This is a genomic window from Crossiella sp. SN42 (assembly GCF_023897065.1).
Classification (GTDB): Bacteria; Actinomycetota; Actinomycetes; order Mycobacteriales; family Pseudonocardiaceae; genus Crossiella.
The window spans coordinates 56,158-112,401 of record NZ_JAMHIV010000006.1 but is presented as its reverse complement, the minus strand read 5'-3'; the positions used below and the strand labels follow the sequence as shown (position 1 = coordinate 112,401).

Here is a 56,244-nt window from a genome sequence, read left to right as displayed (position 1 = left end):
AGGAACAGCATTTCGTGGCGGCAGGACAGGCGGTCGCGGACGGATTCGGGCATGGCGTTGGGTTTGTGCCAGACGATGGCGTTGCGCAGAATCCAGCCGTCGTCCTGCAGGGCGAAAGCGACCCGCCAGGGCATGCCGAGCAGGTTCTTGTGGGGGCGGTCGGCCACGGTGCGAAACCGTGGCTGCCGGGGGTGTCCGGGGCGGGTGAGGTGGTAGCCGTCGCTGTTGGCGGAGAACCGGTCGCCGAGGTTCAACCAGACAGTGCCGGTGTCGACCAGGACCCGGTGCAGCTGGGCGAAGACCGCGCGCAGGGTGTTGATGTAGGCCTGCGGCGTCGGTTCTTGGCCGTACTGGCGGTCTTCGCGGCAGCTCCCGCATCGCGAGCAGGTCCGGTTCGCGGGCCGGGGCGGGTGAGCTGTGGTGGCCTCGTCTGGCTGCGGGGTGGTGTGCGGGCAGGGCGAGATGCCTGCGGTCCAGGCGGCGGTGCCGTAGTCGCGCAGGCCCCAGTAGGGCGGGGAGGTCACCACGCAGTGCACAGAGCGCTCCGGGAGTCGGGCCAGGGTTTCGGTGGCGTCGCCGGTGTAGAGGGTGACGCGGTTGTCGCGGTAGTGCGGAGGCGGGAGCTGGTTGTTCATCGGGTCACCGCCTTGCCGGGTCGACAAGCTCTCTGCCCGGCCGGATGGCACCGAGGGGTTCGCTGACGGCGCAGGCGGGCCGAGCACCGAGCACGCTCGCCGGGTTCGGGTGGTTGCTCGCCGGTCTGTGCCGGCGGGCAGGTCTCGGTGTCCATTGACAGGCTCCCTGGAAACGGCGACCGCTTCACCACGGCCCGGGGCGGCCAGAGCGGGTGCGGGCGGGTGCGAGGCGATGGCGTCCTGGGTTCGGGACCTGCCGGCTGGTGCGGGCAGGCAGGCGGATCGGGGTCGGCTGGCGTGGTGGGCAGGGTGGCGTGGAGGCGGGCGTGCCAACTCAGCGCGTAGCGCAGGCAGTTGGACTCGGTGCGGTGGCTGGGGGTACAGCCAGGGACGTAACGCCCGCTCAGGCTCCACCCCATCGAATCGGCGCTCGCCAGTGCAGAGGCACAGCGGCCCAGCCCGGTGATCTTGACACCGAAGCCGTGCAGGCGCAGTCCCCGGTCGGCCAGCGAACGCATGATCGTCTCAACCTCGTGGGTTCGTTGACGACGGCACACGCTGCCGACCCCCACCGTCGGGTAGTCGCCCAGACGGATTCCGTTGGCCTCATAGAGATCGACGCACCGGAGGTAGCTCTGCGCCGTGTCCCCGTGCACCACGGGGACGATCGGCAGTTCGGGAGCCAGATCGCGCAAGCGGAGGAAGTTGTCCACGGTCAACTGCTGGTGATCGAGCACTGTCAGCTTGGTCTTGGCGAGCATGGCCGGCTCGCACATCCAGTCCATGGGCGCGGCCCAGGTCAGGTTGCCGATCTCCTCGGCGTAGCGCCGCACCGCGACCACGTAGTCCTTGGCCGAGGTAACCCAGGTCCCATACAGGCCCAGTTCGGAAAACCCTCCGGAGTCCAGGGCCCATTCCGAACTCGCCCGTGGCAGGCGGCGGCGTCCAGCCAGGCGCCGGTGGGAGACCATCAGCGGGATGCCGAGGTCGCACGCGAGCCAGGAGGGTTGGTGGGTGCCGAGGTAGAACTTCATCGACGCCTCCGTGACCACACCCGGAGAAGGCAGGCGAGCAGTCCCACCGACAGCGCGCCAGAGAGGGTCTTGCCGAGCAGGTGGCCGGGTGTCAGTGCCCAGTTGCCGAAGGCCAGTGGCAGGAACAGTGCGGTGTCGACCAGGAGGCCGATTCCGTTGGAGGCCGCGGCGGCGGCGATCCGGCTCCGGTGGCGAAGACGGGCGTAGACCCAGGCGTCGATGGCCTCGGAGACCAGGAAGGCCAGTGCGCTTGCCGCCGCGACCGTAGGGGAGGCCACCTCGGCCGAGAGCACGGCCGCCGCTGCGAGGGCCAGCAGCATCGTCGCCGTGGTCACGGTCTCGGTGAGCAGGTCCCGCAGGGTGAGGGTGAGCCCGGTGGCCACCGCGCCCAGCGGCACCGCGAGCCCGGCGAGTTGCAGCGGTGGGCAGTGGGCGGCGGTGTAGTTGGCCGCCACCACGACGGCCAGGTAGCTCGCCACCGCGGCCCATCCGAACCAGGTACGCGGCGGCTGCGCGAGCAGCCGGAGCGGATGAGAGCGGGCTGTCGAGGAGGGGTCCCTGTGCCTGGGCGCGGTCATGCCGCACGCTCCTCATCCGCCCGCTGGCCGGAGCGGCAGGACCACGGCGAGCAGCCGTCCGGATCGCCTTGGTCTTCCGCGGTCCCGACATTGAGTCGGTGGTTGTCGCGGTGCGGGGCATCGAGGTCAACCTGGTCGAGTGGTCGGCAGGAGCGGTGCAGGAAGTACTCGCCCCGCTGCGGCCGGCCGCTGGCGTGGGTGCCGGGGTGCCCGTGGCGGATGGCCTTGTCGAAGGCGACCGCCTCCCGCCAGCCCTGCGGGTCGTGGTCGCGGATCCAGCGCCAGCCCGCGTTGCCGTGGAAGGGACAGCCCAGGCAGGCGCTCTTGGCCGTCTCGGCGAAGCCGCGTTCGGCCAGGTAGTCCTGGCAGCGGCTCCGGTCCCAGCCGAGGTCGATCAGCGGGAAGGTGTTGTGCAGGTAGGCCAGTCCGGAGTCCTTGGCGCGGGTGAGCTCGTCGGTGGAGATCCCGATGGCCTGCTCGGCGTAGACACCCCTGGGCACACGCCGGGGGTGGGGGTAGCCCAGTAGGGCTCGTGCGGCCCGCTTGAGTGGGGTGATCTTGTACTCGCGGGTGCACTGTCTGCGTGCCAGGCCGCAGGTGCCGTCGGGGTTGAGCACGTGCAGGGGCATGGAGATGAACCGATGTGCCGGGTCGAGCGCGTCGAGGCGGATGTCCCCGGCACTGACCGTGACCACGGGGATGCCGTGCCTGGTGGCGTGCTCGCGGAGCCGCTGGAGGTTGGCATAGACCGCTGCTGGTTCCCAGCCGGTGTCGGCGAAGAGCGCGTAGTCGAAGGGCGGGATGGCGCCCTCGCAGGCCAGCAGCAGGACCGCGGTGCTCTGGACTCCGGCGCCCAGGGACAACAACCGCAACGCCGGGCCAGGTTCGGGGCTCTCGATGGGCCTGGTCATGCCGACTGCGCCTCCTTCGCCCTGTCGGCGCTGTCGTTGTTCCGCGCGGGGGTGGGCAGGTCGGCCAGCAGTGAGGCGATGGCGACGAGTCCTTGCTGGGGCACCACTCCGTTGCCCAGGGCGCGGAGTTGCGCGGCGCGGGGAATGTCGATGTCGGTGACCCATCCGGGTTCCAGGCCCATGAGCCATTCCACGAACGTCGGGGCCAGCCGGAGGGTGCCGTTGCGGCCTGACTCGGTGGGATGGGGAACTGGGTGTCCGGTCACGGTCTGCCAGCGGCGGATGGCCGGCTCGTACTCTCCCCAGGAGATCCGGTCGCCTGCCATCGGCGTGGTGTGCGTGGCCTCGCCGTGGGCTGGGTTCGGCTGACGTCGGTGCGGGCGCTCGTGCGCGTCGGCGGTGTCGCTGGCGGGCGGATGGTCCCCGCCGGGCGGGAACGCGTGCGGGTGCGGGTGGGTCTCGGGTTCGGTGGCAGCAGCCGGACGACGGCCGAGGACAGCGTCAGGTCGCCCTTGGAGCCGTGCTGGTTCGGACTGCCCTTGGTGCCCTCGGTGGCGCGAGGGGTCGGGAACAGCGGCAGCACTCGCGCGGACAGTGGTGGCCGGAATCCCTGGCCGGGTTGCCGCCCGGCGGTTCCGGTGTCGCTGGCTCTGGGGGTCGGCAGCAACCGCACCGCGATGGACAACGGCATGCCCATGCCGTTGCCGTTGATCCGGCGTTGCCGGTGCCGGGCCCGCCGAGTCAGCCAGTGAGCGGTGTCCTCCCCGTCGTTGGGGTTGGAACCGGCCGGGGTGGGCAGCAGCACCAGGACCGTGTCGGTCAGCGACATCCCGCCTCGGCGGCTGTCGGCGCTGCGGCCGTTGGAGCTGCCGTCGTGAGCCAGCGGGGTCGGTAGCAGGCGGGCGACGGCATCCGGCAGGCTCCCGGTCAACCGTCCGGCCAGTGGCCGTTGGGGCGGCATCGGGCTGCGCCAGTCCCTGGCCAAGGGGGTCGGCAACATAGGAGAGGAAGCGGGCGCCGCGGGGGTAGGCGAGCAGGAAGATCCGTTCGCGGCGGTGGGCGGCGCCGACCTCGGATGCTCGAAGGCAGCGCCATCGCGCGTCATACCCGATCTCGGCCAGGTCGCCGAGTACGTGGTGGAGGCCGCCGTTGCGCCAGCGCAGCGCCGCGACGTTCTCCACGACGAGCAGCGCCGGTCGTAGATGGCGAACGGCTCGGTGGACGTGGGTCCAGACTCCACTGTGTGCTCCTTTCCGGATGCCCGCGCCCTTGCCGGCGCCGCTGATGTCCTGGCAGGGGAACCCGGCGGTGATCACCGTGACCGGATCCACCTCGCTCCAGTCGATCTCGGTGATGTCGCCCAGGTTGGGGACCCTGGGCAGGCGGCGGTCGAGGAGGAGGCGGATGTGGGGGTCCGGGTCGGCGACCCAGGCGATCCGGCCGCCGCCGAAGGCGGCCAGGACGGCCATGTCCAGACCGGCGTAGCCGGTGCACAACGAGCCGATCACGACCTCGCCGCCCGGATCCGGCGCGACGGCGCCTTGGCTGGTGGTGTTCAGGCGCATCGCTGAAACCTCCCGGCCTGCCGCACCGGCGCCATCGGCCGCCGCGACGGCAACAGCCCGCCGAGGTGGCGGAGGCGGGCTCGGCGGGCCGACCCGGTTCTGGGGAGGCGGGCAGGGAGGCTGATCGCCGCGGTCGCGGGTTCGGGTGCGGTGAAGATCAGCACGTCCAGATGGGCCGGAACCAGATGCCCGCTTGCCCGGCGCATGCGGCCTGCGCGTCGCGCGTCGGCCGGGCCGGTGCCGTGCGGTGGTGAGGTCAGGGCTACGCAGCGCCGCACGGGCAGCAGGCCGGCCGCGCGCCCGGCGGCCAGTACTCGACCGGGTTGGTCGAGCAGCTGCTCGGCCTCGCGCCGGGGCGCGGCGAGGACGATCACGTGGGCACCGGGGCGCAGCAGCGGCAGGCAGCGCCGCAACGTCTCGCTCAACCGGGCCGAGTCCGGGCAGTCCCCCGGTGTCGCGGGGAGGGCCAGCAGCACGAGCCCGACCCGGCCGCGCAGTCCGGCGACACCAGTGGCCGGGGCGTCTCGGCGGGCGTCGAGCACCGCTCCGTCGGGCCAGGCGCCGCGCCGTTTGGCGAGGCTGATGCGGGCGCGGGCGCGCCGCCACAGCGCGGGGTGGCGGGTCTGGCCCACGGCGTGGCGTCCGGCCCGCAGGGCTTCCAGCAGCAGGGTGCCCGATCCGCAGTCGGGGTCCAGGACGAGGTCTCCGGGGCGGGTGTAGGCGGCGATGGCCACGGCGGCGGCCGCGGCCATCGCGCGCTCCGGGGAGCTGTGGCTGGTGGTGCGGGCCCTGCTGGCCAGCCAGACCGACAGCCGCGCGGCCTGGCCGGCGCGGGCGTCCTCGGCTCGGTGGTCTCGGCGGCGGCGCGGGTCAGGCATCGGAGGTCTCCTGACCGTGGCCGTTGGTGGAGGCGGTGAAGACCAGCAGGTCCGAGTGCACTCTCACCACCGGAATCCGCGCGCCGGGCTCGCGCCGCACGGCCGCTCGCCGGGAAGCGAGGCCGCCGGGCGTGGCGGTGCTCTTCTCTTGCTGGATCGGGGTTTCCAGCAGCGCGGCGTGATCGAGGTAGCGCAGTCCGCGGCGGGCGGCGGCGCGCACGATCGCCGAGGTAGGGTCGACCAGCACACCCTCTCTTCGATCACTGTGGGTGATGACGGTCAGGGTGCCGGTCGGGGTGAGCAGCTCGGTCCATTCGGGGTGTGCCAGCCATCGCGGGTCGCGGGGCCAGGCCGCGGTGATGATCAGGTCGAAGCGTCCCTGCGGACTGTGGAGCCTGGTTCGGACCGCCGGTCGTGCCGGTGCGGTCTCGGGCGGACTCGGCGACCGGTCCGGGGCCGGACCGGCGGGGCGGACCGGTCGGCCGAGGAGGGTCTGGGTGGTGGAGTCCGGGGTCAGTTCGGGTGTGGGTCCGGCGGTGTGGGTCCGGACTGACCGGCCGAGGCGCTGGATGATCCAGGCGGTCTCGGTCAGGCCCGCGTACAGGGTGCGGGGCGAGTGCCACCGGCCGGGCGGGGTGTCGGCGGGGGCAGTCCGGGGCGCCGTCGGCGGGGTCAGGATCAGGACTCGGTGCCCGGGCCTGGTGTAGGTGCGCACGATCTTGGCGATGGCGGTGTGCAGCCAGTCGGCCAGCGGCCCGGATCCGAGGTGGTGTTCTCCTTGCCCGCAGGCCCAGACCGTCGTGGTCTCCGGGACGCCGCCGCCTGCGCGGCCGTGGCGGAAGCGGCGCCGATGGAAGGGCCGGTGGCGTGGCGGCCGGGTGCGGTCGGGGTCAGGGCCGCGGCCTGCGGGGCCGTTGATCGGTGTCATCGGGATGTCCCTCCGGCTGCCGGTGCCTGCTGGCGTTGACATCCCTGAAAACCGGAATTCACGGCATTTTTGGACACCCGGTTCCGAATCCCGAACACCACAGCCATGCCAGCCGAGGAAAGACCGTCACCTCGACAGGCTCTCCACCCTGACCCGCCGCACAGCAGCACAGCAGCGACTCAAAAGCGGTCGGCTTCCACAAAAGAAATTGGGTCACCCGAAAAAATCATGAAAATCTGCCCAGCGCACCTCAAAGCATGATCAACAAGCTGGCCACGTGTCTACTAACATTCCAGACTAGAGTCCTGTTGATCTTCTTGGTGCCGGGCGCGGAAATCTGAGCGGATCGCTGCGTCCGGTGGGCATGTAGTAGCGGTGCAGTAGGCGCACTGTCTCGATGTAGTCATCGTGCAGTTCAGCGGTAGTAATCGTGTAGTCGACGGTTTGGCTTCCTGGTGGCGTCGTTAACCACGCCGCTGCTTCAGGAGTTCGCCATGGCTGCTTCATCGAATGTGTTGGATATCGCTCGTGACAGTTTCAGCCTGCTGGTGACCGGGCCGTCGCCACTGGCCCTCGACGGAACGGACTTCCCCGGATTGCCCGCCCGGCGGGTGGCCTTGGACGAGGCGCGCGACGTGCTATTGACCAAGGGCTGCTCCCAGCGCACTCGGGATGCGGTGTGGGCGCACCTCATCACCCGGGCTCGCGCCGAGGGCGCGGCCTGGACGGTCGGCGCGGTCGGGATGGCCCTGCCGATGCTGACCGCGGTGGCCGCCCGCTTGTCCGGTCGCGGGGCTGAGGATCCGGCGGATGTCTGCGCCGAGGTGCTGCGCGGGTTCCTGGAGGCGATGACCACGGTGGAGGTGCGGACGCCGGGGATCGTGACGCGCTTGCGGTGGGCGGCCCATCGAGCCGGACTCGCCGCGGTGCGGGCGGCCTGGTCCGGACCGACTCCCAGCGCCTCCGGCGGGTTTCGGTCGGTGGCGCCGCGACCACCGTGGGGCCATCCGGACCTGGTGCTGGCGCGGGCGGTCGCCGAGGAGGTCCTGACTCCGCTGGAGGCCGAGGTGATCGGCGCGACCCGACTGGAGGGCATCGCGCCGGCGGACTGGGCTCGCGCACACGACCTGGGTGAGTGGGCGGTCTACAAACTGCGCGGCCGCCCCGAACAACGCCTGCTCGCCTACCTCCAGGAGCGGGCCCGGGACGACGGCGCCGAGGATCCGGTGGCCGCTGAGGTGATCGACTCCCTGCCCTTCTCCCCCAGCCACACCACCTCCACATCCTCACCGTCGGTAGCGGGTTCACGGGTGAGCCGACGGGGACATTCTCGGCGCTCGCTGTCCAAAACAGGGCGCGTTTCCGGTTTTCAGGGGTGCGGGGCGAACCCGTCCGCATCGGCCTCTCCGGAGGAGCCCTCATGTGCCTGACACGACCTGACCGACCGCGGCACCGCCGAGTAGGAGCGCCCCCCACGCGATCCCTGTCCCCGAGTTCCCGGGGCCGCTACCGCCCCGCGCCTTGCCCAGCGTGGAGGGCGTCAAGGGTGAGTGCTCGGAGGTCTGCTTGCTCGGAGTGGGCGCGGCGCGCGGGGCGGTGGATGCGGCTGCTGTGCGGGATAGGCGCGCTGATCGCGGCGGTGGTGCTGGTGTTCGACGCACGCGGGGCCTTCGCGCTCTCAGTGCTGGCCCAAGCCAAGGAGATCAGCGTCGATGAGCTGTTCGCCAACATCCGCAACTGGGTGGTCGGGATCCTGACCGGTCTGGCCACGGTGGCCTTGACCATCGGCGGCATCCGGTATGTCTCCTCCGGTGCCAACCCAGCCGGGCTGGCCAAGGCCCGGACCGCCTTGGAGTGCGCGATCGGCGGCTATCTGCTGGCCGCGTTGGCACCGGTGGTCGTGCGCATCCTGCGCGGGATCGTGGGGCTGTAGGCGTGGCCGCCACCACCCCCGCCAGCACGCGGGCCGGAGCCGCAGAGGGCTCGGACAGTGCCCTGGCCGCCAGCCCGGTGAAGGGGCGGGGGCGGGCGGGCCGGTCCCGGTGGGCGGGGTGGGCGCTGGCGGTCAGCGTGCTCGTGCTGCTCGGGCTCGCCGTGGCCGTGGGCGCCACGGCCCAGCCGAGCCCACCGCCGGTGTCCCCGACCACCACGGGTCCTCCCGTCAGTTCGACACCGCCGCCGAGCACCACACCCGCGCCGGCCAGCCCCACCCGGCGGCCCAGCACGCCCATCCCCTACGACCCCCCAGACCCGGCGGACCCGGCCGGCTCCCGCTGCGGGTTCGCCAACATCTCCGGCTGCATGGTCGAGGGACTCAGCGCCCTGTTCCGCGGCATGATCGGCGAGGCGATCAACCCGTTGATCAAGGTCCTCGGGTTCACCCTGCTCTCCACCCCGCACCCGGACAACCTGCCACAGGTCAAGGCGCTGTGGCGCCAGTCCCGCTCGATCATGCTGACCTGCTACGGGCTGCTGGTGCTGCTGGCCGGGGTGATCGCCATGGGCTACCAGAGCGTGCACACCCGCTACCCGCTGCAGGAGATGATCCCCCGCCTGGTGGTGGGTTTCCTGGCCGGGACGTTGTCGATGCTGCTGGCCACCAAGGCCATCGAGATCGCCAACGCCCTGTCCTGGTCGATCCTGGGCAGCGGCGTGGAGGCCCAGGCCATCGCCACCACCTTCATCGAGCTGGTGACCTCCACGATGACCAGCGGCGGGATCTTCACCACGCTGCTGGTGGTCGTGGCCGTGGTGCTGGTGGTCGTGCTGGTGGTCACCTTCCTGGTGCGGGTCGTGGTGACCGTGGCTTTGCTGGCCGGGGCGCCGCTGGCGCTGATGCTGCACGCCCTGCCCCAGACCGAGGGCATCGCGCAGTGGTGGTGGCGGGCCTTCGGCGGCTGCCTGCTCATCCAGGTCCTGCAAAGCCTGACCCTGGTCGCGGCGATGAAGTTGTTCTTCACCCCCGGCTCGCACACCTTCTGGGGGGTCACCCAGCTCGGGCTGATCAACCTCATCGTCTGGCTGGCCCTGCTCTACATCCTCATCCGCATCCCGTTCTGGGTGCGATCCTCCCTGACCGGCCAAGGCCGACGTTCGCTGCTGGGCGGAATGGCCCGCGCCTACATCATGGGCAAGACCCTCGGCCTGCTCGGCGGCCGGAGCCCCGGCCGCGCCGCCGGAGGGCGCCTGGCCCCAGCGGCCCGCACCGCCGCCCGCTCCCGCCAGTTCGAGGCCCCGTGGCCGATGCCGATCCGGCAGTGGGGCGGGCTGGGAGGGCTGTTCTCCGCCGAGGCGCTCCACCACCGCACCCAGAGCGCGCAGCACGCGCTGCAGCAGCGGCTGCAACGGCAGCACGCCGAACACCTGGCCCGCCCCCACCGCGCCTCCACGGTCGCGGGCGCGCGGTTCCTGCAGCCCGCAGCGCAAGCCGTCACCCATGACCGGGCCACCGGGCCCGCCCCCAGGAGTCCCGCCATGCCCACCTTCCACCTTCCACACCCCCCGGCCACCGCCCGGCCCCGACCCACCCCGGTGACAGCGGTGACCGCGCCAGCCTTCAGCGCCGCCCCAGGCGCGATCCCGGACAGGGCGCCGACGGCGCTGCCGGTGGCCGCGGTGCCGAGCCCGCTGCGCTTCCGCCCCGCCACCCCGGGCGCGCCGAGCATCCCCGTGCGCGCCGAGGGCCCGCCGCCCCAGTTGGTGTTCCACTCCCCCGCGCCCACCGGGCTCGCCCGGCGCGGGCTCGCGCAGGCCCCAGGACCGATGACCTTCTCCCACCCCACACCCACACCCACAGCGGCACCGGCACCGGCACCGGCACCGGCACCGGCACCGGCACCGAGGCTGCCTCCTCAGGCTCAGCGGCCACCCAGCGCACGGGCGCAGGCGGCCAAGCCCGCGCCGACAGTGCCGCGCTTCCAGGCACCGGAGGCCGGTGATCGGTCATGACCACGGTGCGCATCCCCGCCGACGTCGAGCGCGAAGACCGCATCGTCCTGGGACTGACCTGGCGGCAACTCGGTCTGCTGGCCGTGCTCGCGACCGTGCTCTACAGCGCCTACCAGGCCACCGCCGAGCTGATCGCCCCGCTGGTGTTCCTGGTCGGCGCCGCCCCGATCGGGGTGGTCGCGGCCACGGTGATCATCGGTCGCCGTGACGGGCTGCCGCTGTACGTGCTGGCCGCGGCCGCGCTGCGGCACACCCTGCGCCCCCGTATCCGCCGCGCCGTCCCCGACCCGGTCCCGGCGCCGCCGCGGTGGCTGGCCGAGCACGCCACCGACCCCCACGGCCAGCCCCTGCCCCGCCGGCCGCAAGCGGTCGGGCCCTTGGAGGTACCGGCGCGGGAGGTCTCCCGGACCGGGATCATCGACCTCGGCGGCGAGGGGCTGGCCATGGTCGCCGCCTGCGGCACCGTCAACTTCGCCCTGCGCACCCCGCAGGAGCAGGCCGGGCTGATCGGGGTCTTCGGCCGCTACCTGCACTCGCTGAGCACCCCGGTGCAGGTACTCATCCGCGCCGAGCGCCTGGACCTCTCCGCCCAGATCGAGGAGTTGCGCGCCCACGCCGCCGCGCTGCCGCATCCGGCGCTGGAGGCCGCGGCCCTGGAGCACGCCGACTACCTCACCCAGCTCGGGCAGGTCACCGACCTGCTGCGCCGCCAGGTCCTGCTCGTGCTGCGCGAACCACTGCCGCTGCCCGCGCGCCTGGGTGCCGGTGTGGCGGCGCTGGCGATGCGGCGGCGCCGACGGGCTGAACTCGGCGAGGTGGCCCGCCGGGGCGCGGAGGTGCGGCTGTCCCGCCGTCTGGATCAGGCCCGCTCCCTGCTCGCGGCCGCGGGGATCCCGTTGCGGCCCTTGGATGCCCGGCAGGCCACCGCCGTGCTGGCCCGCGCCTGCAACCCCGGCACCCGGCTGCCCGCCGCCGCCGAGCGCGCCCACCCCGCCGAGGTCATCACCACCGGGAGCCACCCATGACCGCCCCCTCTGCCACCGGCCCCCGCATCGGCGGGCCGATCGAGCACGCCCCTGCTGGCGGGTTCGCGCCGGAGACTGTCGTGGTCGGCGCCCACCGGATGGACCTCGGCGGTGACTGGGCCGCCTCCTTCGCCGTGACCGGCTACCCCCGCGAGGTCGGCCCCGGCTGGCTGCAACCGCTCTCGACCTACCCCGGGCGGCTGGATGTGTCCCTGCATATCGAGCCGATCGACCCCGTCACCGCCGCGCACCGCCTGCGCACCCAACTCGGCCGCCTGGATGCGGAGAACACCGCCACCCAGGAGCACGGCGGGCGCCCCAACCCCCTGGCCCAAGCAGCGGCCGAGGACGCCGAGGAGTTGTCCCACCGCATCGCCTGCGGGCAGGGCAAGCTGTTCCGCCTCGGGCTCTACCTCACCGTGCACGCCGGAAGCGAGGAGGAGCTGATCGAGGAGATCGCCGCCGTCCACGCCCTGACCGCCTCGCTGCTGCTGGAGGCCGCGCCCTGCTCCTACCGGGCGTTGCAGGGCTGGGTCAGCACCCTGCCCCTGGCCCTGGACCAGATCGGCCTGGCGCGGACCTTCGACACCGCCGCGCTGGCCACCACCTTCCCCTTCGCCTCCCCCGACCTCCCCCCGGCCGACCCGGCCGATCCGACCCGACCGGCCGGGGTGCTCTACGGCTTCAACCTCGGCTCCCAGTCCCTGGTGCACTGGGACCGCTTCGCCTGCCACAGCTACAACACCGTCGTGCTGGGCCGCTCCGGCTCCGGCAAGTCCTACCTGGTCAAGCTCGACCTGCTGCGCAACCTCTACCGCGGTGTGCAGGGCGTGGTCATCGATCCGGAGGCCGAATACCTCGGCCTGGCCGAGGCCGTCGGCGGCACCACCATCCCGCTGGGGCGTCCCGGGATCCGGCTCAACCCCTTCGATCTGCCCGTGCACACCGGCCTGGACGGCCGCCGTAGCGCCCCAGCCGACACCCTGCTGCGCCGCTGCCTGTTCCTGCACACCGTGCTGGCCGTGCTGCTGGGCGCCGACCTCACCGCCTCCCAGCGCGCCGTGGCCGACGTGGCCATCACCGCGACCTACCACCGCGCCGGGATCACCGCCGACCCCCGCACCTGGACCCGGCCCGCACCACTGCTGCACCATCTGGCCACCGTGCTGGCCGAACAGGGCGAGCAGGGCGGCGAGCTCGCCGCGCGGTTGCGGCCGTTCACCCAGGGCGCCTTCAGCGAGCTGTTTTCCGGGCCGACCACCACCGTCGCGGACGGGCACCTGGTGGTGTTCTCGCTGCGGGAGCTGGCCGCCGAGCTCCGCCCCATCGGCACCCTGCTGGCCTTGGACGCGGTGTGGCGGCAGGTGTCCAACCCGGCCACCCGCCGTCCCCGCATCGTGGTGGTGGACGAGGCGTGGATGCTCATGCGCCAGCCCGCCGGCGCGGAGTTCGCCCTGCGCCTGGCCAAAGCCGGGCGCAAGCACTACGCCGGGTTCACCTTCTGCTCCCAGGACGCCGCCGACGTGCTCGGCTCCCAAGCCGGCTTGGCCATCGTGGCCAATGCCTCCACCCAGATCCTGCTGCGCCAAGCACCCCAGACCGCCGAGACGATCGCCGCCGCCTTCGCCCTCTCCGACGGCGAACGCCAGTTCCTGCTCTCCTGCGACCGCGGCCAAGCCCTGCTGCTGGCCGGAACCCACCGGCTGGCCCTGCAATCCCTGGCCTCCCCCCGCGAGCACGCGCTGTGCACCACCGATCCGGCCGAACTCGCCGCCTCGGCCACCGACCAGGCGCACCGCGGCGAGGCGCCGGCCGATCTCCTCGACCTCGACACCGCCTGACCCTCCCCCGCCCTTTTCTTGTTCGCGAGGTGATCGCCATGCCCACCACCCGCCCCGCTCCCCAGCTGGCTCGGCCTCGGCCGTTGCTGACCCAGAACCGCAGGCTCAAGCCCTTCGGGATCTACGCCTGGACCTTGCCCGCCTGGGCCGGCCGGCTACCCGATGGCCGCACCTACAACACCTGTCCCTCGGCCGGGATCTGCCGCAAGGTCTGCTACGCCCGCCACGGCACCTACACCTGGCCGGTGGTGCTGGCCAAGCACCAGGCCAACCTCGCCTTCGTCCTCGACGACCTGCCCGGCTGGGAGAAGGCGATGACCGCCGAGCTGGCCGCGGCGAAGTTCCGCCACCGGCATGTGCGCATCCACGACGCCGGGGACTTCTTCTCCGATGACTACCTCCTGGCCTGGGTCCGGGTCATGCGCGCTCGCCCCGAGATGCGCTTCTACTGCTACACCAAGGAAATCGAGCGGTTCCGGCGCCTGGTCGAGCCCGCTGCGCCAGCGAACTTCTCCTGGGTCTACTCCTACGGCGGCACCCAGGACGCCGCCCTGGACCCCGCGCGGGACCGGGTCGCCGACGTCTTCCCCACGCCGCAGGCCATCCAGGAGGCCGGCCACTCCTCCCAGCAAAGCTGTGACCTGCTCGCCGTGTTCGGCCCCCGCCGGGTCGGCCTGCCCGCCAACCGCATACCCCACTTCCAGAAGCTGCTGGGACAGCGCAGCTTCCGCACCTGGCAGGCCGAGGCTGATGCGAAACGCAGTCACCGCCGACGTCCGCCGGGGGCCAGTTGGCCCGGCACTGCGGCGCGCTTGTCTCGCGCGCCGCGCGGCCTGGACTCAGGCGGTTCGCGGCCGGCCCGGCCCACATGACGCCCAGCATCGGCACGGAAGCCCGTCGGTGATTGCGACTGACGCCTGCACCGTGTTCTCGGCGGTGGAGGACGCCGTGCTCCTGCGGGTCGTACCTCCGCGTTTCAGGGGCGCCCTCAGATACCAGACCAGGCTGCTGGCTTCGCCAGTCTTCATCGTTGATCGTTGCAGGCTTCGACGACCTTCAGTCGTTTGGGACATACCGCCACCGCGACCGACTGTTCTGTCGTTGCCCGCTTTCGTGGCATCTTCTGGGGATCGCATGGAGCGGTTCGGCTGTATGGGTGAACTGTCCGGGCTCTGTTGCGAAACGAGCGCGTGGACCATTAAGAATGAGGAGCCCGTCGCGATCAGGGGAGGACGTATTGCGACGCTGGCCTTACAGGGGGTGCTACTTGCACGGGCGAAGCTGGGTCCAGGCGTCATTTTCCGGGCCCGTATCAGGGATTGCCCACTATTGAAGCGCCAGTTGGGGCGTCTCATGGCCAGAAGCTCCATCCCGTTGCTGGCGCTGTCAATAGTCACCCTTTGATTCTGTCCTGTTGCCGTGTTCGAGCGGAGTTGTAATGTTTCTCAAATCTCGCCTTCGGGTTCTGTCCGCTACCGGGTTAGCGGTTCTGATGGCTCTCGGGATGCTCGGTTCCACAGCCAACGCTGAGACGGCTGAAAAGCCTACGGCGGCACCGGTCGACCTGTTCGCGTCTTCAACTGTCGGCTTCTTGGTCAACGTCAACAGTGGCCGCTGCTTGGCGATTCCCAATGGCGACCCGGGCAACGGCGTCCAAGCGCGTACGGATGACTGCCAGAACCAGGAGAATCGCCACTGGGAACTAGGTCAGTCAGAACCCGGCGTTGTGATGATTCGCAACAAGAAGACCATGAAGTGCCTGGCCATACCTCAGTCGAACCCGGCCGATGGGGTACCGGTCATTCAGCACGATTGCATGGGAGAGTGGCCGGATCAACACTGGCAGAGGGTTCCGGTGGGAGACGGATGGGCGTTCTCCAATACCGTGACGCGCAAATGCATCACCGTGCGTGACGCCAGTCAGTCGTCGGGTGCGCCGATCATTCAGGAGACGTGTGCCTTCGCTCCACACCAGGTGTGGCGAGGCTATGCCCCGGGGCAAGTCACAGCGCCATGACGTGATCTTGCCGTTCCCATGATCGAGATACACCACGCTTAACATGAAGAGCCGACCCGCTTCAAGAACGAGTACACCAGGCGGGTCGGCTCTTCACATCTCCACTATTGCCAGATGAGAATTTCCCACCGCTCACACTGGCCGCTGTCACCGAGAGAGGTTTCGATTCTCCCGGGCGACCGAGCGGCGAAGATCTTGTATTGCCCCGCCCCCATAAGGGGGATCTTGAGATCTCTGGAACTTCCAGTGGCAGCAGCGAGTAGAAGTTCTCCGGAGCCGGAGGAGAATTCACCCCGGTAGGAGTATTCGGAGTCCATCTCTTCGGCGGTCGGCTCACCGCTCCTCAACTGAACGAGAACCCGAGCTTCGAGACTGGTGTCATCCGCGTGGAAGATGGCACCACCTTCACCACTCTGCCCGATCCAGTCGGACTCGTTCAGCTGGTGAAGATGCCGGGTCGAGGAGTGCTCTAAGAAGTCGAATAGCGCGAAGTGAGAGAACTCCACAGGAATCCGTGTCTCGTAGCTTCGAATGATATCTGAAACGCCGTCGGCCATCGCCTACTCCCGACCTACGTACCATGTCACCCTCCGGCGCTCCTGCACCGGAGGGTGACTATACCGGAGGCCAGGTCGATCAGTTGTACACGTGCACCTGGAAGCGGTCGCCTTCCACCACGTGGTCCTGGGCGAGATAGGTGCTCAACTCACTGCCCACCATCTGGTTGTGCAGGTTCAGCAGCGGTCTCACCGCGAAGCTTCGAGGAAACGCGAACTGCGCAAGATGGGACCCCTCGTGGGTACCCGCAAACGGGTACTCATCACAATCGTTAGTTTTGCCGTCCGGCCGGACCGTGTAGTTTCTGCCGTAGTTCGCGATGCAGGTCTCGATGGAATGATCCCGATTCGCAGCCCTCAATGCCTGGTCATAATAGAGCCGACTGAGACTGGTCGGGGTCCCGAACTTTCCGGGGACATACGATCCCGCGGTCCCAGGCTTAGTGGAGCCGATGTTGTCGAATGCATCCCTGATGAAGTTCACGGATTCCGCCATGTCGGGCCTCGACGCATCGAGCTTGAGAATCCCGACGTCCTTATGAAACACGCAATCGCTTCCGCGGACGTATTTGTCGTTCACCACCGTCCGCGCGACGTCGCATCGGAGATTCTGCTCCGGCCATCTCACGAAGTCGGTTTCGGTGCCGCGACCCGTCTGGACGTAGAAGTAGGGCACGAACTGATAGAAGCTTCGCTTTTCGTTCGGTGCCGGGTCATCTGGCCTCATGGCGCTTGTGCCGGAGAACTCGACCACCTTCTGCCGGATTCCACGGTTCTGCCAGTTGGCGATGGTGTCGTCGAAGCTGACGGTGTCGGGAGTGCACTCAGGACCTCCCACCTCCGGGTCCCAGCAGCCAGTCCCAAAAGTGATTTTCTGACTGGTAGGGAACAGGCCGCCGACATTGAACCAATCAAACAATTCGACCGACACGACCGCGCTTCTGGCGTTCTTGTTCATGCTGATCATGAACACGGCCTTGGCCTGGATGGCCGCCAAGACCGCGCCATTCTGGTCGATCTTGCGAGCCTGGAGAATCGCGCCGTAACACAGATTGAAGCGATTCTTGTGCCACTGATCCGGCGGCGGCTCGGTATTCTCGTAGAACTTCTGGCATTCCGCCCGAGTAATGGGATCATCAACGGGTGAGAAAGCGGCAGAGCCCGGCACGGGCGGACGGTTGGCGATTCGGCTCGATACCGGCGCGAACTGTGTGCCCGGCCGTCGAATCTCGTCAAGCTCTTCCGCGCTCTTCGGCACCCTTGTTGGTTTCTGCCCCGGCTGACGAACTGCCGGAGAAACCTTGCGTCCGACTTCATCGGCCAGCGTCGACACCTGACTCATCGGCACCATGCCGAGCTCGATGGTCGCTTCCGCCTCAGCCGACGCTGGAGAATTTCCAAGAACTCCAACAACAGCGACCATGGCCATTACGGGAACCAAAAGTTTCCGTCTACTGCTATTTAAGGCGCGCATGAAGCTCGTCCTCCCCATTCAAGCTGCAACGTGATCACTGCGCCACGAAAAGGGAGGCAAGAAAATCGGACAATCGGCCAGCAGAGTTGGCGGTGCCCGCACCCCCCAAGGTGACGAACCCACCATATCCAACACAATCGGGTGACACCACGGCTGCAACATCAATCACCCACTTGCAGCAGAGCCAGAAGCCCCTTCCTGGCCGCAGCGAACACACAAGACTCAATGCTGTGACGCTGATCGCTGTGTGACCGAGCACGCGTTATAAAGGTACTAATGGCCCTACCGCCGACTTCGTCGCCGGCTGGGTCGAGTCAGCCCTTTGCCGTGCCGTCGTTCCTGCAGGTCTTTCAGTTCGTGGTGAACCGGCCATGACCTTGGCGCTGGCCCTTGAGCGAGCCGCCTACCGACATCTCCAATCACGTCTTTTCAGGAGCCCGCCATGCCCGTGAACCCCAATCACACCCTGCCCATGGCCACGGCAGACGTCGAGAACAGCCCGCTCAGCGAGTACCTCCAGGACCCTGCTGCGGTGCCGCAGGTGATGTGGAACAGCCTGCTGACCTTCCTTGAGCAGCACGGTCTGCTCGCCGGCTTGCTGACCAGCGTCACGGTCACCCTGGTGTGCGGTGGGCGGTGGGTGTGGCAGCGACGCTGCCACAATCGCTGGAGTTCGCAGGCACGGTGGGTCACCGTGCTCGCCCCACCCCAAGTCGACCCCTCAGGCGGGATCACGTTGTGGGCCAACCTGATCGGCCTGCTCAGCTCCCGCTGGACGCGCCGATTCCGGGGTCAGCCGCACCTGGCCTTCGAGTACTGCGCCGAGGCCGACGGTGTCCGGTTGCGCCTGTGGGTCCCGGGCACCATTCCGCCCGGGATGGTCGAACGCGCGGTGGAAGCGGCCTGGCCCGGCGCCCACACCCGCACCACCCCCGCCCGCCACCCCCTCCCCAGCGGGGCCGGAGTGGCCGAGGCTGGCGGCCAGCTGCGCCTGCACCGCGCCGAGGGCCTGCCGCTGCGCACCGAGTTCACCGCCGACCCGATCCGGGCCTTGCTGGGCGCGGTGGTCGGCCTGGGCCCGCATGAGCAGGCCTGCGTGCAACTGCTGGCCCGTCCGGCCACCGGCCTGCGCCTGGCCCGAACCCGCCGCGCCGCCCGACGCCTGCACACCCGCCACGGCGCCGCCTATCCCCTCGCCCGGCTGCTGGCCGCGCTCACCCCCACCGCCCACCGCACCCGCGGCGACCTGACGGGCCGCTCGGGGGTGGATCACCAAACCAGGCTGGCCTTCTCCGCCCAGGACCGCGCCGTGGTGAGCAAACAGCAGGGCGGGCAATACGAGACCTGCTTGCGCTACGCCGTCACCACCACCCTCCCGCCCGGCGCCACCGCCGAGCTGACCGCGGCGGCGCAGGCGCTCACCCGAGGCAGGGCCCACGCGGTGGCCAGCGCGTTCGCCGTCTACGGCGCACACAACCACTACCGCCGTCACCGCCTGCGCCACCCCGCCCGCACCCTGGCGCACCGCCGTCTGGACCGCGGCGACCTGCTCTCAGTCCCCGAACTCGCCGCGCTGGCCCACCTGCCGGTGGATGAGGACGTGCCCGGCATTCACCGCGCCGGCGCCCGCGCCGTCCCGCCCCCGCCCGGGATCCCGACCACCGGAGCCGAGGTCTTGCCCCTGGGCACCAGCGACGCGGGCCATGAGCGGCCGGTCGGGTTGCTGGCCGCCGATGCCCGCCAGCACCTGCACATCCTCGGCGCCACCGGCTCCGGCAAGTCCGAACTCCTGGCCGCGCTGGTGCTGGCCGATGTCCAGGCCGGGCGCGGGGCGGTGGTCATCGACGGCAAGGGCGACCTCGTCGGCGACCTCCTGGCCCGGCTGCCCGCCGACTGCGGCGACAAGCTGATCCTCTTCGATCCCGACGCCCCGGGACGCCCGCCGGTGCTCAACCCGTTGCAGGGCGAAGACCCCACCCGGGTGGTGGACAACCTGGTGTCGATCTTCTCCCGCGTCTACGCCTCCTCCTGGGGGCCGCGCACCGAGGACATCCTACGCGCCAGCCTGCTCACCCTCACCGCCCAACCCGGCACCCCGACCCTGACCCAGCTGCCCAAGCTGCTCTCGGTGCCCGCCTTCCGGCACCGCGCCCTGGCCCACGTCCACGACGAGGTGCTGCGAGGGTTCTGGGCCTGGTTTGAGGAGCTCTCGCCACCGGCCCGCGCGCAGATGTGCGCGCCACTGCTGAACAAGCTCCGCGGGTTCCTGCTGCGCCGCTACGTCCGCGACGCCCTCGCCGGAGGCGAGTCCACAGTAGACCCCGACGCGGTGCTCGACGGGGGGATCCTGTTGGTGCGCTTGGCCAAGGACTCCCTCGGCGTGGACACCGCCCGCCTGGTCGGCTCCCTGGTCATCGCCCACACCTGGCAAGCCGCCCAGCGCCGCGCCCGCCAACCCCAGCACCAGCGCCGGGACGCCTCCTTGACGGTGGATGAGTTCCACAACTTCCTCAACCTGCCCTACCCGCCCGGGGACATGCTCGCCGAAGCCCGCGGCTACCGCCTCGGGATGCGCCTGGCCCACCAGTACCTGGCCCAGCTGCCCCGCGAGCTCGCCGAAGGCGTCTCGGCCAACGCCCGCAACAAGATCTACTTCGCCGCCTCACCCGAAGACGCCCGCCACCTGGCCCGCCACACCGCACCCCGGCTGGGTGAGCACGACCTGAGCAACCTCGGCGCCTTCCAGATCGCGGCCCGCCTGATCGTGCACGGCGGGGAAACCCCGCCCTTCACCACCCGCACCCGCAAACTCCCTCCCCCGATCCCCGGACGCGCCAAGACCCTGCGCGCCGCGGCACGCCGCAACGCCGAGCGCACCACCCGCCCTCCAACCCGCGACGAGCAGACCCCTCCTCGACGCCGCGCCATCCCCAACGACCCCCGCCAAGCCGCCTGAACTTCGACTGGAGACGGGACCGTATTCGAACAGTGGACTGTTCTCTAACCTCGCCGGCGCTCGGCATGATCGCGACGCCAAGCCGACCATGACAGCCTCGGCGTCATCGTCCACGCCTTCAGGAAGCGCGCACCGGCCTCGTGCTGTCACCCTGACCGCCAGCGGCAACTCGCCCTCGCGGCTTCACCACAGCCCACTACTGGATCGCGGCCAGCGAACCGAGCAACCGCGCCGGGCTGCGGCCTCGCAGCCCCGGCCCGTGCCGAACCGGGTGACCGTCCCGGTCAGACCCTGCCGATATCCGTTACTCCCACCAACCAGGGCACTCATCAGCTAAATCGTGATCGGAACACGACAACCCATGAAGCATCTCGATCGCAAGCACCGTGGATGACTGCTGAAGCGCCAGATCATGAGCCAACGTGCGCTCGTCATAGACTTCGCCGCCCATGGTGGTGATGACCGGCATCCATTCGCCACCGCCGGTGGCATACTCAGCCCAGGTGTAGCCAGTATCTACACGGTTGTGGACGGAATGATTCCGCCTGTTCTGAGCTTTGAGCATCTGGCGCATGTGTGATTGCCAAGCAACTTTGTCACTGTCAGAAAGCTCGTTCCAGATTTTTCTCATCAACGTGCCGGCCATCATTTTTTCAGGCGTCGCCTGTGGATTCAGCTTGCAGAGTATACGGCCGAGCACGGCCTCGGTTTCAGCCGCTTGAACCATGATGAGACCGCGAAGCCGTTGCATGGCGGACGTGTCATAGCCACGAGGCTCGCCGCGTCCGTCCTCGTCACGTCGCCAGTAGAGGTCGTTGAGGATGGACGACCACTCACATACCCGCTCACCGAACTGAGGCTTCTGGAGGTCCCACCGGCCGACAGGCGGTGAGTCGTCACGCAGATCGTCCCATTCCGGCGGCGCCGGCTGCTGTCCTCCCATGCACAACAGTATGCCCTGATCTTCATCCCGACACCACCGAATAACGACTGATGAAGACGCGCAATTCGGCGAATGGCACCACTATTCCGGCGTCCAGCGAAGGCACCCACTCGGTCTGCCTGGCCAGTATGTACGGCAGTTTCTTCAGGCAGTCCGATGTCGCATCGAATGCGAATCCACTCGTCTAGCTGAAAAGGAGCGTCTCGGTGATCACCAACAGCACCCGGCAACGTCAACTCCGCGGGCACATGCCCCGCCGGCCCTCCCCGCGCGCGGCCTGCTCGGCCGAACACCAAGCCCGCCTGGCCACCCGGTTGACCCCACGCGACCGGTGGCTGGCCTGGATGCTCTGGGAGCACCGGGTGCTGACCAGCCACCAGATCACCGAACTGGCCTGGCCCACCCTCCGCGCGGCCAACCACCGCCTGCAGCGCCTGCACGCCTGGAGTGTGCTCGACCGGTTCCAGCCCTTCGTCACCTCCGGCTCCGCGCCCCACCACTACGTCCTGGGCCCCGCCGGGGCCACTGTCGTGGCCCATCAACACGGCCTCGACCCCAAGACGCTGGGCTACCAGCGCCGCCAAGTCCTCGGGATCTCCTCCTCCCTGACCCTGACCCACCTGCTGGGCGTCAACGGCCTGTTCACCGGGCTCATCGCCGCCAGCCGCGCCACCGGGGCGAGCAGCCGGTTGGTGACCTGGTGGTCAGAGACCCGCTGCGCGAAAGTCTGGGGCGACATCGCGCGCCCCGACGCCTACGCCCGCTGGCGCCACGGCGCAGACGAGGTCGAGTTCTTCCTGGAGTTCGACTGCGGCACCGAGCCGCTGCGCACCCTCGCGGCCAAGCTGCTGACCTACGAGAAGCTGGCCATGGCCACCGGGATCGCCACCCCGGTGCTGTTCTGGCTGCCCACCCTTGCCCGGGAAGCCAGCGCCCGCCGCGCCCTGACCGCGACTCTGGCCGAGCTGGAACGCCCGGACCTCGTGCCGGTGGCCACCAGCACCCACGAGGTGGTGCCCACGCTGGAGAGCCACGTCGGCGGCGCCTGCTGGCTGCCCATCCCGACCGCCACCGCCCCCAATACCAGCCGACCCGGTGAGCGCATGGAACTGGCCGCCCTGCCCACGTGCTGGCCACTCCGGCCGCCGTCTGGAGCCGCTGGGTGTGATCCGGGCGGGGTCGCGGTGGTGGGCGCTCCGGATCCGCATCCGCCGTGGGAAGGCGTGGCCTGGCACAGCCGGCGGCCACGATGAAGCTGCTGCTGGCCATCGGCACCAGCCTGGCCGCGGTCATCACGCTCGTGGCCGCGGCGATCCCGGGAATGCTCACCGCGCTGACCGGCTCCACCGGCGGCACACCCGGCGACGCTGCCCTCGCCGACATCCCCGCCGACTACCTCGCCCTCTACCGCACCGCGGCCACCCAGTGCCCGGGTCTGGACTGGAGCATCCTGGCCGCCATCGGCAAAATCGAGACCGACCACGGCCGCTCACCACTCCCCGGAGTCCACAGTGGACACAACTCCGCTGGGGCGGGCGGGCCGATGCAGTTCCTCCAGCCCACCTTCGACGAAGTCCTGCGCCGCCACCGGCTCCCATCCGGCGGTGCGAACCCGCCCTCGCGCTACAACCCGCACGATGCCATCCACGCCGCCGCGCACTACCTGTGCGACTCCGGCGCCCGCCACGGCAAAGACCTCTACCGCGCGATCTTCACCTACAACCGCGCCGACTGGTACGTCCGCAAGGTCCTCGCCCAAGCCGACCGCTACGCCAAAGCCGACACGGCCGGAACCGCGAGCTGCACCGAGATCCAGGCACCAAGCCCCTCGGCCGAGGCCGCGATCCGCTTCGCCTGCCGCCAACTCGGCCAGCCCTACGTCTGGGGCGGGGACGGGCCCTCCGAGGGCGGGTTCGACTGCTCGGGCCTGACCAGAGCGGCCTACGCATCCGCCGGGATCTCCCTGCCGCGCACCGCCCACACACAGTTCCACGCCGGACCACGTGTAGCCGCCAGCCAGTCGCTCTTGCCGGGGGACCTCATCTTCTACGGCAACCCGCAGACCAAGATCAACCATGTCGGTCTGTACTTGGGCGGCGGAAAGATGATCAATGCGCCGCACGCCGGCGCCGTGGTCCGCATCGATCCCGTCGGCAATTACACCGGCGCGTCCAGGCCGGTAGGTGCCACACCTGACTCGCCATAATGCAGGTTTCCATTATTGACTTCATCTTCCCATTGGGTTTTGCCCGATTTTTTTCTACGGAAATTTGGCGAAATCGACTCACTGCGGCGAGAATTGAGTAGGGTGGTTGCCGAGCGTCAGCTCGAACCGCTTGCGAAGCGTGCGCTGGGTCCGAAGTCCCGCTCGGCGGCATGACAGCACGTTCGTTCAAACCTCTGCGCGTCCGCCATGGCGATACAACGGAACTCTTTCTTGCCCACCAACGATTTGAGGCGAGCGGCGTCACGTGTCAACCGCGGTCTGGGTCGTGGTTGTCTGCGTTACCTCGCGCGATATCCCGGGGAACGAGCCGGTGCTCAGCGGGCGGCTGATCAGTTGTGCGCGTACCGCGAGGCGGGTCTCGAGGTCGCCCAGTTCGCGCAGCAGCGTGGTCAGGGCTTCGTTGGCGGCGAACTCGACGAAGTGGGCGGGAAGTCCCCGCTCTAGGCGCTCCAGCTTTGTGATGAGCTCGCCGCGCAGTCCGGGAGCACGACCTGGGAGCATCATGCCGTGACGCCGAAAAACCCGGCTGGCGGTGGACCACCACGTGTCGCTGCCACCCGGCGGATCGGTTACGCGGGCGCGAATCTCCGCGTAGTCAAGGAATTCCCCGATTGGGTCAGCTCCTGTCTGGGCGCTGACCAGCGAGTCGTAGACGGCCGGATAGAGGTGTTGGATGATAATAACAACGATGAGCCTGCTGCTACCCAGCGGCGGTTTTCGCCAGGCGGGACTCAGTTTCTGTTGCAACACGAAACTGTTGATGATCCGCTTAATCCTTCTTGGGTTGCCCTCCGTGCGCTCCACGAGGATCTTGGTGACGGTCTTGTCCACGAACCCGTCGACTCCCGCCTGCTTGGCATAGCTGTGCACCAAGTGCACCGTGCTCGCCCGGTCCGGGACTGCGATCCGGTAGACGACCTGCACGATCTTCTCAAGGTAGGTTCGGCCTTCGCCTTCGCCACCGCGGGCAGAGGTCGAGACGCCGCGAGCCAGCACGGATAGGTCGCAACCGATGACGAAGATCACGCCAGTCGTCGCGAGGTAGAGTTTCACGGCCTCGCAAATCTGGACCACGACGGTGTCGGAGCAGCGGTCGAGGTCGTCGATGAATACCACCAGGTTGCGGCCGGCTCGTAGTTCGGACTCCTTGGTCCAGTCCTCGAGGATCTCCTGAACCCAGTTCCGCAGTTCGTTGCGTGATTTAGCGTTCACCTCAAGCGTTGTCCACAACTCGTCCGCGAGCCGGGAGATACCGAAGAACCCAGCCGCAACCGAGAACCCGAAGCGGAGGAAGTTGAGGGTGTGGCGACTCTTTGAGAGTTTACGGATCCATCTCCGCAGCAACCGCGCGTCCAGCTTCGCGATTACGGACTTGATAAGCGAGTCGAGCGCGTTCTCACCCTGTACCGTCCACGCGTTGAACGACACCTTCACCATGTCGGGGTTTTCTGGCAACGCGGCCTCGATCTGGCGCAGCAGGCTGCTTTTGCCCGTACCCCACCCGCCGTCGACTGCCATGACGAACGGCGACGAGGTACGGGTTAGGATCGCCGCGATACCCTTAGCGGTCTCGGTCGTGCCAAGGAGATCGCCGACGGCGTCGGTAACAGGCTGATCGTTGAGTAGGTTGTACCCGTTCTCGCCAGAGGGGGCTTCCTGGTAGGTCTCCGCCTCCGGCGACCAGGTGTCACGAATCGTATCGGCGGGAATCCCTGTTTCCTCCGCTACGATCTGGATAATCTCGTCCTCGTCGACCTCCGCGACGCCGAGAGCGCTTTCCTTCCATTGATTCTCGCGTTTCGCTTTCTGGTCTGACAACTGCCTTTCGTCGTCCCGCAGCCGCGCGGCGCCCGCGAAGTCCTGCACGCCCATCAAAACTTCTGTCCGGCGGCGCAAGTCGGCGATCTTCTCATCGAACTCGCGCATGGCCGGCGGTGCGAGCATGCGGCGGGTGCGCGAGCGGGCACCGACCTTATCGAGAAGATCAAGCGCGCTTTCCGGCAGTGGCCGGTCCGAGAAGTACCGGCTGGCCAGGGTAACCGTCGCGACGAGGGCTTGGTCGGTCATCAAGACGCGGTGGTGTGCCTCGTACTGGTCGCGCACACCCTTCAGGATCTCGATGGCGTGCTCGAGCGTCGGCTCGCCGACTAGGATCGGCTGGAAGCTGTGTTCCAGCGTGGGATCCTTCTCGACGTACCGGTGGTACTCGTCGGCTGTGGCCGCACCGATGACCTGCAGTTCGCCGCGGATCAGCATCGGCTTAACTATCGACCGCGCATGCGATAGCAGGATGTCGGCGTCCGTGCCGACAAGGGTGTGGATCTCGTCGACGAACAGGATGACATCACCACGGGTGTGGATCTCATTAAAGGCTTCTCTGATGTCCTCGACCTGCCCTGCGGCCAGTGCACTGAGGTCGAGGGTGCACAGCTGCTTGCCCCTCAGCGTGTCCGGCACCGTCCCCCGGACAATGCACCACGCGAGACCTTCCACCACGTTGGTGGCGCTGATGCCGGGCTCGCTGACGAGCACGGCGTTGTTCTTGGTGCGGCGGGACAGCACCTGCATGACCCGCACGATTTCCTCGTCCCGCCCAATGACGGGGTCGAGCCTGCGCTGCTCCGCGAGTATGGTGAGGTTGCGACCTAACCGATCGAACGCGAGTGGCTGTGCGGGTTCCTCGTTGCTCTCCTCAGGCATTGAGTGCCTCAGCAGCTGAAAGACCCGCTCGCGTTGGCGGTCGGGCTCGGTCCCGAGCCTCGCGAGCACTTGGGTGGCGCCCCCCCTCGCCCTCACACATCAGGGCGAGCAGGATGTGCTCCGTGCCAACGTAGTCGTGGCCGAGCAGCAGCGCCTCACGCAGCGATAGCTCAAGCGCTTTCTTGGCCCGGGGTGTGAAAGGGATGTGCCCACTCGGCGGTGCCTGCTGGCCCTGGCCGCCAATCTCCTCGATTTGCTGACGCACGCGCTCCAGCGCGATCCCCAGCAATTCGGGCACCAGCGCCGCGAGACCGTCACCTTCGCGGATCAAGCCCAGTAGCATGTGCTCAGTGCCGAAGTAGTTGTGGTTCAGCATCCATGCCTCGCCCTCGGCCAGGACACTCACCTGCCTCGCGCCGTCATTGAACTTTTCCAACATCCGCTACTCGATTCCCAGGAGCCTGATGTGCCGTTCGGGTGGCCGGTGAGCAGGGCACGGGCTGCGACGCCAACGTCTGTGGTTGACGTCGCCGGTCCGCCAAGGTCTGTTACTAAGGTGGCGCTAGACCTGTTCGGGGGGCGAGTTTGGTCAGGAACCAGCACGCTCCGCCCGAAGCGCCATCATCCTCGCTGCCAGTGGGCTCCGGGGGCGGTTGGTGCGTCCGGCAACCGCTCCCCGCGTCAGTCTGTCGTGTGGGCAGCTACCGTCTCGAGCTATGCCACGACCGCCACGGCAACGGCGTCCGCCCCAAGGTGCTACCCACGGACGATGGTGGTGTAGCGGAGCGCGGTGGCGTGGCGCATGCCGAAGACTCTCTCGCGTACTCCAGGCTGTCGCACCGAGGCCCGTCGCACGCCTCAACAGCGGTGCGATGACGTCCTGCTACATGCGCCTGGTACCCGTCGACGAGGCCGGCGCGGGCAGCAGCGAGTGCGGTCAGGTAGTGCCGTGCGCAACCATGGGGCGTGCCGGATCCCATGCCCAGAGCCGTTTTGACCTCTAGCTCGACACCCACTCCGCCCCCGTCACGCGAATTGCCGCGGTGGCTGTTCCCGGTCGTCGCCGTCTTCGTGCTCACCCTCGGCGCTGGCGCTGGCCTATTGGTATGGCCTTGGGTCAGTGCGGGGTTGTCTGACGGCAAGGACCTCGCCACCGCACGCCTAAGCCTCACCACCTTCGTGCTCACCGTAGTTGGTGGAGGTATCGGCTTGTTCGCCGTCTATCTGACTGCCCGCCGACAGCGCACCGCCGAACAAGACTTACTTCTGCGTGATCGCGCCCAGGCTCACACCGAGGCCGTGGCTGTGGCCAACCAGGCTCACCAGGACCGCGTTGCCGCAGCCGCCGAGCACGATGCGGCCGAGAAACGAATTACCGAGCTGTTCGCAAAGGCGGTCGACCAGCTTGGTTCCGACAAGGTACCGGTTCGCCTCGGCGGAATCTACGCCCTGGAACGCCTCGCCCAGGCCACCCCGCCGCTGCGCCAAACCGTGGTTGACATGATTTGCGCATATCTGCGACTCGCATATTTCCCGCCGCCTAAACAACAGAGGAGAACACGGGGCAAGAAAGGGTCAATCCGCCACCATAAGTCTGGCAAGTCGAGGTCAGAAAATGTCGACCCAGCGGAGATTGAACGCCACAAACAGGAGCGACAGGTACGGCTAACCGCACAAGAAGTTCTGACCGTCCACCTCCAACCAAACCTTGACAAACACAGAAACCCCACTAGCGACAAGTTCTGGTCAGATATTTCCCTCAACCTTGACGGTGCATATCTAATCAATTTGAACCTGAGCCACTGTAAAGTAAGTAGCCTCAATTGCAACCATGCCATCCTGGCCGGAGAAACTCTATTCAAGGAAATTGATCTAGACTGGGCGTTTATTCAGGCCGCAAGGTTCGTTTATGATGAGGCGCGCGGCACTTTCACCGCCGACTTTCGGGGTGCCAAGTTCAACTGTGCCGCCTACTTTAGCTTCACCACCTTCGCTGGCGAGCCCTGGTTTCACGCGGACATACATTTTCCTGGAGCAAGCTTTCCGGCATATACCTCTTTCCAGGGAGCTCGCTTCGACCAGGGTGCTCGATTTGACGGATCCACATTTGTCGATTCTGCAAATAGGACTGACTGAACGTGCCGGTCTGCCCTATTCCGGAAAGGTGTGGAGTGGCCGCGGCATCCGCGCGGTGGCTGGGGCGATGGTGACCGTGCCGCGTCGGTTGTGGAACCGTCTCTGGCCTGCTTGGCTGAGGAATCCGATGTTGAGCCAGATGCGGATGTCGTGTTGGTCCAGTGGGTTGGTCCAGTCGTAGCGGTCCACGATCGGTGCGATCTTCCTCCACACGATCGCGAGACGCCGTTGCGTGGGCGCGTTCCAGCTGACCAGTCCCTGGGAGCGGGGCTCACCGTGGATGAGGTGGTTCGCGAACTCGCCCAGTTGATCGTCTTTCAAGCCGAAGACCATGATCAACAGGACATCTTCACCGCCGACATAGGCCCACAGGTCGTTTCGCCGAGACATCAACGGGGTGGTGGCGTGTTCGGCGCAGAAGTCGTCGAGGATCCGGGGGGCGAGCTCGGGGAGTTCGAGGTCGCCGGTGGGGACGGCTTGGGGTCCGTAGCATCGGCTTCCGGGAGCAGCCAGACCGGGTCGCCGCTGTCCGGTTCGGGGAGCACCGGGAGAAACCATTGGCCTATAGGGGAAATCCGTGGAGCGTCGCAGGCCCAGAGGTGGATTGTGCCGCCGTCGAAGGTGTAGAGGTGGGTGATGCTGTCGGGTGGCACGTGGTCCAGCCACTCCTGGGCGGCGGGCCAGGTAGGCGGGCAGAGGATCTCATCTCCATCGGCGGCTGCCATCTCGGTGATGTCGTTGGATGCCAACAGCTTTCGCGTCGAGTGCAGATAGTCCTGGACGGTTGTGGCGGTCAGCACGGCTCTGCCGTGGGGCAGTGCCAGAAGATCGGCCGGGGTGGTGCGTTCCCGGCGTACTCCCAACAGCCGCGCCTGGGGGCCGCGGCCAAGGAAGAAGGCCGCGTGTCCCGGAGGTCGTCTCGGCGGGCCTTGCCTCCAGGGGTCCTGCTGGGGTGATCGATAGCTGGGCAGCCGGGCACTTCTGAGTCCACGCATTTAACTCGCTCCATTTTCGTTGTGGCACAACGTTGATCGCGTCATCGGTGCCTGTGCAGGGCGGATGCGTTCAGGGCCGGGTCAGCGCAGGCCGCGGTGCCGCGAGCGCGCTGCTGGTGGAGTCATCCAGTCGGTGCGGCGTCCAGCAAGCCAAGCCGAGCGGCCCTGCGAGACCGGACAACCGCGCCGTGGCCGCGGTGTGTCACCGGGCGGGGTGCGGGGTCCTGGCCGACTATCCAGCGGGTGCTGGTGGGCGGTGGTCCGGGCCGAGGGTGATCGTGCCGCGACGGTGGGCGAAACGCTGCTGTCCGGCGTGGCTGAGGAACCGCACCGCGAACCGGAAGCGGACGTCGTGACTGTCCACCGGGTTGGTCCAGTCGTAGGGTTCGGCGAGTGCCCAGATGGCGGTGGCGATGCGGTGGAGAGTCGGGTCGCCGTCGAAGTTCGCGCTGGTGAGTTTGCTGGAGGGTTCCTCGTCGCCGAGGTGGTCGGCGGCGCAGAGGGTGCCGAGCAGGTGGTCGGGGAGGCCGAATACCCGCATGGCGAGGTGGTGGTCGTCGGTGACGTGCAGCCACAGGTCCTGCGGTGCGGGCAGGTGCTTGGTCTCGCCGTGGCGGCTGGTCGCGTCGGCGAACAGGAGCGGGGCGATCTCGGCGAGTTCGAGTTCGGCGGTCTCGATCGCTTGGGTACCGTAGGTGCGGGCTTCGGGGATCAGCCAGACCGGGTCGCCGGTGTGCTCGGGCAGCAGCAGTGTGTGCCATTGTCCGGGGGTGTGGAACTCGGCGATGTCGCGTACCCAGAGGTGGATCGCGCCGTGGTCGTAGGCGTAGAGATGGGTCGCTCTGGTTGACCGGGGTGGGTATTGCTTCCATCCCAGCGCTGCGCGGCCTGGTGGCGGGCAGAGCGGGTACCGGGTGCGGTCGGTCCGGTGGTCCTCGGTGCTGGCCCTGGTGGCCAGGAGTTGGCCGAGCGCGCGGTGGTAGTCGTGTCCGGTGGGTGATGTGAGCACGGCGCGCCCGCCGGGTCGGTGCACCAACTGTCCGGGTGTGGCTCGGTCGGGGAGTTCGCCCAGCCATCGGGCCGCCGGGCCCCGGCCGAGGAAGAACGCGGCGGAGTCGCCGTAGACGGGTGCGCCGGTGGTGTCGAGGTGGGGCACGGCCGGGGAGGTGTAGTAGGTGTCGAAGGTGTTGCGGAGCCCGTACATGGTCAGCTCGATTCCTCTTGTGTGTCACCGTTGTTCGTCCAGTCCGGTACCGCGAGATCACCGCGCGGGGTGTGCGGGAGTGGACCGATTGTGGTTCGGCGGTTGCTGTTTCGCCGGTGGTGGCACGGCGCGGCGGTGGTGTTCGTCGACGATCGTGACGGTGCCCCGGTAGTTGGCGAGGCGGGTGTTCCCGGTTGCGTTGAGCAGGTGCACCGTCAGGCCTAGGCGGGTGTCGTCGTCCTGGAAGGGGTTGTGCCAGTCGTAGGGCCGGGTCAGCCGGATGATCGCGTCGGTGATGTCGTCCTGGAACTCGTTGTAGAGCGGTTCGGCGCGCAGCAGGCAGGAGTTGGGGATGTGCTCGATGGGGCACGGCCACGGCGGGTTGAGTTCGTCCTCGGGGAGTCCGAAGACGTACACGGTGGTGTGGCCGCGGAGCCGCACGTCGATCCACAGGTCTTGGCACAGTGACAGCACGGGGTCCTCGGTGCGTCTGCGGTGGAAGTCGGTCAGGATCTGGTGGGCGATCTCGGGTAGTTCCAGGTGGGCGGTTTCGGGGACGCGGTTGCCGTAGTCGCGCGCTTCGGGGATCAGCCAGACTGGATCGGGCGAGCCGGGGGCGGGGAGGTCGAGGCTGAACCACTGTCCGGTGTAGTGCTCGTGGTCTTCCCGGTTCCACAGGTGGACCGCGCCGTTGTCGAAGGCGTAGATGTTGACTCCGACCTCGTAGGGTTCGTAGTTCATCCACTTCGAGGCCTTCACACCGCCTGCTGGGCAGCGAAGCTGCTGCGGTACGGCGTCGTGGTCATCGGTGTCGCTGTCGTTCCAGGACAGCAGGGTTTCGACGTGGCGCAGGTAGTCGTGTTCGGTGGTGGCGCTGAGCAGATCGTGGCCGACAGGCAGCCTCAGCAGTTGCCCCGGGGTAGAGCGGGCGCGGCGTTTGCCCAGCAGGCGCGATCCTCGGCCCCGGCCGAGGAAGAACGCGGCGCGGTCACCGAAGTAGGGCTTGCCGTTGTCGTGCAGGCGGGGCCCGTCCTGCGGTGAGAGGTGGTAGTCGTTCCAGAGCAGACGTAGGCCGATCATGGTCCTGGCTCCTTTGCTGTTGCGTGCCTAGGGTTGTCAGTTGGCTTGAGCGGGGCGTGGCGGCGTCGGTCACCGGTGGCGCGCGGGGCCGGTGACGGTTCCGCGTCGGGTGGTGTGGCGGCGTTGTCCGTCCTCGGTGAGGATCCTGATGCTCAGCCCCAGCCGGGTGTCGTTGTCCGGGTCGATCGGGTTGGTCCAGTCGTAGGGGCGCGTGAGGTTGGTCAGAGCTTCTTCGATGTCGTCTTGGAGTTCGTTGTGCCCTGGGCTGGCCCAGTTCTCCCGGGAACCGAACGGCCCACCTTTGCGGTAGGGCGGCAGGTTGAGGTCAGCGTCGGCCAGCCCGAAGACGTACAGGGTGACGCTGAGATCCTCGGCGAGGTCGATCCAGAGGTCTTGGCACAACGACAACGCCGCGTTCTTCTCCCGTTCCCGCCGGAAGTCGGCCATGATCAGGCTGGCGACGCCCTTCATGTCCAGGTCCACAGTGGACTGGATCTTCTCGCCGTAGTCCCGCGCTTCCGGGATCAGCCAGACGGGATCGGCGGATCCCTTCTGGGGCAGTAACAACGATGCCCACTGCCCGTGCGGTTCGAGCTGTATCTCATCGTCGTCGGGATCGTGGGTTGGCGAGACCAGCCACAGGAAGACCTGTCCGTACTCGAAGGCGTAGAGGCAAGTGGGAACCGGAAAATCGGTGTAGTGACGCCATTTCACGGCTCTGTGCCCACCGGGCGGACATCGCAACGGGTCCCCGTCCGCACCCAAGGGCTGGATCGGCTCGGTGACTGGGGTCCGTAGCTTCTTGACCAGGCTGCGGTAAGCGGCGTCGGTGGTCGATGCGAGCAGTTCGCGACCGTAGGGCTGGGTCACCAGCTCGGCTGGGGTGATGGCGCCCTGCCGCCTGCTCAACGCCGTGGCCGTGCGTCCCCTGCCCAGGAAAAAGACCGCGCTGTCGGAGCCGTCAAGGCTGTGATCGGGGTGTTGGCTTGGCGAGCGGTACAGTTCGTTGCGGTGGTTGATGAGCGCACGCATGATCCATCTCCATTTGGTGTTACGCCACAACGGCTTCATCGACTTAGACCGGCACACGGCTCGGCGAACTCGGTGACGTGCCCGGAGTTCTCACCCCGGTGACGTGGACGCACGCCGGCCGATGGCATGAAGCCGGTGTTTCCCCGCAGTCCAGCTGGGGGTTGGCGGGTGTCTTAGCCGAGAGGATTTCCTTCTCGGGCTAGAGAGTCCCGCTGATCGGGCACGCTGACGCTGCGCGGGATCGCCACGGTGAGTGGTGCTTCACCCTTGCCACCTTCGGTGACCGGCGGGTGCCCGTGCGGTCAGCGGGACGGCCAGCCGAGGACGGTCTCGGCGATGTGGGTGATGGCCTCGGCGTGACGAAGGTTGGTGACCGACGTCGCGGTCTGGCACACCCACTCGTTCTCGAACGCGTAGTAGGCCTCGCGCACGGTTTCCTCGGAGCAGCTGTCAAGGTGGGCCTCGGCCTGATCGTCCGGTGCGCGGTCACGGAGATCGCTGGCGACGTCGTACCGCAGCCACTGCTCCCAGGCGGCATCGGCCAGTTCGGTGACGTAGGCGCTGTGGGTTTCGTCGTTGAGCAGCGGGCTCTCGCGCAGCGTTTCGATCTGTTCGACCAGTTGGCGGAGAAGATCGTGATCATCGTCATCGGGCAGTGGCCGCTGGTAGGGAAGAGCGAGGCCTGCGGAGCCGTGACCATCCACGAGGCGGACGAAGGTGCCCTCGCCGAAGGTCTCGATCAGGGAGCGCTGGTTGGCCACATCCAGGTCGCTTCCGCCGTAGTCGGAGTAGGACACGGGCAGCTCGACCAGCTCGATCGCCGAGGGCGCTCCGGCTATGGCGGCCGAGACCTCGGAGTCCTGGAGTATGTCGCCGTGGTTGGGCGGTTCATGGATCAGGTAGGGGTTGGTCTGCAACGGTCGACAGCCAGCGTGGGCCAGTCTGGTGAACAGTTCGATCAGCTCGGTCTGGGCCTCGGCATCGACGTGGCCCGGGTCTTGATCGTCTTGCCTGCGGCGGGCGGCAAGGAGGGTTGCTGGGTGTCCCATGGCGGCCACCTCCATTCGTTGGGGTTCGACGTTCGTGGTGATGATCAGGAGAGCGTGTCGCGGGTTCTCGCTTGCTCACGCGGGTTGGCCGGATGCTCGGGCCTGTCGGTACCGCCGGATGACCTCGGTGGAGTACTCGTCGGCGGGCTCCCACTCCCAGAGGTGGCACCATGCGATCCGGTACAGGCCGTTGGCGTCGGGCTCGATCTCTTGGTCTGAGCCGTCGTCGTAGTTCATGTAGAGCGTGCTGCCGTCCCACTGACCGGTCGAGCAGCCTTCTCCGCACTCTTCGTAGAGTCGGTTGCACCAGTCGATGAGCTTTTCAGCGCCGTACCGGTCGAACGCCGGGTTGAGGAATCCGGAACTGAGGTCCACCAGCGCGGGGAACGAGTTCTTGGGGTCACCGACGGTCATCTTCAAGGCGAACCAGTCCATCGCTGGCTCCTCCTCGTCGTCTTCCTTCGTTGCGCGTTCAGGCGGCGACCCCTGTCGGTATCGCCAGATGACCTCGCTGGAGTAGTCATCGGCGGGCTCCCACTCCCAGGTGCGGTACCACGCAATCCGGTACAACCCATTCTCGTCAGGCTCGATCTCGATCTCCTCGCCTGCCTTCTGCCCGCTTTCCATGTCGGACATGCAAAGGATGTCGCCCTCCCAACGGCCGTACGCCGATCCTCCGCCGAACTCTTCGTACAGCCCGTTGCACCAGTTGACGAGCTTTTCAGCGGCGTACCGGTCGAACGCCGGGTTGAGGTATCCGGAACTGAGGTCGACAAGGGCGGGAACCGAGCTCTCAGGGTTACCGATACGCATATTCAAGACAAACCAGTCCATCACTGACCTCCCCTTCTTCCCTGTACGTCCAGAATACGCTATTCGGCGGCAATCATCAATGAATTCACGCAACGATCTCAAGATTCTTTTCGAACATAAATAGGTCGACAATACCCAGCTCAATGCGCATTCAATACCCACATTCACAAAGGAAGCGCCGGCCACAGGAGCAGGTAAAAGCAAAGAATGGTTGATGCACAATATTTGGGCTTTACTAAATGGCCTAGGGCCGAGCCCAGGAGGCCCCTGAGCCTCGGTCGCCTGACCACAGCACGCCTCCCCGCACACTGTTCAGCTGCCTCTTTCCAGGCCAGTTGGCCCCACCGCGGGCAGCCCCGACGGTCCCGGCGAACTGGCCCTTCGCTTCACATGGGGTCTACCCGTCTAGTAGGTAGAGCCGCAGGCGCACGGAGTGGAAGAGTGATCGGTAGAGGAATCGGCGCGTCGCGATTGCCTCTTCTCTGTCGTGGCGGCGGCCGCGGCCGGACCCGCCACTTCGTCGACCCAGTCATGGCTTGTCAGAAATTCTTGTATGACGCTCCCCTGCCGCAGCCGAAGCGGCTTTCCAGGGAATCCTCGTCGGGCCTGATCGGCCCGGTTCGACGAGGAGGGTTTCAGCGAGAGCGAGCGTCTCGGTTTGTGGCTTCTCATCAATCTGACGCAGCGTTCGGTCCAGCAGGTCCAGTGTACGGGCAACAGCCTCTCTTTGCCCTAGTTCGGCCTGGGATCGCATGATGTCCCGGTAGATGCTCTCGTTATACACATCGATTTCTCGCATCTTTTCCAGCATCGCCAGAACTTCGCGAGGGTGGAGCGGATTGCAGTCGTGCACAAACGCTCCGAGGGCGTCGAGGAGGTCGCGGCGTATCCGTTCCCGGTGGGGCGCAATCCACAAAGCGGTGAGGTCCTCGGCCAACGGGCCTGTATAGAGCGACACGGCACGGCGCACGGCGGTGGCGGGGTCGGCGGCAGTGCGTGCGTGAAGCAAGGCGGCGTGGAGTTCGTGGTGATCGACGGTGATGAGTTCGTGGTTGAGGCGGTAGCGGCCGGTGGCGTGCTCAATGACTTCGTCGGCGAGTTCAGTAGCGGAGGTCAGCACGCGGCGGAGGCGGGAGACCGTGGTGTGAAAGGAGTTGAAAGGCCGGGGTGGCCGCGAGTCTGGCCAGAGGGCTTCATTGATGGCCTCGCGCCGGGCACCGTCGGGGTGCAAGGCGAGGTAGAGCAGGAACTCGTGGTGCTTTCTGGTGAGGCTGCGTGTCAGGTCGCTGACGGTGCTCTCACGGGTCAGGGTGAGGCGCACGGGTCCCAGTACGCCTAGCGCCAGAGGCGTGGACCGCGGGGACGGTTCGGGGCCATGGCCGGTGAGGGCGTGGTCTGCGGACTGGGCTGTCTCGGCTCGCGGCCGTGGCGGCAGTGGCTCATCCGGGCGATCCACACAGGCGGCGCCCCTGCCACCGGCGGGGCGGTGGAGACCTCGGCCGGTTTCGACGGCGACCGCCGGTGGTGGGGCGGTCGGCGACGGTGGGGTGGCCATGGTCAGCAGGTCGAGCAGATCGGTGGTGTCGGTGGCGGGCAGGGTGAACAGCCTGGTGTCCAGGAGGTTGGTTCCCAGGCCGGGGCTGGCCGCGCCGATCGTGCCGTCGGCGCGGATGCGGATGGTGGTGCCGGCTGGCCACTGGCCGAGCAACAGGCCGGTGATTCCCAAGGACTTCCCGTTGTCCAGGACGGCTTGGAGCCGTTGCTCACGGCCCGGGACAGGTGCGGCCAGCAGCACCATGGTGGTCGGAGTGGGCCTGTCATTGGGGTGGTCGAGGTGATGGTGGGCGCGGGTGAGGAGTTCGGCTTCGATGGCGTTGAGCGCGATGTCCAGATCGGGGACGAGGGTCACCGCGGCGGGCAGGCCACTTAGTGCGGTGCTCTCCAGGATCCTGGCCAGATCCTCCTCGGGTGCGATGAGGTGGATGCCGGGTCGCTGCGCCACGGGGGTGCGGGTGATCAGGGCGAGCAGGAGGGCTCGGGCGGCACCGGCGGCGCCGGGGCCGATGAGGCCAAGGCCGTGGGTCGCGGCCAGATCGAGCAGACGTGGCCGCCCGTCGCGCACGCCGACCTCCAGTTCGCTGGAGGGCGCCTCGTCGGTGCGCGGTTCGAGCGGTGAAGTGTGTGGGGACCGGTGGTCTTGGGCATGGTGCAGGGCTCGGACGATGGGGGCCGGGGGGCGCAGGTCGGAGCGGTCGGCGCTGCCGATGCGGTAGCGGCGCCGACGGCGCAAGGCGAGGGTGGCCAGGGTGGTGGTGATCGCGGTGGCCAGCCCGAGGCCGAGGAAGGCTCCGCCGGGCAGGTCGAATCCGGAGCTGGCCTCGTGGCGCTGGTCGGTGTGCTCGCCAGGCGCGGGCGGCGCACGAAGGGTCGGTTGAGGTGGGCTGGTGTGTTGTGGTGTGGCCGGGGCGGGACGGTCGGGAGGGGGCTCGGCTGCCGGTGGCGCCGCGGGTCTCGTGCTGGGGGCGGGCCGGTGGGCGATGAGGTGCCAGCCGGGCCGGATCTGGTTCGGGTGCTGCAGGGCCCGGCCGTCGGCTTGCAGGATGCCCTGGTTGAGCGCGAACAGCTCGGGCCAGCGGTGGCCTTGGCCGCGGCCCCAGACTCGCTCGGCGACCCGCCACAGGCTGTCGTAGATGCCATGTTCGGGTATCCGCACCGTCTCGGTGACCACCTCCATTCCCCGCGGTGGGGGCACAAGCCGTGTGTCCAGCGGCGAATGCGCCCCAGGCTGTGCTCCGACGAGGCTGGCGGCGGCGCGTTTCAGCTCGTGGGCGGTCGAGGATGCCGTCTTCCCACCAACGACCATGATCGGGACAGCTCCGGCTGCCTGGGTCGCGCGGTGGGTCAGGTAGGTCATGATCAGGCTTCCCACCACTCCGGCGGCCACCCTGGCCAGCGGGCCTCTGGCGCGGCCACTGCCGAGGCGCAGCATGGTGAGGGCGGAGCGCCCGAGCTCGAGGAGAAAGAGCCCCCAGGCGAGCCACGTGGCGCAGGCCAGCACGTCCAGAATCCTGCTGGCCGTGAGGGGGTTGTTGATCAGCATGATGAGCTCGACGCGGGTGGGCAGCTGATCAGGCAGTGGCCAGCCGACGTAGCGCACCAGCGCCCAGGGCAACCCGACGATGAGAGCGAGCAATGCCGCGGTGGCTAATACGCTGCGCAGGATCCGGCAGGTAAGGCGGAGGCCAGGGAGGGGACCTCGGGCTCGGTGTCCGCTGTTCATCTCAGCGTTGCACTGACCGGCGCCAGCCCGCGGTCAGAGTCGAGGTCGGTCGCTGCGGACCCGGACGGCTGCGGCGCAGCGGCAGTGACGACAGCACGTTGACGCTTGGTGCGGCTCGGTTTCCGACCGTCGAGCCATCGGCGGAGCTCGGCTGCCGGCACGTCGGTGAACTTCGCCAGCTCGTCGACGCCGATGACGTCCTGGGCAGCGGCGAGGACCTCGCCGAGTTCTCGTTCGAGATCGACGCGTTGCTGGCTGACAGCGTGGTGCCGCCGCGCCAGCTCGCCGGCCTGTTTGGCCGTGTCCGCTCGGCGTCGTTGTGCGCGATGCGTCGTTCGATCTCCTCAGGCGTGGTCATCTCGGTCTCCTGTTGTGGACGGGCGGTTCTAATCCGGGTGTGGAGTGGTCAGGGATCGCCCTCGGTGCGCTGAGGTTCGGCTTGTCCGGTGGCGGTGAGGGTGAGGCTGGTGATGCCGATCAGGTGCAGCAGCTGGGTGCGCTGGCGGGCGGTTACCGTGACGGTGACGGTGGTGCCGTCCACGACGATCCTGTCCGCGGTGGCACCGGCGGCGGTGAGGTAGGCGCGGGCGGCGGTGCGGGCTTGGGGTGCTACCAGGCGCAGGGTGCCGTCGGCGCGGTAGGCGGCCAGGTCGATTTGCTGGGCGCCGGCGCGGGCTGCTTCCTGGGCGTGGCCGAGTGCTCGGATCTTGGCGGCCAGGGCGAGGCCGCCGTCGAGAACCAGTCCGGCGAAGAGCAGGACCGCGGTGACCAGCACGACCAGGAAGGCGGTGACGCTGCCGGTGTCGTTGCTGCCGAGGCGGTTGCTGGTGGGTTGGTGGGTGGCCGAGGTGGTCACGGCGTGCCTCCTGTGGTGATGCCGCGGTGGGTGTCCAGGGGCGAGGAGGAACTCGCGGTGACCACGTGGGTGCCGGGGACGCCGAGCATCGTCAGCTGGGACACATCCACTCGGCAGGTGAGCGTGACGTTCACCGCCCCGCCCGGCCGGAACTGCCCGGTGCCGGCGGTCACGGCCAGCGAACGGCAGTTGATGCCAGCGGAGGCGAGTGCCGCTTCGGCGGTGCCCCGGGCGCTCGCGGTGGCCTGGCTTGGCTCGCGGGTCAGGGTGGCGGCGCGGGCGGCCTGGTGGGCGGCGTCGTTGAGGCGCAACGAGATGTGGGCCAGCTTGCCGCAGAAGACCACGAACAGCAGCACGAGGATCAACAACGGCGTGAGCAGGACCAGCTCGGCGGCAGCCGAGCCGCGCTCGCTCGTCGTTAGGGCGCACAAACGTTGCCAATGCAAGAAACTCTGCGCGTCGCTGGGAACGCTTGCGATCTCCGGGGTGCCGATGGGGGCGCGGTTGGCTGCGGCCGGGTGGTGTGTGTGGCGTGGTGGAGGGCGCATCCTGGCTCCGGTGGTTAGCGGTGCCCGGTGGCGCGCGGGCAGGTGGTGAGCAGGTGGGTCAGCGGGTCGGCGTGCAGGAGGTCGCGGGCGGCGCTGACGTAGGCCTCGACGCTTTCGCGCATTTCGGTGGCTTCGGCCGTGGTGGCGGTCATCGAGGGCAGGTGGGACCCGGCGATGACCGCGTGGTCGTGGGCCAGCGTGTCGATCCGGTGGCGGGTCTCGCGCCATCGAGTGGCCAAGTTGACCGTGTGGCGAAGTTCGTCGAGGACTCGGTCGGCTCGGCGGTCGATCGTGGCCACGGCCTGCCGTACGGCGCGCAGGTGCTCGTCCCGCTCAGGTTCCCGGCTTGCGGCTTGCAGGACCTTCCGCACGTTTCGGCTCTGGTACAGGCAGCGCACCGTGTCCCATGCCAGTGTGTGAACCCGCCGTCGTTGGTCGGCGTCGAGCACCTCTGTCGGAGCGTTGCGGTGCAACTGCCCGACCGCGGTGATGATTCCCTTGGTCAGCGCGGCGATCGAGGGCGGCAGGGTGGTCAGCGAGCAGGTGCAGTACCACAGCTCACCGATGTCCTGCTCCTGACAGTTCCCGTGATCGATCTCGATCAACAGTTCCGAACTGGTGGGCCGGTTGCTTGCCCACCAGACGATCACGTGGGCGAGCAGGCCGAGTGCGAGGCAGAGCAGGAAGAACCCGGGTGCCAGAAGCAGTCCGACGACCGTCACCGCTGCGCAGCCCGCCAGCGCCTCGCCGGGAAACGGCTCGCGGTGGCCATGGCGGCTGCGCCGACGGAGTCGGGCGCGGTCCACGTGTGGATTCCACAGGCGAAGACCATCACCATCCTGGCAAGTGCTGACCACCCGATTGCTCATCGCGTTGACTCGCATTCTCCTGCTGGGGCAAGGACATCTCGTCGTTGGTCAGGTGCCGGTGGTGATGCGTTCGACCGGTCCGGCGGCTTCGGCGTGGACCGGGAGCCGCAGGAAGGGCACGACCGGGGTCGCGATCCCGGAGATGCTCACCGTGGCCTGCCCGGTTCCGCGGTGCGCGCTGATGCGGTGGCTGCGTAAGGGGCCGGTGCCGATGGCCTGCAGAACCTGGTGCGCGCGTGCGGTTCCCGCGCTCGCACTGCCGTGGAGAACGCGGGTGGCGGCCAGGGCTTGGGCAGCTGCCGCTTGCGCGATGTGGGTTGCGTGCGCCCACAAGGTGAACTGGGCGATCAGCATGATCAGCACGAGCAGCAAGGGGATGGCCACCACAATCTCGGCGCTGGCTGCGCCGGACTGATCCCGGCGCAGCCGCCACAAGGCCTTCTTGGTCTGACGGGGACGGTCGGTCTGCGGTGTCGCGCGGTCGGTTGTGGTCGGGAGAATCATGTTGTCCTACAACGTGATTCCGTTGGCCTTGGCCATGACCTTGCGCACGATGATCGCCAGCACCACGATCGCCGCGGCGACCATGACCGCTGTGACGAGCACGGCTTCGGTGGAGTAGCCCCGCTCATCGGCGCGGAGGTCGTGCAACCGGGCGCGGACGTAGGCCAGGAGGAGTGTGATCTCGATGAACATGTCGTTTCTCCCTTGATGAGGTGTGGATGGGGTGGTGTGTTGGTACTCCCGCGAGTTCCGTAGGGCGTCGGTTTGGTGGCTGGCCTTGAGGTGCAGGTCAGCGTGGGTTCGCTCGATGGCGTGAAGTTCTTGACCTCTGGTCACGATTCCTGAAGCCATCCGCGAGATTTCGATCGTTGGTCGTTCTCGACGATGTGGAGCTCCTGGTGTCGCTTGCCCGCCAGCTCCATTCGGGAGGACCGAATCCTGCACGAAGCGATCGCGACAAGGGCGACGCACGCCGGCTGGGTGACCTGTTCGGTCTCACCGTTGGCGGCGCCCTCCGCTACACCGCCACCGTCGAACACCCCGACCTCACCAACCAGCCACACCCTCGACGCGACACCTGACACGATCAACCCGTGACCAACGAAACCCGCCTGCTTCGGCGAATTCGCCGCGACTTCCCGGCCGCCGGCTCGGCGGAAGAGATCCACCGTCAGCTCGCCGAGCTTCGACACGACAGCGACGACATGCTCGGCAGCGAGCGCGTTCAAGCGGCGATCGTCTTGCTCGCCGCAGGGGACCTCGCGCGATTCCGACAAGCGGTCACCTTGAGCAGGACCGACTGGCGGGACGTGCTGATCGCCGCCGGCCTCGCCAACACCGACTGGGCAACCCAGCTTGACCAGGTACTCGGCCCCGCCGACTCCAGTTCGGCAACCGAAGCACCAGAATCGCCTCATTGAGGAACACCTCCCTTCAGTTCCGGTCAATCGACCCTTCGGAATTCGTGAACTGGCGGATTTTTCACAGACCTCCCAGGATCTGTGCCAGGGCCGGGTAGCCGATGAGGGCGAGGAAGGCGGCGAAGAGCAGCACCACCGGCAGCGTCATGCGTTCGGTGGCCGCCAGCGCGCGGCCTTCGGCGTCGGCGAGTTCGCGGGTGTGGACCGCGGCGGCCTTGGCCGTCAGGCTGGCGCGGACCCGGGCTCCTTCGGCGCCGGCCAGGGTGAGCACCGCGCCCAGTTCGACGAGCTCGTCGATGTCGAGTTCGGCGCCGAGTTTGCCGAGGGCGCGCCACGGGGTGGTGCGGGTCAGCCGGGCGGTGTCCAGGGCGTGGCGGATCCGGTGGAACGGCCAGCCTTGGCCGATGTCGACTGCGTCGGTCAGCGCGCTGTCGATCCCAGCGCCTCCGGCGAGCAGGATGCGCAGCAGGTTCAGGTAGGCGGCCAGCGCGTGCCGGAAGGAGTCCCGGCGCAGGCTTGCCGTGTGGTGGACGTTGTGCTCGGCGAGTGCGACGGCACCGGCGGCCAGCACAAGACCGGTGACGGCGGGAATCTCCCACTCAAGCTCCAGCCCTACCGCTGCCAGGGCCGCGTAGACCAGGACGGGGGCGAGCAGGCCGGTCAGGGCCATCAGCGCGGTGGTGACCACGTGGACCTCGACGCTGGTGCCGATGACCTCCAGGTATCGGCGCGTGCGGAGTGTGGGCCAGCCCAGGGCAGGCAGGCCGCGCCGGGCGGCGCGCACCACCGCGGCGCCGAGTCCGCCTCGCGTGTCGGTGCGTGGGGTGTCGGGGACGGTGGTGAGCTCCTCCAGCACCCTCGACAGTGGCGGGCGCGGCGGGAACAGGCCGACGACGAGCATCCACAGCCCGAGCCCGACGCCGGCACCGGCGGTCACCAGCAGCGTCATGACCGCACCTCCCCCAACTCCGCACGCACCATGGGTCTGGCCGGCTGCAGGAGGAACCTGTCGGGTTCCCGGTCGCGGGCGATGCGTCCGAGCCAGGTCACCGCGAGTGCGAGCAGGGCGCCGATGGCGGCGAGCACGCCCTGGCCGGCGGTGGTGTCAAACGGGGTGAGGAACTCGCGGTTGAACACCACCAGACCGGTGGTGAAGGCCAGCGTGGTGGCCAGGATGACCCGCACGCTGGTCCGGGTACGGGCCCGTCCGGCTTCCACCCGCAGCCGCAGCGCGGCCTGGGCGCGGGCCTCGGTGGCAAGTTCGCCGAGCAGGTCGGCCAGGTCGCGGGCGGGGTGGTCTGAGGCGAGGTGGAGCGCGGCTACGACGAGGTCGGCGGTGGGATCGGCCAAGCCGTCGGCGAGAGCGGCCAGCGCGACGGGAAGCCGCTGCCCCCGCCGGAGCGCGGTGGCCAGGGCGGTGATCTCGGGGCGGATCGGGCGGGGTGCGATCGGCGCGGCGGCCAGGATCGCCTGCTCCAGTCCGGCCGCGGCGCTGAGGGTGTCGCGCAGCATCTCCGTCCAGGACGCGATGGCCTCGATCCGGGCCACACGGCGACGCTGCGCGCGGGGCGGGGCGAAGTGGCGGGGCAGCAGCGCGAGGGCGAGCGTGGCCAGGACGGCGCCGACCGGCCAGCCGGTGGCCACCCCGACCAGCACGCCCGAGGCGGTCGCGGCGGCCCAGCGGACGGTGTCGGCGCGGGACCACGTCACGGTGCGCCTGCGGGGGGACGTGCGCGGAGGCTGGGGCTCTGCGGTGCGCCAGCGGTGTGCGAGCAGCAGCAGTCCGGCGGCGAACCCGGCGCCGAGCGTGGCCAGTACCAGGGTGTTCACGCCTGCCACCACCCCTCGGGCCGTTCGCTCAGCGCGGGGTCGAACCCGTGGGCGGCAAGACGTTCCAGCGTGTCGGCGCGCAGCGGCGCGCCCGGCACTGCGCGAGTGTCGGGGCCGGGGCGGTAGATCTCGTTGGAGATCATCTGCCGGCCGTCGGCGCCAACGACCTCGCGTACGGAGGTCACGACCCGCCCGCCGGGCCTGCCGCGGGGGTGATCCAGGTGCACCACGAAGTTGACCGCGGAGGCCACGAGGAGGTTAGTGGCCTCGATCGGCAGCCGCTCCTCACCCTGGACGGCATAGGCGGCCAGCTTGGTGAAGGCACCGTGGCTGCTGGCGGCGTGCAGGGTGCCCATGGAGCCGTTGTTGCCGGTGGACATGGCGTTGGTGAGCGGGATGACCTCCGGTCCGCGGACCTCGCCGACGATGATCCGGTCCGGGGACAACCGCAGCGCCTCCCACACCAGCTCGGAGAGGGTGAGCCTGCCCTGGCCTTCGATGTTGGCCTCGCGGGCCTGCATCGCGACCACGTCCGGATGCGCCTGCGGGTCGTGGCCGAGGCCCAGTTCCAAGACGTCTTCGATGGTGATCAGCCGTTCCCACGGCGGGATCACCGAGGCCAGGGCGCGCAGGAGGGTGGTCTTGCCGATCGCGGTGGCGCCGGTGATGAGCAGGTTGAAGCGGGCGCGCACCATCGCCGCGAGCAGCGACTCCAGGCCGCGGTCGAGGGTGCCCAGAGCCCGGAGTTCGGCCAGGGTGACCCTGCGGTGGCGGTGACGCCGGATCGACACGGTCGGCCGGGCAGTTACGGCCATGACCGCCGAGACCCGTTCCCCGCTAGGCAGCTGGAAGTTGGTGATGGGCTTGGCGCGGTCGAAGCGCCGCTCCTCCAGTCCAGAGCGGGCAGCCAGCTCGCGCACCAGGTCGATGAGGTCGGCGTCGGTGGCGGCCACCGGGGGCATCCGGGCGCGGCGGCCGTCGGCGTAGTGGACGAAGACGGCGTCGGCGCCGTTGATGTTGATGGTCTCGATGTCCGGATCGGCCAGCAGCGGTTCCAGGCCGGCCAGGCCTAGGTACTCATCCAGCACCGAGGCGATGACGCGCTGCTCGACCTCCGGGGCCAGCAAGAGTCCGCCGGGGGTGGCCAGTTCGGTTCGGGCGTGGGCCTCGGCGGCTTCTTGCAGGATCTGCTGGGCCAGCTGCCGCCGCCTGGCCCCGGACATCGAGTGTCGGTCCGCGTCCTGGGCCAAGACCTGGTCCGGCAGCCGCGCGGCGAGGTCGGTGCAGAGCTGATCGCGCAGGCGCGCCTTCGCCGCGGACTCACCCGGCGGGCGGAAGGGCACCTCGCTCGGCCCCGGCGGTTCGCTTCGCGGCGCGGCCGTCGCGGTGGTGACCGGGACGCTGCCGTTGCGGGAATGCTCGACGTTCATGGCGCCGCTCCCGGGTGGTGACGAGCCGGATGTGCCGGGACGCCGATCGTGGCGGTGGAGCGCGGTCGCGGCGGCAACGACTGGGGCGCGGCACCAACCGGCGCCCGGTCGCGGACCTCGGTGGTCACCAGCATCGCGATCCGAGAGGCCGCCTGCCCCAACAGCGACCGTGCGGGGCAGGCCCCAGCCTCGATCGCTCCATTGAGGACGGAGGCGCCCTTGTCGTCGTGCGGGACGGTGGCCAGAACCGGAATCCCGAGCGTCGCGCGCACGTGCTCGGGTCGGTAGCCCGGCCCGAGCAGGATCAGCCGCGGTCGCGGGGACCAGCGGGAGACCACCGGCAACATCAGCGCCAGGCGCGCCAGCTCAGCACTGCTGGGCCGGGCCAGCAGCACCATCACGTCGGCGGCGCGCAGGATCGGCAGGGTCACCGAGCCTGGCTCGACCCGCCCGCAGTCGACGATCACCACGGCTGCCGGTTGGGCCGCTGCACGGCGCAACAGGATCGCACCGCGGTCGGCCACCACGTGCAGTGCGGCGCTGGCCTGTTCAGCCGTGGGCGGGGCGAGCACGACCGGCAGGCCACCGGGAAACCGGTGGGCGTGCCGGTGCAGCAGGGCGGGATCGTCAGTGCGGCGCAGGGCGGCGGCCACGCCGACCAGCCCCGGGGTCGTGGCGAGCTGGAACCGCGCTGCCAGGTCCCCGCCAGCTGGGTCGGCTTCCACGACGATCGGTTCGGCGCCTGCGGGCCACAACGCGCCCAGCGCCAACGCCAGTGTGGTGACCCCGGGTGATGCCTTCAACGAGCAGACCGCGATCAGCATCAGCGACCACCTCCGGCGACAGCGACCACGGCCAGTTGGCCGGCCGGAACGGCGGCGACGGCACGGGCGTCGGCTTCGGCCAGGTGCAGGGAGACCACCGTGGTCTGCTCGCTTTCCCGGACCGCGACCCCGCCCACCACCGCGCTCCACGACGCACTCGGCGCGGTGGCGGTTGCTCCCTGTCCTTGGGGGGCGGTGGCCAGGACGAGGACCGTGGCGCCGGTGGTGAGTTCCGGTGGGAACTGGCCCGGCTTCAACGCGATGGCGGCGATCGCCGTGCCGTGCGGCGGGACCCGTGGCGTGCCCAGCAGGGCGCGGGTCAACCAGGTCCCGGCGGGCAGGGTGAACGCGACGGGCTGCCCGAGGACGGTGGAGGTGTCGGAGGCGGCCAGCAGTGGATGCCCGGGCTCTGCTCCGACGTCGACCTGCTGTAGGTCGTGCTCGGTGAGAACGTGGCCCACCTGCACCGGCCGGGCCAGCGCCAGGACCGTTTCCCGGGCACCGAGCCGTGTTGCGGCGACGACGCCTCCGGCCGTGCAGGCCACGACGAGCAGGATGCCCAGCACCAGGTGCGGAAGGCGGTGTCGGCGTGTCTTGCCCCGCAGGCGGGACACCGGGGCGCCGGTCGGTTGATCGCCGAGGGCCGCTGCGGTGCCGCGGGGAGGCTGGGGATGGGGAGTGGGCCTGTTCACGCGGCGCTCCTTGGTGGCTGTGGACCCCTGCTGGCGCTGGGGCGGGCGGGGTCAGCGAACGGACAGGGAATGGGCCTCCTCCACCGGCACCGTCACCGAGGCGGCGGTTGTCAGATCGGGCAGGCTGCCGCTTTCCCCTCCGCCGGACCAGGTGATTCGCCACCGGATGGTCGCGCTCACCGGATACCCGCGGCCACGAGAGGCCGCGCGGTAGGTGTGGCCGCAGTCCGGTGACGCGGCGGCCGGTTTGTCCTTACCGGAGAACGGGGTTCCCGGTCCGGCGCAGCCGATGGTGGTTCCGTCACCGGTGGAGAAGGACAGCGCGTTCGGCATGGCGATCGCGGTCACCGACAGGGCCGGCACACCCGCGGTCGCCGAGACCGGGTGCCAGTTCGCCCGCTCGGTCCAGAGCCAGGTCGGCAGGTTGACCAGCTGGGTTGCGCTGGGGCTGGAGGAGATCACCGGACGCGGCGGCCGTAACCGCGACCGCGCCTGGACCGCCAGCTCACGAGGCGACGGCGGAGGCGGGAGGACTCCGGGGGCCAGCAGCACCCAGCCTGGGGCCTGGCCCTCGCACTGCTTGAGGTAGTAGCGGGACCCGGGTGCCAAGGGGCTGCCGGCCGGCTCGTTGGGGCGGAAGGCCAACGAGTTCAGCGTTGCCGGATCCTCCACCGGCGTGTAGGAGCAGATCGGCTTCCCATCGCCCGCTGGGGCGGCCGGGCGAGATCCGGCGCCAGTGGCCGAGTTCTGCGAGTTCTGTCCGGCGAGCACTTCGCATTCGGGGCTATTCCCCTGGCCGCAGCCGACGTGAGACCACACACCGCCTGGGGCCGGAGCCGCCTGCGCGGTGACGGGCAGCAGCACCGCCACGATGGCCGTGGTCGCGGTCGCGGAGACGAGCCTCGAGGTCAGCATGATCCGACCGCCAACATCGCGAAGTCGGTGACCAGCCACCGGTCGCCGACGAGCTTGAGCCGGGCCTGGATCTTGCGTCGCCCGCCGTTGGAGTCCGGCACTCGCGCACCAGCTCGGGTGTACTTCGCGGTCTCCCCGTCGTCCCCGCAGTCGGCGACCCGGGCCTCTCGAGGATCCTGCGGCGGAGTGAGTTCGGTGATCGTGGGCGCGGTTTTCACCGCACCACGGGTGACCACGCCGTTGTCGTTGTCGATCCGCAGGCCGCGGGTGATCTTGTCCAGGGCGAAGTCCGTGGCGTGCCGGGACAGCGCCGGAGCGGTGGGGTCCGAGCTCTCCGCGGCCGCGCTCATCGCTGACCACATGCCGTTGTAGGCGGCCAGAACCTGTTGCTGCGCCGAGGATCCGGACGGCATCGGGCGGGTCACCTCGGCCGTCGAGGTGCTGCGGGGCGCGCTCCGGCTCGTGACCTGTTGGTCGCACCCGGCGACGGTGCCGACGCTCACCGCGGTGGCGAGCAGGGCTACCGCGTACCTCGTGGGCGAGTAGCGGTGCTGGATACGCATGAGAACCTCCACGACGAACTCCGGAAATCATGTCGAGTCGGTTCTACAACCGTGGGACCACACTTGCGCAAACGCACGTATGGAGTTCCGAGACAGCATTCACACCATTGAGCTACCCCGCACGCCTGCGAAAAAGAACTGGATCATTCACGCCAGTAACGTGGTCACATACACACAATCCGCCAGGGCACGGCGGTGGCGTTCACCTCTAGAAGATCAACCACCGACTCAGCGGTAATCGATCTTTCATACAGTGGGAGGAGCCATGACCGGATTCCTCATCGCGGCCTGGGCCGGGCTGGGCGGTGCGGCGGGTGCCGCACTGGCTGCTGGCCTGTCCTGGCCGGTCAGGGCAGCGGTCGGGATGTGTTCCACGCTAGTGTTCGCGGCCCTGGCCTGGCGCTTCGACGCGCATCCCGTGCTGGTCGCGTTCAGCTGCTTCACCGCGGTGGGCGTCGTGTTGGCCGCGACGGACCTCACGCAGCGGCGCCTGCCGAACTGCCTGATCCTGCCCAGCTACCCGGCGTTGGTGATCGCGCTGGGACTGGCTGCGGCGTCGATGCGGGACTACCAGTCGCTGCTGCGCGCGGTGCTGGTCAGCGTGGCCGCGGTCGGACTGCACCTGGTGCTCTACCTCGGCCTTCCAGGCCAACTCGGCGGTGGCGATGTCAAGTTGGCGGGGTTGTGCGGGCTCACGGTGGGCTGGGTGAGCTGGGCGGCGGCCGGCACGGCACTGCTGCTCAGCTACGTCTCGGCCGCGGCGGCGCTGCTCGTGCTGAACGCCCTCGCCTGCCGCCGTGGACGTCACCGACGCGGTGATCTTCCTCTCGGACCGTTCCTGATCTGCTCGACTCTGGCCATCGTGCTGACTGGCAGTGCCTGACCATGTGACCTGCCGATCCGATGCGTTGCACATGAAAGGGCGGGCCGACCACCAAGGGGGTTGAGGTGGTCGGCCCGCTGCACGAGCTCCGCTCGTGCGATGAGGAAAGCTAAAACGTGTCGCAATGTCTCCCGGTGCGCGCCAGGAAACCAGCGATCACCCAACCGCCACTCACAAGCTGACGCACATGAATGACTGGTTCTCTTGGATGCGGCTGGGTGGCCTGTTCGGCCCACACGACGGTGCCTCGCGAAAGGATCTTGTAGGGACGCGTGGAGTAGATGTCTCCCGGGGCTCGATAGACCTCCGTTGTGTTAATGGTCCGGTACTCACAGGTGACAACTTGCCGAACGGCTACAACCTCTCCGCGGACACCAGGGTTGCTGACTGCTCCGCCGAGAACGCTCACTACCACGACTACGGCCATGCGCTTTGCGACTGCGTGCATAGTTCACTCCAGATGGATTTGGGAACCCGACCGACGTTCCGTCATCCCCTGTTTACGACATGCACCTCTACTTGCCGCAACGCAAGTATGGACTCGCGTTTGTGCAAGCATGATGAGTTTCCCTCGTTCGTGAACCTCCGAAAGAATGAATCAGCCCATACTTGCAACAACGCTAGTCAGACTTGCGATCCCGCAAGCATGAAGACGCCAGCTATACCTGAAGAAGGAACCTACCTTGGGAGAATCCCATGTTGATTCGACGCCAGCAGAGACTGACACTTCTGTTGTGCCCTGCGGTGCTGCTCGCGGGCTGCGGATCACGCGAGCAACATCAGCCCCCTCCCCCTGCGCCCACGTCCACATCCGCCGAAGAGTCAGACCTCACGGTTCGAGCTTCCAGGGCACCAGTCACCACCTCGCCGAATGGCGGCAGCAGCAGCGAAGCGGCGCGTCGAGCTTTGGACGCCTACAGGGGTATGTGGCACGAACTGACTGCGGCCGCCGCCAGCGCGAACCACCACTCGACTGGACTCTCCGTACACACTTCAGGCCAGGCTCTGACAGATATTCGCGGCCTGCTGTACACCGATTCCATTGCTGGCAATATCACCCTTGGACTACCGGTCCTCGCGCCACGAGTCAAAGAAGTTCGCATTCCGGAGGTTCCGATAGAGGTGGACATCATTGATTGCGTCGATGTCAGTCGCTGGCGTAAGCACAAAGCGCGTGGCGGTCTCGCCGACCCGACGGCCACTCATCGGATTGCGGAAGCGACTGCGCGCAACAACGACGGCAAGTGGAAGGTGATATCGTTCTCGCTGCGTGAAGTCACAGCGTGCTGAGAAATGTACAGCTCAACATCCTTGCACACTTTCAGATGACGGATCATTGACCAGCCTCACGCAGGACTCGAACAACACGCTTCCCGAAATCGGTTAGCCGGTACTCCACACTTGGCTGATATCCTCCGGACAGCTGACGCCGCTCTAGCACGTCGCACTGGACAAGATTCGCCAGGTTTCGAGAAAGGGTGCTGTGGTGCAGCATGCATCCCGACATCAGGGGACCGTTCTCGATTTCTGATTTCAGCCTCGAGTACAGCAGCGGCCCGTTCATGAGCGCCCGCACGATCGCAAGCGTCCATTCCCCTCGAACTACATGCGCCACGCGTTGAACCGCCGTCCAGTCAATTTCTGTCATCATTGCTCTTTCTCCCCTGCTCCGGCCGCACACAGCTCTCCCCTGAGTGCGCGCCGCGTCCCCTTTACCTGACTCGCTACTACAAAGGCCCAGGTTCCTCTCGCCACTGACGTAACTGCGCCCCGAGAAAGACGAGACAAGTCCGATCCTCATCCATTCCCTTCGCCTCAAGGAGCGCAGCGTCGGCGTGGCCCATCGCTTCGTCAATCCCGCGGACATCCCCATATCCCGCCGGCAGAAAAGCGGCGCCGATTGCCGCAGTCACATTCGAGATCCGCGCCGTGGGCTGGCCCGGCAGGCCAGGTGTGAGCACGACCAGTTCCCGTACTGCCCCCGCCAACTCGTGGGTCACCGCGATCGCCTCGTGCGGATCAGCCACGGAGCACAGGGCCACGAACTCGTCCCCTCCATACCGAGCGAGCGCATCTTCTTGTCCCACAACGGTTCTCAGCGTGCTCGCGACCGCGCGGAGCACCGCGTCGCCAGCACGGTGGCCGAAGGTGTCGTTGACCGCCTTGAAGTTGTCGAGGTCAAGCAGCAGTAGGACCGCGCCCCGGCGCGCGGACGCATCGCGGAGGACGCCTGGAGCCTCCGCCGCCCATTGCCACCGATCCGGGAGCAACGTGACGTAGTCCGGCCGCCAGGCCCCGGGGGTATACCCGCAAACCGAACAGCAGCCGCCGGGCGGATCCGTGGTCCAAGCGCCCGGCGCTTCAGCAGAAGTCCGCGCACCCAGGGGCGGCCGACCGGGTTCGACCTCCGCCAGCTCTCCACCGCCAGGGGACGACATGTGAAGCGCCCGCTCGTCGCGTCCGTCGACTGGGTGAGATTGCGCGACCTGCGCGCCCGAAATCGGGACAGATCGGGTGGTGGCGGACATATCCTCGACTCCTAGCACCAAAATTCTTGCCGCTGGTAGTTGCCTAGTCACCACCAGTGTCGGCAGGTTGGGGGAGGGATGGCCAGGGGAGGACGGTCTTCAGATGCACGGAAGACAGAAGACGGAGGCATCGCAGGCTGCACAGCCGGCGCGCTTCGGGGGACGGATGCGCGAGCTGCGTGTCGAGCAAGGATTGACGCTGGCCCAACTGCACGAGCTGACCCATGTCAGCAAGAGTCATCTGGGCAACCTCGAAAGCGGAAGCCGCCATCCCAGCAAGGAGATCGCGGTTCCCATCGACAAGGCGTTGGGCGCCAACGGCGAACTAGTGGAGCTGGCATCTCAGGCACCTCGCCGCGTGCGAGGCCAGCACCGCGCGCGGCCTGCGCAGCTGCCTGCGGTCCACCACTTCGTCGGACGAACCCACCAGCTCGGTCTGCTGCACCAGGCCCGAGCTGATGGCACCACCCTGATCACCATCGACGGTCCGGCCGGTGCTGGCAAGACCGCGCTCGCCGTCCGGTGGGCCCACGACATCGCGAGGGACTTCCCCGACGGGACCCTGTACGCCGACCTGCGCGGCTACGCCGTCGACCAGCCCGCGGAGCCGGTGGTGGTACTGGGCCGGATGCTCAACTCCATCGGCATCGGCCCCGCGCACCTACCCGCCAACCTGGACGAGCGGACCGCACTGTTCCGGACCCAGCTGGAGGGCACGCGCACGCTGATCGTTCTGGACAATGCCGCTGCTGCTGAACAGGTCCGGCCGCTGCTTCCCGGCGCGCCGACTTGTCTGGTGGTGGTCACCAGCCGCAGCCGCCTGTCCGGGCTCACGGTGCGCGATGGTGCCGTCCGCGTGACTCTGACGCCGATGTCCTTGAGCGATGCCTTGGTCCTGCTTCGGCGCATGATCGGCGCCCGCGTCGACGAGGAGCCCGACGCCGCGAGCATGCTGGCACACCGATGCGGGCTGCTGCCGCTCACGCTGCGCATCGCCGCCGAGCGCGCTGCCCTCCAGTCGAGCACGACGCTGGCTGACCTGGCCGAGCAGCTTTCCTCAGCGCAGAGCCGACTCGACCTGCTGGCCACCGACGATGACTCCTCGGCCGCCCGGGTCGTGCTGTCCTGGTCCTACAAGGCCCTGCCGACCGACACCGCGCGGGCGTTCCGCCTGATCGGCGTGCACCCCGGCGACGACATCACCGTCCCGGCCGCCGCCGCGCTGGTGGGCATCAGCCAGAACGCGGCACGGCGGCAACTGGAGGCGCTGGCCGCGATCCATCTCCTTGAGCCGACCGCGGCGGATCGGTACGGGATCCACGATCTTGTCCGTGCCTACGCCAGTGACCGCGCAAGCGCGCACGAACCGGAAGCCGAACGCCATGCGGCCATGCGGCGCATCGTCGCCTTTTACCTGCACAGCGCGCACGCCGCCGCCCAACTGCTGTGGCCGCACCGCACGTTGCCGCCACTGCCCGACCCAGCTCCTGCCAGCCATCCACTGACCTTCACCACCAAGCACGAGGCCATGCAATGGTGCGAGGCCGAGCTGCGCACCCTCGCCGCGGTCACCGTCGCGGGCACAAGACGAGCGCTCGACGAGGCGGTCTTCCTGCCCGTGGTCCTCAACGACTTCCTGTTCCACCGACACGCCTGGCAGCTGTGGAAGCCCGCAGTGCAGGAAGCGGCACACCTGGCGGAGTCGGCACGGCACGACCACGCCCACGCCGCCCTGGTTAACGCCCTCGGCAACGCGTGCCTCGATCTGCAGCAGCCGCAGGAGGCGTTGGCCAGCTACCAGCAAGCACTGCAGATTCGGCGGTCTCTCGGTGACCTGGGCGGGCAGGCGTGGAGCCTGCTCGGGGTCGGCCGGACCTACGACGTGCTCGGGGACCACGGAGAGGCCAGCAGGTGCCTCGCGGATGCCCGGCGGATGTTCGCCAGCGTTGACGATCAGTGGGGTTATGCGATCACGACCTCCTACCGCGCCGACGCCTGCCGGGACCGCGGTCAGGTGGAGGAGGCGCTGGGCCACGTGAAGAAGGCGCTGGAGGCCTTCGAGCTGATCGGCGAACGCCAGTCTGCGGGATGCGCCCTCACCAAGATGGCCGCCATCGAGCTTGAGCGCGACCGCGCGAACACCGGTCAAGCAATCGACGCCCTGTCCCGTGCTCACGCCGCGTTCACCGATTCCGGCGATCTCTGGGGCCAAGCCGACACCCTGCGCCGACTCGGCCAGCTACACCTCGACCTAGGCGACCCGGAGAAGGCCCACGAGTGCTTGAGCGCCGCGGCGGAGCTGCTGAGCGACGTGACCGAACCCAGCGCGGCCCAGCTCCGCCACCGGCTGTTGGACACCTTGCGCGAGACCCAAGCCGTCCCACTTCAGCCGACGCCGAGAGAGGCCACGTGACGCAGCGACCCGATCCGGCCCCGCCCACCGCCCTCGCATTCGATCCGTCCTGCCGCGTTTGGACCGGCACATCGACGCCCGGCGCTGTTGCGGTGCCAGAGCTCGTCGGACGGCTCGACATCGACGAGGCCAGCCTCAGCTGGGCCGCGCGCGACTACGGCGAGCTGGTGCACCATCAGCCGCTCGCCGTTCTGCGTCCCGGGGACGTCGGCGACATCAGCGCGATCTTGCGCTTCGCCGCGGACTTCTCCCTCCCGGTCGTTCCCCGCGGGCAGGGGCACTCCCTGGCCGGGCAGGCGCAGGCGCCGGGCGGCATCGTCGTGGACATGAGCGGGATCGACCACGTTCACGAGGTCACCGCCGATCACGTCGTGGTCGGGGCGGGGGCGCGGTGGAGCCAGGTGCTGCAGGCCACCCTGCCACTCGGCCTCACGCCGCCGGTGCTCACCGACTTCATCGGGCTCTCGGTGGGCGGCACGCTGTCAGTCGGCGGCCTCGGCGGCACCAGCCACAGGTACGGCGCCCAGACCGACAACGTCCTGGCGCTGCAGGTCGTGGTCGCTGACGGCTCGGTGCTGAACTGCACGGCCGAGGAGCGTCGGGAGCTGTTCGACTCCGTCCGAGCGAACTACGGTCGCGGCGGCATCATCACCTGCGCGACCCTGCGCCTCGTGCCGGCACCCGACATCGTGCGCTACCGCAAGCTGAAGTGCCCGTCCCTCAACGACTTCCTCCGCGTCCAGCGGCAACTGGTCCGTGGCGGCCATGTCGACCACATCGAAGGCCACATCAAGCTCAGGGAGAACGGGCAGCCGAGCTTCGAAGTCGAAACGGCCGCGTTCACCGACGCCGCCGACGCCGCCACCGCGCTGGAGGGCATCGACCGCGGCGAGGCGGTCCAGCTGCCATACCGGGACTTCGTCAACCGCCTGGCGGAGGGCGACCTGATCATCGGCGAGATGGGAATCGGCCAGTCCACCCACCCCTGGTGCAACGTGCTCCTGCCCGATGGCGCCGCGAAGTCCTTCCTCGCCTCCGCCACCGCCGACCTTCACCAGGAGCTGTATGGGGAGTTCGGGCTCCTGCTGGCCTACCCGCTGCTGACCTCCAAGCTCACCACGCCGCAGATGGCGCTGCCCGCTGGGGAACTGATCTACCTTGCCGCCGCACTCCGCCACGCCTTCGCCGACTCCCCCGAGGTGATCACCTCGATGACCGCGTCGAACGAACGATGGTTCAACGACGCCACGGCCGCGAACGCCACGCTCTACGCCCACCCCTTCATCCGCGCCTGACACGAACGTCAACGCACACCCCGGGCGGGCGCTGGCCCGCCAGGGGGGAGGGGTGGACCAGCGCCCTAGCGTGGATCCGCCAGGGGGGAGACGGCGAACCCACGTCATCACAGCGTAGAGAGCATGGCCCCGCAGCGGGCGGAATGGCTGGCGCATCGCCCAACCGGGCGACGTCACTGCCGCGATCTGGACCCACCCGATGGTGAGGATGTTGCCCAGCATTGTGGTGGCGAACTTCTCCGTGTCGACTGCGGGGTCACGAGGTGCGTCGTGCTCGGCAAGCAGCACGGCGCACTCCGTTCTCCCGGTCCCTCCACCGCGCTCGGGCCTGCCTGCGACCACGAGCAGACCGGCTTTCCTTACCTACCAAGAGTTTTCTCGTCATCGTTAGGTTCGGTCTGCGAGAGGTCGGTGGTCTCGGCGAGGCCACCGTGTGCAGATCTCACCGGATGGTCGGGATGTTACGCAGCATGGCCGCCGCGATCTTCTCTGCCTGATCACACACCTGGGGATACAACGGCTTGAGGTCCTTGAATCCCAGCAGCTTGACCTCGAAGCCCTGGTCGTCACCGACGCCGACATGGAGTCGGCACGTGGTCTTGTCGTCCTCGGTGCGCACCGCAGGGTAGGAATCCACAGTGGCCGGAACGAAGGAGGTGAACTCCGACTTTCGCCGGTAGAGCTCCGGCAGGCCGCCGCCCCGCTCCCACGTCTTCACCTCCAGGTTAGCCATTACTTCTTGATCTTTGGCGAAGTTGGACCAGTGGCACCAGCTGGTGTCGTTCGCCGGGACGCGCGACCCTGTGCCGGGCACGGAGATGCCGAACTCCCCTCGCTGGGCCTCGGTCAGCAACCCGCACGGCGACAGGCCCCGCAGCTGCTTGGGTTGATCCACCCGCGGTGGTGCGGCGGGCACCGTCGGCGGTGTGGAGCTGGCGCTGGTTCCCGAGGTGGTTGTCGGAACCGAATACCACACCGTCATGCCACAACCGGACAGGACGGCGGCCATCCCGGCCGCAACACCTGCGCGCAGCAACGCCCGGCCAAGGCCGCGCCGGTGGTGGCCACGCTGGGCACGGCCAGGGGGCATCCCGGCAACGAGGCCGTTCATCCAGCATCCAATCGATGTCGGAGAAATCCCTATCGTCCTCGGCCGCACGTGGATCCGCCAAGGGGGCAAGGCGAACCCACGTCATCACAGCGTAGAGAGCATGGCCCCACAGCGGCCGGAATAGCCGAAGCGTCTCTCAACCGGGCGACGTCACTGCCGCGGTCTGGTCCTCACCCGATGGTGGGGATGTTGACCAGCATCGCGATGGCGATCTTCTCCGCGTGCTTGCACGGCGGGTCGTACTTCGGATCCGTTCC

The 56,244-nt window shown here is 68.3% G+C and carries 52 protein-coding genes and 1 pseudogene (2 of these 53 cut by a window edge); 18 read left to right on the top strand and 35 right to left on the bottom strand.

The genetic code is table 11. The annotated features are described in order from the left end of the window. From M8C13_RS09110 to M8C13_RS09080, 7 genes are all read right to left on the bottom strand, one after another. Positions 1-635, bottom strand: the 5' portion of a protein-coding gene (locus M8C13_RS09110) for a site-specific DNA-methyltransferase (RefSeq protein WP_252480060.1). Its footprint begins 565 nt before the window's first position; the window shows 635 of its 1,200 coding nt (coding positions 1-635); it begins with the start codon at positions 633-635; the stop codon falls past the left edge of the window. Next, complete coding sequence (locus M8C13_RS09105; RefSeq protein ID WP_252480059.1) at positions 632-1,669, bottom strand: hypothetical protein; 1,038 nt, start codon at positions 1,667-1,669, stop codon at positions 632-634. The genes M8C13_RS09110 and M8C13_RS09105 overlap by 4 nt, the downstream gene beginning before the upstream one ends. After that, positions 1,666-2,148 carry a VUT family protein gene (locus M8C13_RS09100; RefSeq protein WP_252480058.1) on the bottom strand — a complete coding sequence of 161 codons (483 nt, stop codon included), beginning with the start codon at positions 2,146-2,148 and terminating at the stop codon, positions 1,666-1,668. The genes M8C13_RS09105 and M8C13_RS09100 overlap by 4 nt, the downstream gene beginning before the upstream one ends. Before the next feature lie 95 nt (positions 2,149-2,243). Continuing rightward, a complete protein-coding gene (locus tag M8C13_RS09095) occupies positions 2,244-3,158 on the bottom strand; it encodes a hypothetical protein (protein WP_252480057.1) in 915 nt (304 codons plus the stop codon). Further along, the gene (locus M8C13_RS09090) at positions 3,155-4,723 is read right to left on the bottom strand and encodes a DNA cytosine methyltransferase (RefSeq protein WP_252480056.1); all 1,569 of its coding nucleotides are present in this window, start codon (positions 4,721-4,723) and stop codon (positions 3,155-3,157) included. The genes M8C13_RS09095 and M8C13_RS09090 overlap by 4 nt, the downstream gene beginning before the upstream one ends. Then, positions 4,714-5,601, bottom strand: coding sequence for a DNA methyltransferase (locus tag M8C13_RS09085; protein WP_252480055.1), 888 nt, complete (start codon positions 5,599-5,601; stop codon positions 4,714-4,716). The genes M8C13_RS09090 and M8C13_RS09085 overlap by 10 nt, the downstream gene beginning before the upstream one ends. Next, positions 5,594-6,529 (bottom strand): hypothetical protein, encoded by a 936-nt coding sequence (locus tag M8C13_RS09080; protein WP_252480054.1) that lies wholly within the window; start codon positions 6,527-6,529, stop codon positions 5,594-5,596. The genes M8C13_RS09085 and M8C13_RS09080 overlap by 8 nt, the downstream gene beginning before the upstream one ends. Before the next feature lie 512 nt (positions 6,530-7,041). On the opposite strand from M8C13_RS09080, the gene M8C13_RS09075 reads away from it, so the two are divergent. The 7 genes from M8C13_RS09075 to M8C13_RS09045 all read left to right on the top strand — a co-directional run bounded on the left by M8C13_RS09075 (position 7,042) and on the right by M8C13_RS09045 (position 15,360). Next, a complete protein-coding gene (locus M8C13_RS09075) occupies positions 7,042-7,959 on the top strand; it encodes a hypothetical protein (RefSeq protein ID WP_252480209.1) in 918 nt (305 codons plus the stop codon). Between the two features lie 170 nt (positions 7,960-8,129). Then, the gene (locus M8C13_RS09070; protein ID WP_252480053.1) at positions 8,130-8,462 is read left to right on the top strand and encodes a hypothetical protein; all 333 of its coding nucleotides are present in this window, start codon (positions 8,130-8,132) and stop codon (positions 8,460-8,462) included. A 2-nt stretch (positions 8,463-8,464) separates the two neighbouring features. Then, positions 8,465-10,477, top strand: a complete 2,013-nt coding sequence (locus M8C13_RS09065) for a hypothetical protein (RefSeq protein WP_252480052.1) — start codon at positions 8,465-8,467, stop codon at positions 10,475-10,477. Next, positions 10,474-11,502, top strand: a complete 1,029-nt coding sequence (locus M8C13_RS09060; RefSeq protein WP_252480051.1) for a PrgI family protein — start codon at positions 10,474-10,476, stop codon at positions 11,500-11,502. The genes M8C13_RS09065 and M8C13_RS09060 overlap by 4 nt, the downstream gene beginning before the upstream one ends. Further along, on the top strand, positions 11,499-13,343 hold the full coding sequence (locus M8C13_RS09055) for a VirB4 family type IV secretion system protein (protein WP_374213042.1): 1,845 nt from the start codon (positions 11,499-11,501) through the stop codon (positions 13,341-13,343). Before M8C13_RS09060 ends, M8C13_RS09055 begins: the two co-directional genes overlap by 4 nt. A gap of 38 nt (positions 13,344-13,381) precedes the next feature. After that, entirely contained in the window at positions 13,382-14,215 is an 834-nt protein-coding gene (locus M8C13_RS09050; RefSeq protein WP_252480050.1) for a hypothetical protein, read from the top strand. Positions 14,216-14,781: 566 nt separating this feature from the next. Beyond that, positions 14,782-15,360 (top strand): RICIN domain-containing protein, encoded by a 579-nt coding sequence (locus M8C13_RS09045; protein WP_252480049.1) that lies wholly within the window; start codon positions 14,782-14,784, stop codon positions 15,358-15,360. Between the two features lie 104 nt (positions 15,361-15,464). Here M8C13_RS09045 and M8C13_RS09040 read toward each other — a convergent pair whose 3' ends face one another. Both M8C13_RS09040 and M8C13_RS09035 read right to left on the bottom strand, forming a co-directional pair. Beyond that, the gene (locus M8C13_RS09040; protein WP_252480048.1) at positions 15,465-15,917 is read right to left on the bottom strand and encodes a hypothetical protein; all 453 of its coding nucleotides are present in this window, start codon (positions 15,915-15,917) and stop codon (positions 15,465-15,467) included. Positions 15,918-15,996: 79 nt separating this feature from the next. Further along, positions 15,997-17,346, bottom strand: coding sequence for a hypothetical protein (locus M8C13_RS09035; protein ID WP_252480047.1), 1,350 nt, complete (start codon positions 17,344-17,346; stop codon positions 15,997-15,999). A 487-nt stretch (positions 17,347-17,833) separates the two neighbouring features. Here M8C13_RS09035 and M8C13_RS09030 point away from each other — a divergent pair, with 487 nt between their 5' ends. After that, entirely contained in the window at positions 17,834-20,347 is a 2,514-nt protein-coding gene (locus M8C13_RS09030; protein ID WP_252480046.1) for a type IV secretory system conjugative DNA transfer family protein, read from the top strand. Between the two features lie 304 nt (positions 20,348-20,651). Here the strand turns inward: M8C13_RS09030 and M8C13_RS09025 are convergent, their stop codons facing one another. Continuing rightward, positions 20,652-21,290, bottom strand: coding sequence for a hypothetical protein (locus M8C13_RS09025; protein ID WP_252480045.1), 639 nt, complete (start codon positions 21,288-21,290; stop codon positions 20,652-20,654). A gap of 206 nt (positions 21,291-21,496) precedes the next feature. Between M8C13_RS09025 and M8C13_RS09020 the strand changes: the two genes are divergently transcribed. Together M8C13_RS09020 and M8C13_RS09015 are read left to right on the top strand one after the other, a co-directional pair. Then, complete coding sequence (locus M8C13_RS09020; protein ID WP_252480044.1) at positions 21,497-22,543, top strand: replication-relaxation family protein; 1,047 nt, start codon at positions 21,497-21,499, stop codon at positions 22,541-22,543. Beyond that, a complete protein-coding gene (locus tag M8C13_RS09015; protein ID WP_252480043.1) occupies positions 22,540-23,496 on the top strand; it encodes a bifunctional lytic transglycosylase/C40 family peptidase in 957 nt (318 codons plus the stop codon). The genes M8C13_RS09020 and M8C13_RS09015 overlap by 4 nt, the downstream gene beginning before the upstream one ends. 261 nt (positions 23,497-23,757) lie before the next feature. Here the strand turns inward: M8C13_RS09015 and M8C13_RS09010 are convergent, their stop codons facing one another. Both M8C13_RS09010 and M8C13_RS09005 read right to left on the bottom strand, forming a co-directional pair. Continuing rightward, on the bottom strand, positions 23,758-25,212 hold the full coding sequence (locus M8C13_RS09010) for a P-loop NTPase fold protein (protein WP_374213047.1): 1,455 nt from the start codon (positions 25,210-25,212) through the stop codon (positions 23,758-23,760). Between the two features lie 9 nt (positions 25,213-25,221). Then, positions 25,222-26,656 (bottom strand): annotated as a pseudogene (locus tag M8C13_RS09005) (Clp protease N-terminal domain-containing protein); the annotation flags it as partial. Between the two features lie 689 nt (positions 26,657-27,345). On the opposite strand from M8C13_RS09005, the gene M8C13_RS09000 reads away from it, so the two are divergent. Beyond that, positions 27,346-28,353, top strand: a complete 1,008-nt coding sequence (locus M8C13_RS09000; protein WP_252480042.1) for a pentapeptide repeat-containing protein — start codon at positions 27,346-27,348, stop codon at positions 28,351-28,353. Between the two features lie 15 nt (positions 28,354-28,368). Here the strand turns inward: M8C13_RS09000 and M8C13_RS08995 are convergent, their stop codons facing one another. The 7 genes from M8C13_RS08995 to M8C13_RS08965 all read right to left on the bottom strand — a co-directional run bounded on the left by M8C13_RS08995 (position 28,369) and on the right by M8C13_RS08965 (position 37,719). Continuing rightward, the gene (locus M8C13_RS08995; RefSeq protein WP_252480041.1) at positions 28,369-28,743 is read right to left on the bottom strand and encodes a hypothetical protein; all 375 of its coding nucleotides are present in this window, start codon (positions 28,741-28,743) and stop codon (positions 28,369-28,371) included. 837 nt (positions 28,744-29,580) lie between these two features. Continuing rightward, positions 29,581-30,552 carry a hypothetical protein gene (locus M8C13_RS08990; RefSeq protein ID WP_252480040.1) on the bottom strand — a complete coding sequence of 324 codons (972 nt, stop codon included), beginning with the start codon at positions 30,550-30,552 and terminating at the stop codon, positions 29,581-29,583. A 57-nt stretch (positions 30,553-30,609) separates the two neighbouring features. After that, a complete protein-coding gene (locus M8C13_RS08985; RefSeq protein ID WP_252480039.1) occupies positions 30,610-31,632 on the bottom strand; it encodes a hypothetical protein in 1,023 nt (340 codons plus the stop codon). A gap of 69 nt (positions 31,633-31,701) precedes the next feature. Further along, complete coding sequence (locus M8C13_RS08980) at positions 31,702-32,664, bottom strand: hypothetical protein (protein WP_252480038.1); 963 nt, start codon at positions 32,662-32,664, stop codon at positions 31,702-31,704. Positions 32,665-32,966: 302 nt separating this feature from the next. Continuing rightward, positions 32,967-33,713, bottom strand: a complete 747-nt coding sequence (locus M8C13_RS08975) for a hypothetical protein (protein WP_252480037.1) — start codon at positions 33,711-33,713, stop codon at positions 32,967-32,969. 75 nt (positions 33,714-33,788) lie between these two features. Continuing rightward, the gene (locus M8C13_RS08970) at positions 33,789-34,547 is read right to left on the bottom strand and encodes a hypothetical protein (protein WP_252480036.1); all 759 of its coding nucleotides are present in this window, start codon (positions 34,545-34,547) and stop codon (positions 33,789-33,791) included. Between the two features lie 508 nt (positions 34,548-35,055). Next, positions 35,056-37,719, bottom strand: a complete 2,664-nt coding sequence (locus M8C13_RS08965; RefSeq protein WP_252480035.1) for a BTAD domain-containing putative transcriptional regulator — start codon at positions 37,717-37,719, stop codon at positions 35,056-35,058. Between the two features lie 185 nt (positions 37,720-37,904). On the opposite strand from M8C13_RS08965, the gene M8C13_RS08960 reads away from it, so the two are divergent. Further along, on the top strand, positions 37,905-38,237 hold the full coding sequence (locus M8C13_RS08960; protein ID WP_252480034.1) for a hypothetical protein: 333 nt from the start codon (positions 37,905-37,907) through the stop codon (positions 38,235-38,237). Here the strand turns inward: M8C13_RS08960 and M8C13_RS08955 are convergent. The 5 genes from M8C13_RS08955 to M8C13_RS08935 form a co-directional block, all read right to left on the bottom strand. Then, the gene (locus M8C13_RS08955) at positions 38,213-38,662 is read right to left on the bottom strand and encodes a pilus assembly protein TadG-related protein (protein ID WP_252480033.1); all 450 of its coding nucleotides are present in this window, start codon (positions 38,660-38,662) and stop codon (positions 38,213-38,215) included. The two genes, M8C13_RS08960 and M8C13_RS08955, sit on opposite strands and share 25 nt — an antisense overlap. Continuing rightward, positions 38,659-39,093 (bottom strand): TadE/TadG family type IV pilus assembly protein, encoded by a 435-nt coding sequence (locus M8C13_RS08950; protein ID WP_252480032.1) that lies wholly within the window; start codon positions 39,091-39,093, stop codon positions 38,659-38,661. Before M8C13_RS08950 ends, M8C13_RS08955 begins: the two co-directional genes overlap by 4 nt. Before the next feature lie 131 nt (positions 39,094-39,224). Continuing rightward, complete coding sequence (locus M8C13_RS08945; RefSeq protein ID WP_252480031.1) at positions 39,225-40,079, bottom strand: hypothetical protein; 855 nt, start codon at positions 40,077-40,079, stop codon at positions 39,225-39,227. A gap of 48 nt (positions 40,080-40,127) precedes the next feature. Beyond that, positions 40,128-40,583, bottom strand: a complete 456-nt coding sequence (locus M8C13_RS08940; RefSeq protein ID WP_252480030.1) for a TadE/TadG family type IV pilus assembly protein — start codon at positions 40,581-40,583, stop codon at positions 40,128-40,130. A gap of 6 nt (positions 40,584-40,589) precedes the next feature. Beyond that, positions 40,590-40,775 carry a hypothetical protein gene (locus M8C13_RS08935; protein ID WP_252480029.1) on the bottom strand — a complete coding sequence of 62 codons (186 nt, stop codon included), beginning with the start codon at positions 40,773-40,775 and terminating at the stop codon, positions 40,590-40,592. A gap of 176 nt (positions 40,776-40,951) precedes the next feature. Here M8C13_RS08935 and M8C13_RS08930 point away from each other — a divergent pair, with 176 nt between their 5' ends. Together M8C13_RS08930 and M8C13_RS08925 are read left to right on the top strand one after the other, a co-directional pair. Next, entirely contained in the window at positions 40,952-41,164 is a 213-nt protein-coding gene (locus M8C13_RS08930; protein WP_252480028.1) for a hypothetical protein, read from the top strand. Between the two features lie 12 nt (positions 41,165-41,176). Continuing rightward, entirely contained in the window at positions 41,177-41,503 is a 327-nt protein-coding gene (locus tag M8C13_RS08925) for a hypothetical protein (RefSeq protein WP_252480027.1), read from the top strand. 61 nt (positions 41,504-41,564) lie between these two features. Here M8C13_RS08925 and M8C13_RS08920 read toward each other — a convergent pair whose 3' ends face one another. The 7 genes from M8C13_RS08920 to M8C13_RS08890 are packed head-to-tail and all read right to left on the bottom strand — an operon-like array spanning position 41,565 to position 47,757. Continuing rightward, positions 41,565-42,452, bottom strand: coding sequence for a type II secretion system F family protein (locus M8C13_RS08920; RefSeq protein ID WP_252480026.1), 888 nt, complete (start codon positions 42,450-42,452; stop codon positions 41,565-41,567). Beyond that, positions 42,449-43,333 carry a type II secretion system F family protein gene (locus tag M8C13_RS08915; RefSeq protein ID WP_252480025.1) on the bottom strand — a complete coding sequence of 295 codons (885 nt, stop codon included), beginning with the start codon at positions 43,331-43,333 and terminating at the stop codon, positions 42,449-42,451. The genes M8C13_RS08920 and M8C13_RS08915 overlap by 4 nt, the downstream gene beginning before the upstream one ends. After that, a complete protein-coding gene (locus M8C13_RS08910; RefSeq protein ID WP_252480024.1) occupies positions 43,330-44,763 on the bottom strand; it encodes a CpaF family protein in 1,434 nt (477 codons plus the stop codon). The genes M8C13_RS08915 and M8C13_RS08910 overlap by 4 nt, the downstream gene beginning before the upstream one ends. Next, positions 44,760-45,587: a chromosome partitioning protein gene (locus M8C13_RS08905; RefSeq protein WP_252480023.1), complete on the bottom strand. Its 828-nt coding sequence runs from the start codon at positions 45,585-45,587 to the stop codon at positions 44,760-44,762. The genes M8C13_RS08910 and M8C13_RS08905 overlap by 4 nt, the downstream gene beginning before the upstream one ends. After that, positions 45,587-46,279, bottom strand: a complete 693-nt coding sequence (locus tag M8C13_RS08900; protein ID WP_252480022.1) for an SAF domain-containing protein — start codon at positions 46,277-46,279, stop codon at positions 45,587-45,589. Before M8C13_RS08900 ends, M8C13_RS08905 begins: the two co-directional genes overlap by 1 nt. Before the next feature lie 51 nt (positions 46,280-46,330). Then, positions 46,331-47,194 carry a hypothetical protein gene (locus M8C13_RS08895; protein ID WP_252480021.1) on the bottom strand — a complete coding sequence of 288 codons (864 nt, stop codon included), beginning with the start codon at positions 47,192-47,194 and terminating at the stop codon, positions 46,331-46,333. Then, positions 47,188-47,757: a hypothetical protein gene (locus M8C13_RS08890; protein ID WP_252480020.1), complete on the bottom strand. Its 570-nt coding sequence runs from the start codon at positions 47,755-47,757 to the stop codon at positions 47,188-47,190. Before M8C13_RS08890 ends, M8C13_RS08895 begins: the two co-directional genes overlap by 7 nt. Before the next feature lie 265 nt (positions 47,758-48,022). Here M8C13_RS08890 and M8C13_RS08885 point away from each other — a divergent pair, with 265 nt between their 5' ends. Both M8C13_RS08885 and M8C13_RS08880 read left to right on the top strand, forming a co-directional pair. Further along, positions 48,023-48,640, top strand: coding sequence for a prepilin peptidase (locus M8C13_RS08885; protein WP_252480019.1), 618 nt, complete (start codon positions 48,023-48,025; stop codon positions 48,638-48,640). Positions 48,641-49,336: 696 nt separating this feature from the next. Beyond that, the gene (locus M8C13_RS08880; protein WP_252480018.1) at positions 49,337-49,930 is read left to right on the top strand and encodes a hypothetical protein; all 594 of its coding nucleotides are present in this window, start codon (positions 49,337-49,339) and stop codon (positions 49,928-49,930) included. A gap of 43 nt (positions 49,931-49,973) precedes the next feature. Here M8C13_RS08880 and M8C13_RS45745 read toward each other — a convergent pair whose 3' ends face one another. Then, a complete protein-coding gene (locus tag M8C13_RS45745) occupies positions 49,974-50,288 on the bottom strand; it encodes a winged helix-turn-helix transcriptional regulator (protein WP_374213041.1) in 315 nt (104 codons plus the stop codon). Positions 50,289-50,367: 79 nt separating this feature from the next. Continuing rightward, the gene (locus M8C13_RS08875; protein WP_252480017.1) at positions 50,368-50,910 is read right to left on the bottom strand and encodes a GGDEF domain-containing protein; all 543 of its coding nucleotides are present in this window, start codon (positions 50,908-50,910) and stop codon (positions 50,368-50,370) included. A gap of 361 nt (positions 50,911-51,271) precedes the next feature. Between M8C13_RS08875 and M8C13_RS08870 the strand changes: the two genes are divergently transcribed. Continuing rightward, positions 51,272-53,581 (top strand): tetratricopeptide repeat protein, encoded by a 2,310-nt coding sequence (locus M8C13_RS08870; RefSeq protein ID WP_256508789.1) that lies wholly within the window; start codon positions 51,272-51,274, stop codon positions 53,579-53,581. Next, a complete protein-coding gene (locus M8C13_RS08865) occupies positions 53,578-54,876 on the top strand; it encodes an FAD-binding protein (protein ID WP_252480015.1) in 1,299 nt (432 codons plus the stop codon). The genes M8C13_RS08870 and M8C13_RS08865 overlap by 4 nt, the downstream gene beginning before the upstream one ends. Before the next feature lie 442 nt (positions 54,877-55,318). Here M8C13_RS08865 and M8C13_RS08860 read toward each other — a convergent pair whose 3' ends face one another. Both M8C13_RS08860 and M8C13_RS08855 read right to left on the bottom strand, forming a co-directional pair. Continuing rightward, positions 55,319-55,987: a DUF3558 domain-containing protein gene (locus M8C13_RS08860; protein WP_252480014.1), complete on the bottom strand. Its 669-nt coding sequence runs from the start codon at positions 55,985-55,987 to the stop codon at positions 55,319-55,321. A 170-nt stretch (positions 55,988-56,157) separates the two neighbouring features. Further along, positions 56,158-56,244, bottom strand: partial view of a DUF3558 domain-containing protein gene (locus tag M8C13_RS08855; protein ID WP_252480013.1) — the final stretch only. It continues 576 nt past the right edge of the window; only the last 87 of its 663 coding nucleotides appear in the window; its start codon lies off the right edge, out of view — the gene reads right to left on this strand; its stop codon occupies positions 56,158-56,160.

What these genes read in the sequence shown, in the direction of transcription:
- M8C13_RS09105 (WP_252480059.1), bottom strand. Translation starts at nt 1,669, where the DNA reads ATGAAGTTCTACCTCGGCACCCACCAACCCTCCTGGCTCGCGTGCGAC.
- M8C13_RS09095 (WP_252480057.1), bottom strand. Translation starts at nt 3,158, where the DNA reads ATGACCAGGCCCATCGAGAGCCCCGAACCTGGCCCGGCGTTGCGGTTG.
- M8C13_RS09090 (WP_252480056.1), bottom strand. Translation starts at nt 4,723, where the DNA reads ATGCGCCTGAACACCACCAGCCAAGGCGCCGTCGCGCCGGATCCGGGC.
- M8C13_RS09085 (WP_252480055.1), bottom strand. Translation starts at nt 5,601, where the DNA reads ATGCCTGACCCGCGCCGCCGCCGAGACCACCGAGCCGAGGACGCCCGC.
- M8C13_RS09080 (WP_252480054.1), bottom strand. Translation starts at nt 6,529, where the DNA reads ATGACACCGATCAACGGCCCCGCAGGCCGCGGCCCTGACCCCGACCGC.
- M8C13_RS09070 (WP_252480053.1), top strand. Translation starts at nt 8,130, where the DNA reads ATGCGGCTGCTGTGCGGGATAGGCGCGCTGATCGCGGCGGTGGTGCTG.
- M8C13_RS09060 (WP_252480051.1), top strand. Translation starts at nt 10,474, where the DNA reads ATGACCACGGTGCGCATCCCCGCCGACGTCGAGCGCGAAGACCGCATC.
- M8C13_RS09055 (WP_374213042.1), top strand. Translation starts at nt 11,499, where the DNA reads ATGACCGCCCCCTCTGCCACCGGCCCCCGCATCGGCGGGCCGATCGAG.
- M8C13_RS09050 (WP_252480050.1), top strand. Translation starts at nt 13,382, where the DNA reads ATGCCCACCACCCGCCCCGCTCCCCAGCTGGCTCGGCCTCGGCCGTTG.
- M8C13_RS09045 (WP_252480049.1), top strand. Translation starts at nt 14,782, where the DNA reads ATGTTTCTCAAATCTCGCCTTCGGGTTCTGTCCGCTACCGGGTTAGCG.
- M8C13_RS09040 (WP_252480048.1), bottom strand. Translation starts at nt 15,917, where the DNA reads ATGGCCGACGGCGTTTCAGATATCATTCGAAGCTACGAGACACGGATT.
- M8C13_RS09035 (WP_252480047.1), bottom strand. Translation starts at nt 17,346, where the DNA reads ATGGCCATGGTCGCTGTTGTTGGAGTTCTTGGAAATTCTCCAGCGTCG.
- M8C13_RS09030 (WP_252480046.1), top strand. Translation starts at nt 17,834, where the DNA reads ATGCCCGTGAACCCCAATCACACCCTGCCCATGGCCACGGCAGACGTC.
- M8C13_RS09025 (WP_252480045.1), bottom strand. Translation starts at nt 21,290, where the DNA reads ATGGGAGGACAGCAGCCGGCGCCGCCGGAATGGGACGATCTGCGTGAC.
- M8C13_RS09015 (WP_252480043.1), top strand. Translation starts at nt 22,540, where the DNA reads ATGAAGCTGCTGCTGGCCATCGGCACCAGCCTGGCCGCGGTCATCACG.
- M8C13_RS08995 (WP_252480041.1), bottom strand. Translation starts at nt 28,743, where the DNA reads ATGTCTCGGCGAAACGACCTGTGGGCCTATGTCGGCGGTGAAGATGTC.
- M8C13_RS08990 (WP_252480040.1), bottom strand. Translation starts at nt 30,552, where the DNA reads ATGTACGGGCTCCGCAACACCTTCGACACCTACTACACCTCCCCGGCC.
- M8C13_RS08985 (WP_252480039.1), bottom strand. Translation starts at nt 31,632, where the DNA reads ATGATCGGCCTACGTCTGCTCTGGAACGACTACCACCTCTCACCGCAG.
- M8C13_RS08980 (WP_252480038.1), bottom strand. Translation starts at nt 32,664, where the DNA reads ATGCGTGCGCTCATCAACCACCGCAACGAACTGTACCGCTCGCCAAGC.
- M8C13_RS08975 (WP_252480037.1), bottom strand. Translation starts at nt 33,713, where the DNA reads ATGGGACACCCAGCAACCCTCCTTGCCGCCCGCCGCAGGCAAGACGAT.
- M8C13_RS08970 (WP_252480036.1), bottom strand. Translation starts at nt 34,547, where the DNA reads ATGGACTGGTTTGTCTTGAATATGCGTATCGGTAACCCTGAGAGCTCG.
- M8C13_RS08945 (WP_252480031.1), bottom strand. Translation starts at nt 40,079, where the DNA reads ATGAGCAATCGGGTGGTCAGCACTTGCCAGGATGGTGATGGTCTTCGC.
- M8C13_RS08940 (WP_252480030.1), bottom strand. Translation starts at nt 40,583, where the DNA reads ATGATTCTCCCGACCACAACCGACCGCGCGACACCGCAGACCGACCGT.
- M8C13_RS08935 (WP_252480029.1), bottom strand. Translation starts at nt 40,775, where the DNA reads ATGTTCATCGAGATCACACTCCTCCTGGCCTACGTCCGCGCCCGGTTG.
- M8C13_RS08920 (WP_252480026.1), bottom strand. Translation starts at nt 42,452, where the DNA reads ATGACGCTGCTGGTGACCGCCGGTGCCGGCGTCGGGCTCGGGCTGTGG.
- M8C13_RS08910 (WP_252480024.1), bottom strand. Translation starts at nt 44,763, where the DNA reads ATGAACGTCGAGCATTCCCGCAACGGCAGCGTCCCGGTCACCACCGCG.
- M8C13_RS08905 (WP_252480023.1), bottom strand. Translation starts at nt 45,587, where the DNA reads ATGCTGATCGCGGTCTGCTCGTTGAAGGCATCACCCGGGGTCACCACA.
- M8C13_RS08895 (WP_252480021.1), bottom strand. Translation starts at nt 47,194, where the DNA reads ATGCTGACCTCGAGGCTCGTCTCCGCGACCGCGACCACGGCCATCGTG.
- M8C13_RS08890 (WP_252480020.1), bottom strand. Translation starts at nt 47,757, where the DNA reads ATGCGTATCCAGCACCGCTACTCGCCCACGAGGTACGCGGTAGCCCTG.
- M8C13_RS08885 (WP_252480019.1), top strand. Translation starts at nt 48,023, where the DNA reads ATGACCGGATTCCTCATCGCGGCCTGGGCCGGGCTGGGCGGTGCGGCG.
- M8C13_RS08880 (WP_252480018.1), top strand. Translation starts at nt 49,337, where the DNA reads ATGTTGATTCGACGCCAGCAGAGACTGACACTTCTGTTGTGCCCTGCG.
- M8C13_RS45745 (WP_374213041.1), bottom strand. Translation starts at nt 50,288, where the DNA reads ATGACAGAAATTGACTGGACGGCGGTTCAACGCGTGGCGCATGTAGTT.
- M8C13_RS08870 (WP_256508789.1), top strand. Translation starts at nt 51,272, where the DNA reads ATGCACGGAAGACAGAAGACGGAGGCATCGCAGGCTGCACAGCCGGCG.
- M8C13_RS08860 (WP_252480014.1), bottom strand. Translation starts at nt 55,987, where the DNA reads ATGAACGGCCTCGTTGCCGGGATGCCCCCTGGCCGTGCCCAGCGTGGC.